This window comes from Silvimonas terrae (genome assembly GCF_014202765.1).
In the GTDB taxonomy this organism is placed as follows: Bacteria; Pseudomonadota; Gammaproteobacteria; order Burkholderiales; family Chitinibacteraceae; genus Silvimonas; species Silvimonas terrae.
The window spans coordinates 113,239-170,110 of record NZ_JACHHN010000004.1; the positions used below are offsets into that span (position 1 = coordinate 113,239).

54 protein-coding genes and 5 tRNA genes (2 of these 59 running past the window's edge) are annotated in these 56,872 nt (G+C 57.2%); 21 read left to right on the forward strand and 38 right to left on the reverse strand.

The genetic code is table 11. From position 1 onward, the window contains the following. The 26 genes from rplP to HNQ50_RS10685 all read right to left on the reverse strand — a co-directional run. Window positions 1-56 carry the 5' portion of a 50S ribosomal protein L16 gene (rplP, locus tag HNQ50_RS10560; protein WP_184100438.1) on the reverse strand. Its footprint begins 361 nt before the window's first position, so only the first 56 of its 417 coding nucleotides appear in the window; its start codon is at window positions 54-56; its stop codon lies off the left edge, out of view. Then, complete coding sequence (gene rpsC / locus HNQ50_RS10565) at window positions 40-744, reverse strand: 30S ribosomal protein S3 (protein WP_184100440.1); 705 nt, start codon at window positions 742-744, stop codon at window positions 40-42. The genes rplP and rpsC overlap by 17 nt, the downstream gene beginning before the upstream one ends. 9 nt (window positions 745-753) lie before the next feature. Further along, window positions 754-1,083 (reverse strand): 50S ribosomal protein L22, encoded by a 330-nt coding sequence (gene rplV / locus HNQ50_RS10570; protein ID WP_184100442.1) that lies wholly within the window; start codon window positions 1,081-1,083, stop codon window positions 754-756. 9 nt (window positions 1,084-1,092) lie between these two features. Beyond that, entirely contained in the window at window positions 1,093-1,368 is a 276-nt protein-coding gene (gene rpsS, locus HNQ50_RS10575; RefSeq protein ID WP_184100444.1) for a 30S ribosomal protein S19, read from the reverse strand. Window positions 1,369-1,374: 6 nt separating this feature from the next. Continuing rightward, window positions 1,375-2,208 carry a 50S ribosomal protein L2 gene (gene rplB, locus HNQ50_RS10580; protein ID WP_184100446.1) on the reverse strand — a complete coding sequence of 278 codons (834 nt, stop codon included), beginning with the start codon at window positions 2,206-2,208 and terminating at the stop codon, window positions 1,375-1,377. Window positions 2,209-2,220: 12 nt separating this feature from the next. Beyond that, the gene (rplW, locus tag HNQ50_RS10585; RefSeq protein WP_184100448.1) at window positions 2,221-2,526 is read right to left on the reverse strand and encodes a 50S ribosomal protein L23; all 306 of its coding nucleotides are present in this window, start codon (window positions 2,524-2,526) and stop codon (window positions 2,221-2,223) included. Further along, complete coding sequence (gene rplD, locus HNQ50_RS10590) at window positions 2,523-3,143, reverse strand: 50S ribosomal protein L4 (protein WP_184100450.1); 621 nt, start codon at window positions 3,141-3,143, stop codon at window positions 2,523-2,525. The genes rplW and rplD overlap by 4 nt, the downstream gene beginning before the upstream one ends. After that, window positions 3,143-3,787 (reverse strand): 50S ribosomal protein L3, encoded by a 645-nt coding sequence (gene rplC / locus HNQ50_RS10595; RefSeq protein WP_184100452.1) that lies wholly within the window; start codon window positions 3,785-3,787, stop codon window positions 3,143-3,145. The genes rplD and rplC overlap by 1 nt, the downstream gene beginning before the upstream one ends. Window positions 3,788-3,985: 198 nt before the next feature. Continuing rightward, complete coding sequence (gene rpsJ / locus HNQ50_RS10600) at window positions 3,986-4,297, reverse strand: 30S ribosomal protein S10 (RefSeq protein ID WP_184100454.1); 312 nt, start codon at window positions 4,295-4,297, stop codon at window positions 3,986-3,988. 10 nt (window positions 4,298-4,307) lie between these two features. Beyond that, window positions 4,308-5,498 carry an elongation factor Tu gene (tuf, locus tag HNQ50_RS10605; protein ID WP_184100455.1) on the reverse strand — a complete coding sequence of 397 codons (1,191 nt, stop codon included), beginning with the start codon at window positions 5,496-5,498 and terminating at the stop codon, window positions 4,308-4,310. A 67-nt stretch (window positions 5,499-5,565) separates the two neighbouring features. Further along, the gene (gene fusA / locus HNQ50_RS10610) at window positions 5,566-7,665 is read right to left on the reverse strand and encodes an elongation factor G (RefSeq protein WP_184100457.1); all 2,100 of its coding nucleotides are present in this window, start codon (window positions 7,663-7,665) and stop codon (window positions 5,566-5,568) included. Window positions 7,666-7,689: 24 nt separating this feature from the next. Continuing rightward, on the reverse strand, window positions 7,690-8,160 hold the full coding sequence (rpsG, locus tag HNQ50_RS10615; RefSeq protein WP_184100459.1) for a 30S ribosomal protein S7: 471 nt from the start codon (window positions 8,158-8,160) through the stop codon (window positions 7,690-7,692). A 114-nt stretch (window positions 8,161-8,274) separates the two neighbouring features. Further along, window positions 8,275-8,649 carry a 30S ribosomal protein S12 gene (gene rpsL, locus HNQ50_RS10620; protein ID WP_184100461.1) on the reverse strand — a complete coding sequence of 125 codons (375 nt, stop codon included), beginning with the start codon at window positions 8,647-8,649 and terminating at the stop codon, window positions 8,275-8,277. A gap of 179 nt (window positions 8,650-8,828) precedes the next feature. Then, window positions 8,829-13,034 carry a DNA-directed RNA polymerase subunit beta' gene (gene rpoC / locus HNQ50_RS10625; RefSeq protein WP_184100463.1) on the reverse strand — a complete coding sequence of 1,402 codons (4,206 nt, stop codon included), beginning with the start codon at window positions 13,032-13,034 and terminating at the stop codon, window positions 8,829-8,831. Window positions 13,035-13,122: 88 nt separating this feature from the next. Beyond that, window positions 13,123-17,295: a DNA-directed RNA polymerase subunit beta gene (rpoB, locus tag HNQ50_RS10630; protein WP_184100465.1), complete on the reverse strand. Its 4,173-nt coding sequence runs from the start codon at window positions 17,293-17,295 to the stop codon at window positions 13,123-13,125. A 199-nt stretch (window positions 17,296-17,494) separates the two neighbouring features. Continuing rightward, entirely contained in the window at window positions 17,495-17,869 is a 375-nt protein-coding gene (gene rplL, locus HNQ50_RS10635) for a 50S ribosomal protein L7/L12 (protein ID WP_221303131.1), read from the reverse strand. Window positions 17,870-17,911: 42 nt separating this feature from the next. Beyond that, window positions 17,912-18,445 carry a 50S ribosomal protein L10 gene (rplJ, locus tag HNQ50_RS10640; RefSeq protein WP_184100467.1) on the reverse strand — a complete coding sequence of 178 codons (534 nt, stop codon included), beginning with the start codon at window positions 18,443-18,445 and terminating at the stop codon, window positions 17,912-17,914. 229 nt (window positions 18,446-18,674) lie between these two features. Further along, on the reverse strand, window positions 18,675-19,370 hold the full coding sequence (rplA, locus tag HNQ50_RS10645; protein WP_184100469.1) for a 50S ribosomal protein L1: 696 nt from the start codon (window positions 19,368-19,370) through the stop codon (window positions 18,675-18,677). Between the two features lies 1 nt (window position 19,371). Then, a complete protein-coding gene (gene rplK, locus HNQ50_RS10650) occupies window positions 19,372-19,803 on the reverse strand; it encodes a 50S ribosomal protein L11 (RefSeq protein WP_184100471.1) in 432 nt (143 codons plus the stop codon). Window positions 19,804-19,888: 85 nt separating this feature from the next. Beyond that, entirely contained in the window at window positions 19,889-20,422 is a 534-nt protein-coding gene (nusG, locus tag HNQ50_RS10655) for a transcription termination/antitermination protein NusG (protein ID WP_184100473.1), read from the reverse strand. 18 nt (window positions 20,423-20,440) lie between these two features. Continuing rightward, a complete protein-coding gene (gene secE / locus HNQ50_RS10660; RefSeq protein WP_184100474.1) occupies window positions 20,441-20,794 on the reverse strand; it encodes a preprotein translocase subunit SecE in 354 nt (117 codons plus the stop codon). 72 nt (window positions 20,795-20,866) lie between these two features. Then, window positions 20,867-20,942 (reverse strand) — tRNA-Trp (locus HNQ50_RS10665). A 51-nt stretch (window positions 20,943-20,993) separates the two neighbouring features. Next, window positions 20,994-22,184, reverse strand: coding sequence for an elongation factor Tu (gene tuf, locus HNQ50_RS10670; RefSeq protein ID WP_184100476.1), 1,191 nt, complete (start codon window positions 22,182-22,184; stop codon window positions 20,994-20,996). Between the two features lie 44 nt (window positions 22,185-22,228). Continuing rightward, window positions 22,229-22,303: transfer RNA gene (locus HNQ50_RS10675), tRNA-Thr, on the reverse strand. A gap of 8 nt (window positions 22,304-22,311) precedes the next feature. Further along, window positions 22,312-22,385 (reverse strand) — tRNA-Gly (locus tag HNQ50_RS10680). 90 nt (window positions 22,386-22,475) lie between these two features. Beyond that, window positions 22,476-22,560: transfer RNA gene (locus HNQ50_RS10685), tRNA-Tyr, on the reverse strand. 497 nt (window positions 22,561-23,057) lie between these two features. Between HNQ50_RS10685 and HNQ50_RS10690 the strand changes: the two genes are divergently transcribed. Both HNQ50_RS10690 and HNQ50_RS10695 read left to right on the forward strand, forming a co-directional pair. Next, a tRNA-Phe gene (locus tag HNQ50_RS10690) sits at window positions 23,058-23,133 on the forward strand. Window positions 23,134-23,503: 370 nt separating this feature from the next. Next, a complete protein-coding gene (locus HNQ50_RS10695) occupies window positions 23,504-24,550 on the forward strand; it encodes an Ig-like domain-containing protein (RefSeq protein ID WP_184100478.1) in 1,047 nt (348 codons plus the stop codon). Between the two features lie 76 nt (window positions 24,551-24,626). On the opposite strand, the gene HNQ50_RS10700 is transcribed toward HNQ50_RS10695, so the two are convergent. Together HNQ50_RS10700 and ilvD are read right to left on the reverse strand one after the other, a co-directional pair. Then, on the reverse strand, window positions 24,627-24,944 hold the full coding sequence (locus HNQ50_RS10700; RefSeq protein WP_184100480.1) for an MGMT family protein: 318 nt from the start codon (window positions 24,942-24,944) through the stop codon (window positions 24,627-24,629). A gap of 60 nt (window positions 24,945-25,004) precedes the next feature. Continuing rightward, window positions 25,005-26,861 (reverse strand): dihydroxy-acid dehydratase, encoded by a 1,857-nt coding sequence (gene ilvD / locus HNQ50_RS10705; RefSeq protein ID WP_184100482.1) that lies wholly within the window; start codon window positions 26,859-26,861, stop codon window positions 25,005-25,007. A 204-nt stretch (window positions 26,862-27,065) separates the two neighbouring features. On the opposite strand from ilvD, the gene lgt reads away from it, so the two are divergent. The 6 genes from lgt (at window position 27,066) to HNQ50_RS10735 (ending at window position 30,991) form a co-directional block, all read left to right on the forward strand. Then, window positions 27,066-27,923, forward strand: coding sequence for a prolipoprotein diacylglyceryl transferase (lgt, locus tag HNQ50_RS10710; RefSeq protein ID WP_184100484.1), 858 nt, complete (start codon window positions 27,066-27,068; stop codon window positions 27,921-27,923). Window positions 27,924-28,066: 143 nt separating this feature from the next. Then, window positions 28,067-28,579, forward strand: a complete 513-nt coding sequence (locus HNQ50_RS10715; protein ID WP_184100487.1) for a DUF456 domain-containing protein — start codon at window positions 28,067-28,069, stop codon at window positions 28,577-28,579. A gap of 241 nt (window positions 28,580-28,820) precedes the next feature. Continuing rightward, window positions 28,821-29,525 (forward strand): hypothetical protein, encoded by a 705-nt coding sequence (locus HNQ50_RS10720; protein ID WP_221303132.1) that lies wholly within the window; start codon window positions 28,821-28,823, stop codon window positions 29,523-29,525. Beyond that, window positions 29,522-30,118 (forward strand): PAAR domain-containing protein, encoded by a 597-nt coding sequence (locus tag HNQ50_RS10725; RefSeq protein WP_184100489.1) that lies wholly within the window; start codon window positions 29,522-29,524, stop codon window positions 30,116-30,118. Before HNQ50_RS10720 ends, HNQ50_RS10725 begins: the two co-directional genes overlap by 4 nt. After that, complete coding sequence (locus HNQ50_RS10730) at window positions 30,072-30,680, forward strand: peptidoglycan-binding domain-containing protein (RefSeq protein ID WP_184100491.1); 609 nt, start codon at window positions 30,072-30,074, stop codon at window positions 30,678-30,680. The genes HNQ50_RS10725 and HNQ50_RS10730 overlap by 47 nt, the downstream gene beginning before the upstream one ends. Before the next feature lie 2 nt (window positions 30,681-30,682). Further along, entirely contained in the window at window positions 30,683-30,991 is a 309-nt protein-coding gene (locus HNQ50_RS10735; RefSeq protein WP_184100493.1) for a hypothetical protein, read from the forward strand. Window positions 30,992-31,069: 78 nt separating this feature from the next. Here the strand turns inward: HNQ50_RS10735 and corA are convergent, their stop codons facing one another. From corA to HNQ50_RS10760, 5 genes are all read right to left on the reverse strand, one after another. Then, window positions 31,070-32,047: a magnesium/cobalt transporter CorA gene (gene corA, locus HNQ50_RS10740; protein WP_246428677.1), complete on the reverse strand. Its 978-nt coding sequence runs from the start codon at window positions 32,045-32,047 to the stop codon at window positions 31,070-31,072. Window positions 32,048-32,127: 80 nt separating this feature from the next. Next, window positions 32,128-33,603 carry an exopolyphosphatase gene (ppx, locus tag HNQ50_RS10745; protein ID WP_184100497.1) on the reverse strand — a complete coding sequence of 492 codons (1,476 nt, stop codon included), beginning with the start codon at window positions 33,601-33,603 and terminating at the stop codon, window positions 32,128-32,130. A gap of 208 nt (window positions 33,604-33,811) precedes the next feature. Further along, the gene (phoU, locus tag HNQ50_RS10750) at window positions 33,812-34,528 is read right to left on the reverse strand and encodes a phosphate signaling complex protein PhoU (RefSeq protein ID WP_184100499.1); all 717 of its coding nucleotides are present in this window, start codon (window positions 34,526-34,528) and stop codon (window positions 33,812-33,814) included. A 121-nt stretch (window positions 34,529-34,649) separates the two neighbouring features. Beyond that, on the reverse strand, window positions 34,650-35,306 hold the full coding sequence (rpiA, locus tag HNQ50_RS10755) for a ribose-5-phosphate isomerase RpiA (RefSeq protein ID WP_184100500.1): 657 nt from the start codon (window positions 35,304-35,306) through the stop codon (window positions 34,650-34,652). Between the two features lie 182 nt (window positions 35,307-35,488). After that, complete coding sequence (locus HNQ50_RS10760) at window positions 35,489-36,091, reverse strand: MarC family protein (protein ID WP_184100502.1); 603 nt, start codon at window positions 36,089-36,091, stop codon at window positions 35,489-35,491. 200 nt (window positions 36,092-36,291) lie between these two features. On the opposite strand from HNQ50_RS10760, the gene HNQ50_RS10765 reads away from it, so the two are divergent. The 4 genes from HNQ50_RS10765 to HNQ50_RS10780 all read left to right on the forward strand — a co-directional run bounded on the left by HNQ50_RS10765 (window position 36,292) and on the right by HNQ50_RS10780 (window position 38,871). Further along, window positions 36,292-37,152 (forward strand): FTR1 family iron permease, encoded by an 861-nt coding sequence (locus HNQ50_RS10765; RefSeq protein ID WP_184100504.1) that lies wholly within the window; start codon window positions 36,292-36,294, stop codon window positions 37,150-37,152. Window positions 37,153-37,298: 146 nt separating this feature from the next. Then, a complete protein-coding gene (locus tag HNQ50_RS10770; protein ID WP_184100506.1) occupies window positions 37,299-37,871 on the forward strand; it encodes a chromate transporter in 573 nt (190 codons plus the stop codon). Next, complete coding sequence (locus tag HNQ50_RS10775; protein WP_184100508.1) at window positions 37,868-38,389, forward strand: chromate transporter; 522 nt, start codon at window positions 37,868-37,870, stop codon at window positions 38,387-38,389. The genes HNQ50_RS10770 and HNQ50_RS10775 overlap by 4 nt, the downstream gene beginning before the upstream one ends. A gap of 92 nt (window positions 38,390-38,481) precedes the next feature. Next, window positions 38,482-38,871: a VOC family protein gene (locus HNQ50_RS10780; protein ID WP_184100510.1), complete on the forward strand. Its 390-nt coding sequence runs from the start codon at window positions 38,482-38,484 to the stop codon at window positions 38,869-38,871. A 72-nt stretch (window positions 38,872-38,943) separates the two neighbouring features. Here the strand turns inward: HNQ50_RS10780 and HNQ50_RS10785 are convergent, their stop codons facing one another. Beyond that, window positions 38,944-40,149 carry an NAD(P)/FAD-dependent oxidoreductase gene (locus HNQ50_RS10785; RefSeq protein WP_184100512.1) on the reverse strand — a complete coding sequence of 402 codons (1,206 nt, stop codon included), beginning with the start codon at window positions 40,147-40,149 and terminating at the stop codon, window positions 38,944-38,946. A gap of 214 nt (window positions 40,150-40,363) precedes the next feature. On the opposite strand from HNQ50_RS10785, the gene HNQ50_RS10790 reads away from it, so the two are divergent. Then, complete coding sequence (locus HNQ50_RS10790; protein ID WP_184100514.1) at window positions 40,364-40,921, forward strand: RrF2 family transcriptional regulator; 558 nt, start codon at window positions 40,364-40,366, stop codon at window positions 40,919-40,921. 92 nt (window positions 40,922-41,013) lie between these two features. Here HNQ50_RS10790 and HNQ50_RS10795 read toward each other — a convergent pair whose 3' ends face one another. Both HNQ50_RS10795 and gltB read right to left on the reverse strand, forming a co-directional pair. Continuing rightward, on the reverse strand, window positions 41,014-42,426 hold the full coding sequence (locus tag HNQ50_RS10795) for a glutamate synthase small subunit GltD family protein (RefSeq protein ID WP_184100516.1): 1,413 nt from the start codon (window positions 42,424-42,426) through the stop codon (window positions 41,014-41,016). Window positions 42,427-42,572: 146 nt separating this feature from the next. Further along, window positions 42,573-47,024 (reverse strand): glutamate synthase large subunit, encoded by a 4,452-nt coding sequence (gltB, locus tag HNQ50_RS10800; RefSeq protein ID WP_184100518.1) that lies wholly within the window; start codon window positions 47,022-47,024, stop codon window positions 42,573-42,575. Window positions 47,025-47,180: 156 nt separating this feature from the next. Between gltB and HNQ50_RS10805 the strand changes: the two genes are divergently transcribed. The 3 genes from HNQ50_RS10805 (at window position 47,181) to nth (ending at window position 48,884) form a co-directional block, all read left to right on the forward strand. Further along, the gene (locus tag HNQ50_RS10805; protein ID WP_184100520.1) at window positions 47,181-47,378 is read left to right on the forward strand and encodes a hypothetical protein; all 198 of its coding nucleotides are present in this window, start codon (window positions 47,181-47,183) and stop codon (window positions 47,376-47,378) included. Continuing rightward, window positions 47,338-48,156 (forward strand): glutamate racemase, encoded by an 819-nt coding sequence (gene murI / locus HNQ50_RS10810; RefSeq protein ID WP_184100522.1) that lies wholly within the window; start codon window positions 47,338-47,340, stop codon window positions 48,154-48,156. The genes HNQ50_RS10805 and murI overlap by 41 nt, the downstream gene beginning before the upstream one ends. Before the next feature lie 77 nt (window positions 48,157-48,233). Next, a complete protein-coding gene (gene nth / locus HNQ50_RS10815; protein WP_184100524.1) occupies window positions 48,234-48,884 on the forward strand; it encodes an endonuclease III in 651 nt (216 codons plus the stop codon). Window positions 48,885-49,220: 336 nt separating this feature from the next. Here the strand turns inward: nth and HNQ50_RS10820 are convergent, their stop codons facing one another. Further along, the gene (locus tag HNQ50_RS10820; protein WP_184100526.1) at window positions 49,221-51,140 is read right to left on the reverse strand and encodes a carbohydrate-binding module family 20 domain-containing protein; all 1,920 of its coding nucleotides are present in this window, start codon (window positions 51,138-51,140) and stop codon (window positions 49,221-49,223) included. Between the two features lie 558 nt (window positions 51,141-51,698). Between HNQ50_RS10820 and HNQ50_RS10825 the strand changes: the two genes are divergently transcribed. The 4 genes from HNQ50_RS10825 to HNQ50_RS10840 all read left to right on the forward strand — a co-directional run bounded on the left by HNQ50_RS10825 (window position 51,699) and on the right by HNQ50_RS10840 (window position 55,151). Further along, the gene (locus HNQ50_RS10825) at window positions 51,699-52,613 is read left to right on the forward strand and encodes an aspartyl/asparaginyl beta-hydroxylase domain-containing protein (RefSeq protein ID WP_221303133.1); all 915 of its coding nucleotides are present in this window, start codon (window positions 51,699-51,701) and stop codon (window positions 52,611-52,613) included. 130 nt (window positions 52,614-52,743) lie between these two features. Further along, window positions 52,744-53,625, forward strand: a complete 882-nt coding sequence (locus HNQ50_RS10830; RefSeq protein ID WP_184100528.1) for a DNA/RNA non-specific endonuclease — start codon at window positions 52,744-52,746, stop codon at window positions 53,623-53,625. 17 nt (window positions 53,626-53,642) lie between these two features. After that, the gene (locus HNQ50_RS10835) at window positions 53,643-53,891 is read left to right on the forward strand and encodes a hypothetical protein (protein WP_184100530.1); all 249 of its coding nucleotides are present in this window, start codon (window positions 53,643-53,645) and stop codon (window positions 53,889-53,891) included. Between the two features lie 69 nt (window positions 53,892-53,960). Next, a complete protein-coding gene (locus tag HNQ50_RS10840; protein ID WP_184100532.1) occupies window positions 53,961-55,151 on the forward strand; it encodes a DUF2252 family protein in 1,191 nt (396 codons plus the stop codon). A 116-nt stretch (window positions 55,152-55,267) separates the two neighbouring features. Here the strand turns inward: HNQ50_RS10840 and HNQ50_RS10845 are convergent, their stop codons facing one another. Then, window positions 55,268-56,080, reverse strand: a complete 813-nt coding sequence (locus tag HNQ50_RS10845) for a DUF4397 domain-containing protein (RefSeq protein ID WP_221303134.1) — start codon at window positions 56,078-56,080, stop codon at window positions 55,268-55,270. A gap of 552 nt (window positions 56,081-56,632) precedes the next feature. Here HNQ50_RS10845 and HNQ50_RS10850 point away from each other — a divergent pair. Beyond that, on the forward strand, window positions 56,633-56,872 hold the 5' end (the start) of the coding sequence (locus tag HNQ50_RS10850) for a methionine ABC transporter ATP-binding protein (RefSeq protein WP_184100534.1). Its footprint extends 771 nt past the window's final position; the window shows 240 of its 1,011 coding nt (coding positions 1-240); it begins with the start codon at window positions 56,633-56,635; the stop codon falls past the right edge of the window.

Below are 56,872 nucleotides of genomic sequence, written 5' to 3' on the forward strand. Positions count from 1 at the left end.
CCAGTATTGCGGCCCTTTTGAACCTTGCGGTATTTAAGTCTAGTTGGCTGCAGCATTGCGAGGCCCCTTACGTTCACGCTTGCGGGTTTCTACCGGTTCTTGTGCTGCCTTTTCGCCAGGCTTCACTTCACCCTTGTAGACCCAAACCTTGATACCGATGATGCCGTAAGTGGTCTGCGCTTCCGAAGTCGCGTAGTCAATGTCGGCACGCAGGGTATGCAAAGGCACGCGGCCTTCGCGATACCACTCGGTACGCGCAATTTCGATACCGTTCAGACGGCCGGACGACATGATCTTGATGCCTTGAGCACCCAGACGCATGGCGTTTTGCATCGCGCGCTTCATGGCACGACGGAACATCACACGCTTTTCGAGTTGCGAAGCGATGCTGTCGGCGATGATTTGTGCGTCGATTTCCGGCTTGCGGACTTCTTCGATGTTCACGTGAACCGGCACTTTCAGGATGCCCTGAAGCTGGCTCTTCAAAACTTCGATGTCCTCGCCTTTCTTGCCGATCACCACACCCGGACGAGCGGTATGGATAGTGATCTTGGCATTCTTGGCCGGGCGTTCGATAACCACGCGGCTAACGGAAGCGTTTGCCAGCTTCTTCTTCAGGAATGCGCGGACTTCAACATCTTCCGTCAGCATCTTGCTGAAGTTGCGGCTGTTGGCGTACCAACGCGAAGCCCAGTTTTTGGTTACAGCCAGACGGAAACCCGTCGGATGGATTTTCTGACCCATTTTCGCTCCTTAGTCGCCAACAGTCAGCGTGATGTGGCAGGTTTGCTTCTCGATGCGGTTGCCGCGGCCTTTGGCACGAGCAGCGAAACGCTTCAGAGACGGACCCTTGTCCACATAGATCGTGGCGACCTTGAGAGAGTCGATATCGGCGCCTTCGTTGTGCTCGGCGTTAGCGATAGCGGACTCGAGTACCTTCTTGATCAGCACGGCACCCTTTTTCGGGCTGAAAGCCAGGATGTTCAGTGCTTGCTCAACCGGCTTGCCACGCACGAGGTCAGCGACAAGACGAGCCTTCTGGGCGGAGAGACGAGCATTGCTCAGTACAGCGGATACTTGCATGTCATCACCTTAGCGCTTGGCTTTTTTGTCGGCGGCATGACCTTTGAAAGTCCGGGTGAGTGCAAACTCGCCCAGCTTGTGGCCAACCATGTTTTCGTTCACGTATACCGGAACGTGCTGCTTGCCGTTATGCACGGCGATCGTCAGACCGACGAAATCAGGCAGCACGGTCGAGCGACGCGACCAGGTCTTGATCGGGCGCTTGTCGTTCGAGTTGCGCGCAGCCTCAACCTTTTTGATGAGGTGCAGGTCAACGAACGGGCCCTTCTTGATAGAACGTGCCATGTTCAATTACCCCTTATTCGCAGGACGGCGACGTACGCGCATGTTGTCCGTACGCTTGTTGTTACGGGTACGGTAGCCCTTGGTCGGCTGGCCCCATGGGCTAACCGGCACACGACCTTCACCAGTACGACCTTCACCACCACCGTGCGGGTGATCGATCGGGTTCATGGCAGTACCGCGAACGGTCGGGCGAATACCCAACCAGCGCTTGGCACCAGCCTTACCGTAAGAACGCAGGCTATGCTCTTCGTTACCGACTTCACCCAGGGTAGCGCGGCAGTCAACGTGGACCTTGCGAATTTCACCCGAGCGCAGACGCAGCTGAGCATAGATGCCTTCGCGAGCCAGCAGTTGCACGCCAGCACCAGCCGAACGCGCCAATTGGGCGCCCTTGCCAGGCTGCAGTTCAACGCAGTGAATCGTCGAACCCACCGGAATGTTGCGGATCGGCAGCGCGTTACCGGCCTTGATCGGGGCTTCTGCGCCCGACACCAGCACGGCACCCGCCTTCACGCCCTTGGGGGCAATGATGTAACGGCGTTCGCCGTCGGCGTAGCACAGCAGCGCGATGTTCGCGGTACGGTTCGGATCGTATTCCAGACGTTCAACAGTCGCCGGCACGCCGTCTTTGTTGCGCTTGAAATCGATAATACGATAGTGCTGCTTGTGGCCACCACCCTTATGACGGGTCGTGATCACACCGCGGTTGTTACGACCGGCGGTCTTGGATTGCGATTCCAGCAGCGGTGCGTACGGGGCACCTTTATGCAGGTCAGGATTAACAACCTTGACTACTGCGCGGCGACCGGCGGACGTCGGTTTTACTTTTACCAATGCCATTTCTCAGTCTCCTTATTGCGCAGCCGCGAGGTCAATTTCCTGGCCCGGAGCAAGGCTGATGTACGCCTTTTTCCAGCTAGCGCGACGGCCGGTAAAACGACCATGGCGCTTGACCTTGCCGTGCACGTTCAGAACTTGAACGCTCTCAACCTTGACCTTGAACAGCAGCTCAACGGCAGCCTTGATCTCAGCCTTGGTCGCATCCGTGGAAACACGGAACACGATCTGCTCAGCCTTTTCTGCCACGAAGGTCGACTTTTCAGACACGACCGGCGCACGCAGAACCTGCAGCAAACGATTTTCAGTAAATTGCGTCATGCGAACATCTCCTCGAAGGCGGCCAGCGCATCGCGGGTCAGCACAACCTTCTTGAAACGCACGAGGCTGACCGGATCGGCCTGCGACGGTTCCAGAACCAGCACGTTCGGCAGGTTACGGGAAGCGAGGTACAGGTTTTCGTCCAGTTCCTTCGTGATGATCAGCGCGGAATCCAGCTTCAGAGCATCCAGCTTTTGCACGAAAGACTTGGTCTTCGGTGCGTCCAGCTTGATGTCGTCAACGATAACCAGACGATCTTCGCGAACCAGTTGCGACAGAATGGTCGCGATACCGGCGCGGTACATCTTGCGGTTAACTTTGTGGCTGAAGTTTTCGTCCGGGCTGTTCGGGAAAATACGACCACCACCACGCCACAGCGGCGAGGAAGTCATACCAGCACGAGCACGACCGGTGCCCTTTTGCTTGAACGGCTTCTTGGTGGAGTGATTTACCTGTTCGCGGTCTTTCTGCGCGCGATTGCCGCTACGGGCATTCGCGAAATACGCGGTCACAACCTGGTGAACCAGCGCTTCATTGAATTCACGACCAAACAGGGCATCGGAGCCGGCGACGGCGACTTGCGCCTCACCACTTGCATTAATGACTTTGAGTTCCATTACGCACCTGCCTTCACACTCGGGCGAACGACAACGTCATTACCCTTGGAGCCAGGGACAGCGCCCTTTACCAACAGCAGTTGACGTTCAACGTCGATACGGACGACTTCCAGGTTCTGCACAGTACGCTTGACGTTACCCAGTTGACCGGCCATACGCTTACCCGGGAAAACACGACCCGGATCTTGCGCCATACCGATAGAACCCGGCGAATTGTGCGAACGAGAGTTACCATGCGAAGCACGGTTCGAGGAGAAGTTGTGACGCTTGATGGCACCGGCAAAGCCTTTACCCTGGCTGGTGCCAGAGATATCCACCAACTGACCAACTGCGAACACTTCGACCGACAGCGCGTCGCCAGCCTTCAGCTCGGACAATTTGGCAGCATCGATACGGAACTCAACGAGATCCAGACCTGCTTCCACGCCGGCTTTGGCAAAGTGACCGGCTTCCGCCTTGTTCACACGATTGGCCTTCTTTGCACCGAAAGTAACCTGGACAGCTGCATAGCCATCAGTTTCCGGCGTCTTGACTTGCGTGACGCGATTGGCCGACATATCCAGCACAGTTACCGGGATGGACACGCCATCATCAGCAAAAATGCGGGTCATGCCGACTTTACGTCCGACGAGACCTAAGCTCATAGTTATTTCCTTTTCAGGGCCGATTTCGATTGACCGGCAAATAACCGTTGATTAAAAAAAACGAGCTTACCGTCACAAAAACGGTAAGCCCGAGATATTAGCACTAAATTTCCTGCCGTTGCAAGCACTTAGCTCGCCCCGACCTTCAATTCATGCTCTGGCAGATCAGCGGCGAGACCCAGGGCCCCGCCAGCCGAATCACTGCAGTTTGATTTCGACGTCCACGCCAGCCGGCAGATCCAGCTTCATCAGCGCATCAACGGTCTTGTCGGTAGGATCGACAATGTCCATCAGACGCAGATGAGTACGGATTTCGAACTGGTCGCGGGAAGTCTTGTTCACGTGCGGCGAACGCAGAACGTCGAAACGCTCAATCTTCGTCGGCAGCGGAACCGGACCCTTCACAACAGCACCGGTACGCTTGGCAGTTTCGACGATTTCCTGTGCGGAACGGTCGATCAGCGCGTAGTCGAATGCCTTCAGGCGGATACGAATTTTCTGGTTTTGCATGATTTATGCCTTACTCAACGATCTTGGCAACAACGCCAGCGCCAACGGTACGGCCACCTTCGCGGATCGCGAAGCGCAGACCTTGTTCCATGGCGATCGGGGCGATCAGGGCAACAGTGATAGTCACGTTGTCACCTGGCATCACCATTTCAGTACCTTCCGGCAGGCTGATCGCGCCAGTCACGTCGGTAGTACGGAAGTAGAACTGCGGACGGTAGTTGCTGAAGAACGGGGTGTGACGACCACCTTCATCCTTGGACAGCACGTAGATCTCGGCAGTGAACTTGGTATGCGGGGTGATGGAGCCCGGCTTGGCCAGAACCTGACCACGCTGGACGTCTTCACGCTTGGTACCACGCAGCAGCGCGCCGATGTTGTCGCCAGCCTGACCTTGATCCAGCAGCTTGCGGAACATTTCCACGCCGGTGCAAGTGGTCTTGACGGTCGGAACGATACCCACGATTTCCAGTTCTTCGCCAACCTTGATGATGCCGCGCTCAACACGACCGGTCACAACAGTACCGCGACCAGAGATCGAGAACACATCTTCAACCGGCATCAGGAAGGTACCGTCGATGGCACGCTCCGGTTCCGGAATGTAGCTGTCCAGTGCGTCGGCCAGACGGAAGATGGCGGGTTCGCCGATTTCCGATTGGTCGCCGTTCAGGGCCAGCATGGCGGAGCCGTGGATGATCGGGGTGTCATCACCCGGGAAGTCGTACTTGGACAGCAGGTCACGCACTTCCATTTCAACCAGTTCCAGCAGCTCGGCGTCATCCACCATGTCGCACTTGTTCAGGAACACGAGGATGTACGGAACGCCAACCTGGCGGGCCAGCAGGATGTGCTCGCGGGTTTGCGGCATGGGGCCGTCAGCAGCCGAACACACCAGGATCGCGCCGTCCATCTGCGCAGCACCGGTAATCATGTTCTTCACATAGTCAGCGTGACCCGGGCAGTCGACGTGCGCGTAGTGGCGGGTTGCGGTTTCGTATTCAACGTGTGCGGTGTTGATCGTGATACCGCGAGCCTTTTCTTCCGGCGCGCTGTCAATCTGGGAGTAGTCTTTGGCTTCGCCACCGAACTTCTTGGACAGAATGGTGGTGATCGCTGCGGTCAGCGTGGTCTTGCCGTGGTCAACGTGACCGATGGTACCAACGTTGACGTGCGGCTTCGTACGCGCAAACTTTTCCTTTGCCATTTCTTTGCTTCCTTAAATTCTGGATTCTTCAGTAACAGCCCGGCGCCAGGCACCAGGCCATCATCAATTACTTCTTGTTCGCCATGATGGCGTCGGCCACGTGCTTCGGCGCTTGCGAGTAGTGCTTGAACTCCATGGAGTACGTTGCACGACCTTGCGACATCGAACGCAGTGTAGTCGAGTAGCCAAACATTTCGGACAGCGGGACTTCAACCTTCACCATCTTGCCGCCGGCAGGATTGTCATCCATACCCTGGATGATGCCGCGACGGGAAGACAGATCGCCCATGATGTCGCCCATGTATTCTTCCGGCGTCTCGATTTCCACGGCCATCATCGGCTCGAGGATAACCGGGTTGGCACGGCGCATGGCTTCCTTGAACGCAATCGAACCAGCCAGTTCGAACGCGATCTGCGAGGAGTCAACATCGTGGTACGAACCGAACGTCAGGCGCACAGTCACGTCAACCACCGGGAAGCCTGCCAGAATGCCGGACTTCAGCGTGTTCTGGATACCCTTGTCCACCGACGGGATGAATTCGCGGGGGATCACACCACCCTTGATTTCGTCGAAGAACTGGTAGCCCTGGCCTTCGCCGGACGGCTCCAGCGTGATCGTACAATCACCAAACTGGCCCTTACCACCGGATTGCTTGGCATGCTTACCTTGAACGTCCTTGACGGTTTGCGTCACGGTTTCACGGTAGGCAACCTGCGGCGCACCCACGTTGGCTTCCACGCCGAATTCGCGCTTCATACGGTCAACCAGAATTTCCAGGTGCAGTTCACCCATACCGGAAATAATGGTCTGGCCCGATTCTTCATCGGTACGAACGCGGAACGACGGATCTTCCTTGGCCAGGCGGTTCAGGGCTACACCCATCTTTTCCTGGTCAGCCTTGGTTTTCGGTTCGACGGCAACGTGAATCACCGGCTCCGGGAAAACCATACGCTCAAGAATGATCGGGGCATCGATAGCACACAGGGTTTCACCTGTGGTCACGTCCTTCAGGCCAATCGCAGCTGCGATATCGCCGGCGTGAACTTCTTCGATTTCCTTACGGTCGTTGGCGTGCATCTGCACGATACGACCGATACGCTCTTTACGGTCTTTCACCGAGTTCAGAACGGAATCACCTTGTTTAACCACGCCGGAGTAGACACGGAAGAAGGTCAATTGACCAACGTACGGGTCATTCATCAGCTTGAAGGCCAGCGCCGAGAACGGTGCTGTATCCGACGGCTCGCGCGAAGTCGGCTGTTCACGGTCATCAGTACCCGCAACCGCCGGAATATCAACCGGGGACGGCAGGAATTCGATCACGGCGTCCAGCATGCGTTGCACGCCCTTGTTCTTGAACGCGGTACCGCAAAGCATCGGCTGGATTTCACAAGCCAGAGTACGAGCACGAATGGCTTGAACGATTTCTTCTTCGCTCAAAGTCCCTTCTTCCAGGTACTTGTTCATCAGATCTTCGTTCGCTTCAGCAGCGGACTCAACCAGCTTTTCGCGCCATTCTTCAGCAACGGCTTGCAAGTCTGCCGGGATATCGCGGTATTCAAACTTCATACCTTGCGAAGCTTCATCCCAGTAAATGGCTTGCATCTTGACCAGATCTACCACGCCTTCAAACTTGTCTTCTGCGCCGATAGGAATAACAACCGGAACAGGACTTGCCTTCAGACGGGTCTTCATCTGCTCAACAACGCGGAAGAAGTTGGCACCTTGACGGTCCATCTTGTTCACGAACGCCAGACGCGGAACCTTGTACTTGTTAGCTTGACGCCAAACGGTCTCGGACTGCGGCTGAACGCCACCGACCGCGCAGTACACCATGCAAGCACCATCCAGCACGCGCATGGAACGTTCAACTTCAATCGTGAAGTCAACGTGCCCCGGGGTGTCGATGATGTTGAAGCGGTGTTCCTGGAACTGCATACCCATACCTTTCCAGAAGGTGGTGGTAGCAGCCGAGGTAATGGTAATACCGCGTTCTTGCTCTTGTTCCATCCAGTCCATGGTGGCTGCGCCATCATGCACTTCACCGATCTTGTGGTTAACACCGGTGTAGAACAGGATACGTTCGGTCGTGGTGGTCTTGCCTGCATCGATGTGAGCGGAAATACCGATGTTACGGTAGCGCTCAATGGGGGTATTACGAGCCACGATGTTTTCCTTAAGCTTTTTGCATTAGAAGCGGTAGTGGGCGAAGGCCTTGTTGGCTTCAGCCATGCGGTGCACTTCGTCACGCTTCTTCATCGCGCCGCCACGGCCTTCGGCAGCATCGAGCAATTCGCCTGCCAAACGCAGATCCATGGACTTCTCACCACGCTTGCGTGCCGCGTCACGGACCCAACGCATCGCCAATGCCAAACGACGGCTGGGGCGGACTTCGACAGGCACCTGGTAGTTAGCGCCACCGACGCGACGGCTCTTCACCTCAACGATCGGTTTTGCATTGTTGATGGCGGTAGTGAACACCTCAATGGCGTTCTTGCCGGTCTTTTTCTCGATTTGTTCGAGCGCACCGTAGATGATGCCTTCGGCAACCGACTTCTTACCGTCGATCATGACAACGTTCATGAACTTGGTCAGTTCCTGCGAACCGAACTTGGGATCCGGCAACACTTCGCGTTTCGGAACTTCTCTACGTCTAGGCATAATATTACTTCCTTAATGTGACATTCAGTCGGGGAACCCAATCCCCACAGCCGCCCAACGGAGCGGCCACTTACTCGACGGCTTTTGTACTGTGTGCCGCCGACCACAGAGACCTTACGCCTTCGGGCGCTTGGCACCGTACTTGGAGCGCGACTGCTTACGATCTTTCACGCCAGCAGTATCCAGGGAACCGCGCACGGTGTGGTAACGCACACCCGGCAAATCCTTGACACGACCGCCACGGATCAGAACAACACTGTGCTCTTGCAGGTTGTGGCCTTCACCGCCGATGTACGAAATGACTTCGAAACCGTTGGTGAGACGAACCTTGCATACTTTACGCAGCGCGGAGTTCGGCTTTTTCGGGGTAGTGGTATACACACGAGTGCACACACCACGCTTTTGAGGGCAGGATTCAAGAGCGGGAACCTTGCTCTTGATCACTTCCTTCTCGCGGCCCTTGCGGACCAGCTGATTGATTGTTGGCATTGTTTAAAACGTCCTCGAGTTTACATCCCCTTGCGGGGCCTTTTTCTGGCTGCCCGACCCAAAATCGGACCACCAAATGAAGCTAGCGACGCTCCAGATAGCTAGAGCGTCGCCAGGAAAGACCAAGATTTTAAGAAAATCAAGTCTTTGTCGTCAAGTGTTTACTTGACGATGAACGGTTACAGCGTTTCGTTCGACCCCGCGGTAGCAAATGCGGCTTCCGCTGCGGCCAGTTCTGCCGAGGGTTCCGAGGAAGCCTGGGCAGCAGTCGGACGCTTGCGTGAACGGTGGTAAGCCAGACCCGTACCTGCCGGAATCAGACGACCCACGATCACGTTTTCCTTCAGACCGCGCAGATCATCGATCTTGCCCATGATGGCGGCTTCGGTCAGGACACGCGTGGTTTCCTGGAACGATGCGGCCGAGATGAACGAGTCAGTCGACAGCGAAGCCTTGGTAATACCCAGCAGGATATTGTCGTAGCTTGCCGGCTGCTTGCCGTCTTTGACCATCTGGTCGTTGATCGTCAGCACTTCGGCGCGTTCGATCTGTTCGCCCAGGATCAGGCCGGTATCGCCTGCGGCCGAAACCACCACGCGACGCAGCATCTGACGCACGATCACTTCGATGTGCTTGTCGTTAATCTTCACACCTTGCAGTCGGTAAACTTCCTGCACTTCCTGCACGATGTAACGAGCCAGCGCTTCGATACCTTGCAGACGCAGGATATCGTGCGGATCGATCGAGCCGTCAACGATGGTTTCGCCGCGGTTCACCACCTGACCGTCGTGGACCATCACATGCTTGTCCTTCGGGATCAGGTACTCGTGTGCCAGACCTTCCAGATCGGTGATGATCAGACGCTGCTTGCCCTTGGTGTCCTTACCGAACGAGACGGTACCGGTCACTTCGGCCAGCATACCGGCATCCTTCGGCGAACGGGCTTCGAACAATTCGGCCACGCGTGGCAGACCACCGGTAATGTCGCGGGTCTTCACGGTTTCTTGCGGAATACGCGCAATCACCTCACCCACGCCCACAACCTGGCCGTCCTTCACGGTAATGATCGAGCCGACCTGGAAGGTGATGGTCACCGGTGTATCGGTGCCCGCCAGCTTCACATCGTGGCCTTGCTCATCCATCAGGCGAACCATCGGGCGCACGCCCTTGGTGGAACCAGCCTTGCGCTTCGGATCGATCACAACCAGCGTCGACAGGCCGGTCACATCGTCCACTTGCTTGACGACGGTGGTGCCTTCTTCGACGTTGTCGAAACGAACCTGACCTGCGTACTCGGTAATGACCGGACGAGTGTGCGGATCCCACGTACCCAGCACGGTACCGGCCTTGACGGCTTCGCCATCTTTAACCAGCAGCGTCGCGCCGTACGGCACCTTGTGACGTTCGCGCTCGCGACCGGAGTCATCCAGCACCAGCACTTCGGCGGAACGGGCCATGACCAGTTGCTCGCCCTTGGTGTTGGTCACGTAACGCATATTTGCGCTGTACGCGATCTTGCCGTTGGACTTGGTTTCAACCTGGCTAGCTGCTGCAGCACGCGAAGCCGCACCACCGATGTGGAACGTACGCATGGTCAGCTGGGTACCCGGCTCACCGATCGACTGTGCGGCAATAACGCCAACAGCTTCACCGGTGTTCACACGGTAACCACGACCCAGATCGCGGCCGTAACATGCAGCGCACAGACCGTAACGGGTTTCGCAGGTCAGCGGGGTGCGGACTTTCACTTCATCCACGCCCAGGCTGTCGATCAGGTCAACCTGGTCTTCGCCCAGCAATGCGCCGGCTTCGATCGCGGTTTCCTGAGTCGCCGGATCAACCACGTCCATGGCTGCAACACGGCCCAGAATACGATCGCGCAAGGCTTCGATCACGTCACCGCCCTGCACCACCGCCTTCATGGTCACGCCGTTCTTGGTGCCGCAATCATCTTCGGTCACCACCAGATCTTGCGTCACGTCAACCAGACGACGCGTCAGGTAACCGGAGTTAGCGGTCTTCAACGCGGTATCGGCCAGACCCTTACGGGCACCGTGTGTCGAGTTGAAGTACTGCAGAACGGTCAGACCTTCGCGGAAGTTGGTGGTAATCGGCGTCTCGATAATCGAGCCATCCGGCTTGGCCATCAGGCCCCGCATACCCGCCAGCTGGCGAATCTGTGCCGCAGAACCCCGGGCGCCGGAGTCAGCCATCATGTACAGGGAGTTGAACGATTCCTGATCAACTTCCTTGCCTTCGGCGTTAACGACCTTTTCCTTGCCCAGTTGGTCCATCATCGCCTTGGCGATCTGGTCACCAGCACGACCCCAGATATCCACAACCTTGTTGTAGCGCTCGCCTTGCGTCACGAGACCGGAGCTGTATTGCTGCTCGATTTCCTTGACTTCGGCGTTGGCGGAGGCCAGCAGCTCAATCTTCTTGGCCGGGATCAGCATGTCATCCACGCAGATCGATACGCCACCGCGGGTGGAGTAAGCGAAACCGGTGTACATCAGTTGGTCAGCAAACACCACCGTGTCTTTCAGACCACAACGACGGAACGATGCATTGATCAAACGACCAATTTCTTTCTTCTTCAGCGACTTGTTGATGTAGCTGAAGTCCAGACCCTTAGGCAGGATTTCCGACAGGATGGCACGGCCGACGGTGGTATCACGACGCACCATCTTGTGTTGCCATTCGCCGCTTTCGTCCTTGAACCATTCTTTCAGGCGCACGGAAACGCGCGTCTGCAGGGTCACGAATTTGTTTTCATATGCGCGCTGGGCTTCTTTCACGTCGATGAACGACATGCCTTCGCCCTTGCCGTTAATGGCTTCGCGCGTCATGTAGTACAGACCCAGCACGATATCCTGGGACGGCACGATGATCGGCTCGCCGTTGGCAGGCGACAGCACGTTGTTGGAGGCCAGCATCAGCGTGCGGGCTTCCATCTGCGCTTCCAGCGACAGCGGGACGTGAACAGCCATCTGGTCACCGTCGAAGTCGGCGTTGAACGCCGCGCAAACCAGCGGGTGCAGCTGGATCGCCTTGCCTTCGATCAGCACCGGCTCAAACGCCTGAATACCCAGACGGTGCAGCGTCGGCGCACGGTTCAGCAGAATCGGATGCTCGCGGATGACGTCTTCCAGAATGTCCCACACCACCGCTTCTTGCGATTCAACCATCTTCTTGGCGGCCTTGATGGTGGTCGCCAGACCCATCACTTCAAGGCGATGGAAGATGAAAGGCTTGAACAGTTCCAGTGCCATCAGTTTCGGCAAGCCGCACTGATGCAGACGCAGGTATGGGCCCACGGTAATGACGGAACGACCCGAGTAGTCAACGCGCTTGCCCAGCAAGTTCTGACGGAAACGACCGCCCTTACCCTTGATCATGTCAGCCAGCGACTTGAGCGGACGCTTGTTGGCGCCAGTCATGGCCTTGCCACGACGACCGTTATCCAGCAGCGAATCAACGGACTCTTGCAGCATGCGCTTTTCGTTACGCACGATGATGTCCGGCGCGCGCAGTTCCAGCAGACGCTTCAGACGGTTGTTCCGATTGATCACGCGACGATACAGATCGTTCAGGTCAGACGTCGCGAAGCGACCGCCATCCAGCGGCACCAGCGGACGCAGTTCCGGCGGCAGCACCGGCAGCACTTCCAGCACCATCCAGTCTGGCTTGATACCGGACTTGTGGAAGGCTTCCAGCACCTTCAGGCGCTTGGCAATCTTCTTGATCTTGGTTTCGGAAGAGGTCGAATCGAGTTCCGCACGCAGCGAAGCGATTTCGTTCTCGGCATCCAAGTTACGCAGCAGTTCACGGATACCTTCGGCACCCATCAACGCGACGAACTCGTCACCGTACTCTTCAACCTTGTCGAAGTAGTCTTCTTCGGTCAGCAGTTGACCGCTCTGCAGCGGGGTCATACCCGGCTCAGTCACGATGAATGCTTCGAAGTACAGCACGCGCTCGATATCACGCAGGGCGATATCCAGCACCATACCCAGACGCGACGGCAGGCTCTTCAGGAACCAGATGTGCGCAACCGGGCTAGCCAGTTCAATGTGGCCCATGCGTTCGCGGCGAACCTTGGACAGCGTGACTTCAACGCCGCACTTTTCGCAGATCACACCACGATGCTTCAGACGCTTGTACTTGCCGCACAAGCATTCGTAATCCTTGATCGGCCCGAAAATACGGGCGCAGAACAAACCATCGCGTTCCGGCTTGAACGTACGGTAGTTGATGGTTTCCGGCTTCTTCACTTCGCCATACGACCAGGACCGGATTTTCTCCGGCGACGCCAGACCAATCTTGATCGCGTCAAATTCTTCGTCCTGGGTGACTTGCTTGAAGAGTTCGAGTAAGCCTTTCATCTCTGTCTTTCTCCTGTGAGGGTGAGGAAGTCAGGTGTGAGGTACCTGCTCGCATCAAGCGGCGGGCACCCCTCACACCTCACATGGTTCAGTTCGTTTCCAGATCGATATCGATACCGAGCGAGCGGATTTCCTTCACCAACACGTTGAAGGATTCCGGCATGCCGGCGTCGATGCGATGGTCGCCCTTGACGATGTTTTCATAGACCTTGGTACGGCCATTCACATCATCGGACTTCACGGTCAGCATTTCCTGCAAGGTGTATGCCGCACCGTAGGCTTCCAGCGCCCACACTTCCATTTCACCGAAGCGCTGACCACCGAACTGGGCCTTACCACCCAACGGCTGTTGCGTCACCAGCGAGTACGGACCGGTCGAACGAGCGTGCATCTTGTCGTCAACCAGGTGATGCAGTTTCAGATAGTGCATCACACCGACCGACACCTTGCGCTCGAACGGCTCGCCAGTACGGCCATCAAACAGCTGCATTTGCGTCTTGGTGGCGTTGAAATTCAACAGACCCGTACGCGCATCGGCGTCCGGATAAGCCAGATCCAGCATGGTATGAATTTCAGCTTCCTTGGCGCCATCAAACACCGGGCTGGCAAACACCATACCCTTGCGCAGACCGCCCGCCAGGCGCAGTACTTCGTTATCAGACAGGTTGGCGATGTCTTCTTGCTTGCCCGTCGAGTTATAGATCTGGTCGATGTATTCGCGCACTTCTGCCACCTGGCGCTGTTCACGCAGCATGGCATCAATACGTTGACCGATACCCTTGGCAGCCCAGCCCAAGTGAACTTCCAGAATCTGACCGATGTTCATCCGCGACGGCACGCCCAACGGGTTCAGCACGATGTCGACGGTAGTACCATCCGCCATATACGGCAGATCTTCCACTGGCAGAATCTTGGAAACCACACCCTTGTTACCTTGACGACCGGCCATCTTGTCGCCTGGTTGCAGGCGACGCTTCACCGCAACGTACACCTTGACCATCTTGATCACGCCCGGCGGCAGTTCATCGCCCTGGGTGAGCTTGCGCTTCTTGTCTTCAAAACGCAGGTCAAAGTCGGCCTTCATCTGGGCCACGAGATCCTTCATGGATTCAAGTTGGCGCGCAGCTTCTTCATCAGCCAGACGGATGTCGAACCAGTCTTGGCGCGGAGTCAGATCGGCCAGGTATTCCTTGGTGATCTCGGCGCCCTTGGCCAGCTTTTTCGGACCGCCATTGACGACCTTACCGACAATCATGCGCTCGATACGTTCGAACAAGTCGTTCTCAACGATACGCAGTTGGTCGTTCAAGTCGGTGCGATAACGACGCAGTTGTTCATCAATGATGGCCTGGGCGCGCTTGTCACGCTCTACGCCTTCACGAGTAAACACTTGAACGTCGATCACGGTACCGGTCATGCCAGACGGCACGCGCAGCGAGGTGTCCTTCACATCGGAGGCTTTCTCACCGAAGATCGCACGCAGCAGCTTCTCTTCCGGCGTCAGCTGGGTTTCACCCTTAGGCGTCACCTTACCGACCAGCACGTCACCAGCCTCAACTTCAGCACCGATGTACACCACACCGGACTCATCCAGACGGCCCAGCATGCGCTCGGACAGGTTGGAGATATCGCGGGTGATTTCTTCCGGGCCCAGCTTGGTATCACGCGCCATCACCGACAGTTCTTCGATGTGGATCGACGTGTAGCGGTCATCTGCCACGACGTTTTCGGAGATCAAGATCGAATCTTCGAAGTTGTAACCGTTCCACGGCATGAACGCGATGGTCATGTTCTGACCCAGCGCCATTTCACCCAGGTCAGTAGACGCACCGTCAGCAATCACGTCGCCCTTGGCGATGCGATCACCGCGCTCGACCACCGGACGCTGGTTGATGTTGGTGTTCTGGTTGGAACGGGTGAACTTGGTCAGGTTGTAGATATCCACACCGGTTTCGCCGGCTGGCGTTTCGTCGTCGTTCACACGAATAACGATACGGTTGGCATCCACGTAATCAACCACACCACCGCGCAGCGCGGCCACAGCCGTACCCGAGTCGACCGCACAAGTGCGTTCGATACCGGTACCGACCATCGGCTTTTCAGCGCGCAGGCAAGGCACAGCCTGACGTTGCATGTTCGAACCCATCAACGCACGGTTCGCATCATCGTGTTCCAGGAACGGAATCAGCGAAGCAGCAACGGACACGATCTGGCTCGGGGCCACGTCCATGTACTGCACGCGATCCGGCGTGACGATGATGGTTTCACCGTGTTCACGGCAGGTCACCATGTCGTCGATCAGCGTGCCGGCAGCGTCCAGCTCGGCGTTAGCCTGAGCGATGACGTACTTGCCTTCTTCAATGGCCGACAGGTATTCGATCTGGTCGGTGACCTTGCTGTCGATCACTTTGCGATACGGGGTTTCGAGGAAGCCGTATTCGTTGGTGCGCGCATAGCAAGACAGCGAGTTGATCAGACCAATGTTTGGACCTTCCGGCGTTTCAATCGGGCACACACGACCATAGTGAGTCGGATGCACGTCACGCACTTCAAAGCCGGCGCGTTCACGCGTCAAACCACCCGGGCCAAGGGCCGAAACACGGCGCTTGTGGGTAATTTCAGACAGCGGGTTGGTCTGGTCCATAAACTGCGACAGCTGTGACGAACCGAAGAATTCCTTGATCGCGGCCGAAACAGGCTTGGCGTTGATCAGGTCATGCGGCATCAGGTTGTCGGATTCAGCTTGCGACAGACGTTCCTTCACCGCGCGCTCAACGCGAACGAGACCGGCGCGGAACTGGTTTTCGGCCAGTTCGCCCACGGAACGTACGCGACGATTGCCCAAGTGATCGATGTCATCGACTTCGCCACGGCCATTGCGCAGTTCGATCAGGATTCCGATCACAGCAATGATGTCGTCAACGGACAGCGTGCCGGTGCCTTCCAGACCCTGCGGACCCACGCGCTCGTAGAAACGACGCTGCCAGCCCGGTGCCTTCTCTTCCAGACGATCCGGATAGGCGCGACGGTTGAACTTCATGCGACCCACGGCCGACAGATCGTAACGATCTTCAGTGAAGAACAGACCCTTGAACAACGCTTCTACTGCGTCTTCAGTCGGCGGTTCGCCTGGGCGCATCATGCGATAGATGGCAACCTTGGCGGCGTACTGGTCAGCCACGTCGTCATTGCGCAGGCTGGCGGAAATGTACGCACCTTGATCCAGGTCGTTGATGTACAGCACGCGCACTTCTGCCACGCCAGCCTGGTCGAACTTGATCACGGTTTCTTCGGTGATCTCTTCGTTACCACGCAGGATGATTTCACCGGTTTCCGGGTGAACCACGTTGTGAGCAGCCACACGGCCAATCAGGAAATCGACCGGCACAGCCAGACGCTTCAGACCAGCAGTCTGAATGTCGCGAATGCTCTTGGCGGTAATGCGCTTGTCTTTCTGGACCAGCACCTTGCCATCTTCAGCCACGATGTCGAACTTGGCGACTTCGCCCTTCAGGCGTTCCGGCACCAGCTCCATGAACAGACCATCCTTGCCCATCTGGAAGGTGTCGGTGTCATAGAACTCTTCCAGCATGCGTTCCGGGCTGTAACCCAGCGCCTTGAGCAGGATGGAAACCGGCATCTTGCGACGACGGTCGATCCGGAAGAACAGCAAGTCCTTCGGGTCGAACTCGAAGTCCAGCCAGGAGCCGCGGTACGGAATAATCCGTGCCGAGAACAGCAGTTTGCCCGAGCTGTGGGTCTTGCCCTTGTCATGCTCGAAGAACACACCAGGAGAGCGATGCAGCTGAGACACAATCACGCGCTCAGTGCCGTTGATGACGAATGAACCGTTACGGGTCATCAGCGGGATTTCACCGAAGTAAACATCCTGCTCTTTGACTTCCTTCACGGTGGGCTTGGCTGCTTCGCGATCCATGATCACGAGGCGTACACGCGCACGCAAAGGCGCAGCAAACGTGATGCCACGCTGCTGACATTCAATCACATCAAACGGCGGCTCGCCCAGCACATAGTGGACGAACTCAAGGCGCGCATTCTCGTTGTGAGACACAATCGGGAAGATGGAGGTAAACGCAGCCTGAAGGCCGACAACGGTACGGTCGGCAATCGCAGAACCCAACTGCAAAAACTCGTTATACGAGTTGATCTGGGTGGCCAGCAAAAACGGAACATCAAGAACGTTCGCGCGCTTTGCAAAGCTCTTACGAATGCGTTTCTTCTCAGTGAACGAGTAATTCATACTCACAAGCTCTCCATGGAGTAAGGCGCAGAAGACAAACCGCAAATCGCAGCCCTGGACTGCGGGAAAACGGTCTGTGGTTTATCCACTGCGTCACACTACCTTCTCAGGTAGTTATCAACAGCCAACAGCGTCATTGCAACAAGCGCAAAAGGGCAGACGGATTACTCCGTCTGCCTTTCTAACGTCACAAGGACGATTACTTCACTTCGGCAGTTGCGCCAGCCTCAACCAGTTTCTTCTGGATGGCTTCAGCGTCAGCCTTGGCAACAGCTTCCTTAACAGCCTTCGGAGCGCCGTCAACCAGGTCTTTAGCTTCCTTCAGACCCAGGCCGGTCACTTCACGAACAACCTTAATCACCGAAACCTTGTTGGCGCCAGCGCCGGTCAGGATAACGTCGAATTCGGTCTTTTCTTCAGCAGCAGCAGCGCCAGCGCCAGCAGCAGGGCCAGCAACAGCAACAGCAGCAGCGGAAACGCCAAACTTCTCTTCGAACGCCTTAACCAGGTCGTTCAGTTCCATCACGGTCAAGCCAGCAACGGCTTCGAGGATATCTTCTTTGGACAATGCCATTTGGTAATACTCCTGAAATTCTTTGTATGAATCGAAATCGGGTTAAACAGCTTCGGCCGGAGCTTCTTCTGCAGCAGGGGCGGCTTCGCCACCACCTTGCTTCTCTGCCAGGGCGGCAAGGGCGCGGGCAAAGCCAGCAACCGGTGCTTTCATGACATACAGCAGCTTCGACAGCAGTTCTTCACGGCTCGGGATCGATGCGAGGGCGGCAACGCCAGCAGCATCCAGAACCTTGCCATCATAAGAACCAGCCTTGATGACGATCTTGTCGTCTTTCTTGGCAAAAGCGTTCAACACCTTGGCTGCAGCAACAGGGTCTTCGGAAATACCGTAAACCAGCGGGCCGACCATATGGTCAGCCAGACCGGCAAACGGTGTACCTTCAACCGCGCGGCGTGCCAGCGTGTTCTTCAGAACGCGCAGGAAAACGCCGGACTCACGAGCCTGCTTGCGCAGGAGAGTCATGCTGGCAACCTCGATCCCGCGATACTCGGCGACGACGAGTGTCTGAGCCTTGGCAACTTCTGCCGAGATCTCAGCAACGACGGCCTTCTTGTCTTCGAGATTGAGACTCAAGGTCTACCTCCATTTGCTATGAACAGGTGCGCTTTGGGCACACCTCCAATCAAACGGCGACCAGTCCATCAGGAGCCCACCCCAAGGGGCGGAAAAACCATGACTTATTGGGACCACCGTCTGCGCAGGATAAAGACCTGTTACAGCCAGCCTTTCATTAAGCAACTTGCGTCGCACCTGCGGTCTTTGACATTCCCGGCCGGAACAAACCAGCCGGGCCCAAAGTTAATTACGCAACCAGCGAAGCGGTATCAACGCGAACGCCGACGCCCATCGTGCTGGATACGGCCAGCTTCTTCAGGTAAACACCCTTGGCAGCAGCCGGTTTTGCTTTTTGCAGTGCATCGACCAGCGCATCCAGGTTGGCGCGCAGATCAGCAGCTTCAAACGAAGCACGACCGATGGTAGCGTGAACGATACCAGCCTTGTCGGTACGGTATTGAACCTGACCGGCCTTGGCGTTCTTCACAGCCTCGGCAACGTTCGGAGTCACAGTACCAACCTTCGGGTTCGGCATCAGGCCACGCGGACCAAGGATCTGACCCAGTTGACCCACGATACGCATCGCGTCCGGGGAAGCGATCACCACGTCGAAGTCCATATTGCCAGCCTTGATGGACTCAGCCAGGTCTTCGAAACCTACGATCTCTGCACCAGCAGCCTTGGCCGCTTCAGCGTTGGCACCTTGCGTAAACACAGCAACGCGCACGTGCTTGCCAGTACCCTTCGGCAGCACAACGGAACCACGAACAACCTGATCCGATTTACGTGCATCAATACCCAGGTTCACGGCGATATCGATCGATTCGTTGAACTTGGCGGTAGCAGCACCCTTGACCAGCGCAATGGCTTCATCAACGGCGTAGAACTTGTTGCGATCAACACTAGCCTTCAGGGCGGCGAGGCGCTTGGAAATCTTTGCCATGTTACACACCCTCCACTTCAAGACCCATGGAACGGGCGGAACCAGCCAGAATGCGCACAGCAGCATCCATATTGGCAGCAGTCAGGTCAGCCTGCTTGGTCTTCACGATTTCTTCGAGCTGAGCGCGGGTTACCTTGCCAACCTTGTCGGTATGCGGCTTCGGCGAACCCTTGGTGATACCAGCAGCCTTCTTCAGCAGAATGGTTGCGGGCGGGCTCTTCATCACGAAAGTGAAGGACTTGTCTGCAAACGCAGTAATCACCACCGGAATCGGCAGACCCGGCTCAATGCCTTGGGTCTGGGCGTTGAACGCCTTGCAGAATTCCATAATATTCAGACCGCGCTGACCAAGAGCCGGGCCGATAGGAGGCGACGGATTGGCTTTACCAGCGGGCACTTGCAGCTTGATATAGCCGACAATTTTCTTTGCCACAGTATTTCTCCAAAATGGGTATAGCGCGGATTACTCCGCTCCCCGAAAGCACCTTGCGGTGCACCTACTGCAGATTGATCCGGCCCTAGACCTTTTCAACCTGCCCAAAATCGACATCAACCGGCGTTGCGCGACCAAAAATCAACACGGAGACCTTGAGACGACTCTTGTCGTAGTCAATATCTTCAACGGTTGCATTGAAGTCCGCGAACGGACCATCGGTCACGCGCAACACTTCGCCCACTTCAAACAGAATTTTGGGCTTGGGCTTCTCAACACCCTCCTGCATCTGATGCAGGATAGCCTCAACTTCGCGCTGCGAAATCGGAGCCGGGCGATTACCGGAACCACCCACAAAACCAGTCACCTTTGGGGTGGACTTCACCAAGTGCCAGGTTTCGTCAGTCATATCCATTTCCACGAGCACGTAACCCGGGAAAAACTTGCGTTCGGTCAAGGCTTTACGACCATCCTTGATTTCCATGACTTCTTCGACCGGCACCAGAATCTGACCGAACATGTGCTGCACACCAGCACGTTCAATGCGCTCTTTCAGCGCCTTCTGGACACTCTTCTCAAAGCCGGAATAGGCGTGAACCACATACCAACGCATTGCCATACAAATACCTCGCGGTTGTTATTTACGCCCAAGGATCACGTCGTAGAACACCCACGCCAGACCTGAATCCACAGCCCACATGAACAGCGCGAGCACACCAACGAACGCAAACACAATACCAGTGACCTGCCAGGTCTCTTTACGAGATGGCCAGACCACTTTCTGCGCTTCTTTGACAGAATCGCGCGCGTAATCAACGAAATCGCGACCGGGCTGCGAAAACCAGACCGTGGCAGCGGCCAGCAGCAAGCCGGCAATCACTGCAAGAACACGCAATGCACCCTGATTGGCAGGCACGATGTAAAAACCAGCCACACCGATAGCCACCAATGCGACAGCAGCCGTTACTTTTAGTTTGTCGACGCTTTCCATGAGCCTGCTTAATCTGGATCACAAAATAAAATAGAGCCGTTCCCCACTGGAAACGGCCCCAAAACTAAACCGTGGCAGGCGAGGAGGGTTTCGAACCCCCAACCCCCGGTTTTGGAGACCGGTGCTCTACCAATTGAGCTACTCGCCTACGGGGAAAGGGCGGAATTATATACCACCCTCACCTTTATTGTGAAGCTCTTTACTCAACGATCTTGGCAACAACGCCAGCGCCAACGGTACGGCCACCTTCGCGGATCGCGAAGCGCAGACCTTGTTCCATGGCGATCGGGGCGATCAGGGCAACAGTGATAGTCACGTTGTCACCTGGCATCACCATTTCAGTACCTTCCGGCAGGCTGATCGCGCCAGTCACGTCGGTAGTACGGAAGTAGAACTGCGGACGGTAGTTGCTGAAGAACGGGGTGTGACGACCACCTTCATCCTTGGACAGCACGTAGATCTCGGCAGTGAACTTGGTATGCGGGGTGATGGAGCCCGGCTTGGCCAGAACCTGACCACGCTGGACGTCTTCACGCTTGGTACCACGCAGCAGCGCGCCGATGTTGTCGCCAGCCTGACCTTGATCCAGCAGCTTGCGGAACATTTCCACGCCGGTGCAAGTGGTCTTGACGGTCGGAACGATACCCACGACTTCCAGTTCTTCGCCAACCTTGATGATGCCGCGCTCAACACGACCGGTCACAACAGTACCGCGACCAGAGATCGAGAACACATCTTCAACCGGCATCAGGAAGGTACCGTCGATGGCACGCTCCGGTTCCGGAATGTAGCTGTCCAGTGCGTCGGCCAGACGGAAGATGGCGGGTTCGCCGATTTCCGATTGGTCGCCGTTCAGGGCCAGCATGGCGGAGCCGTGGATGATCGGGGTGTCATCACCCGGGAAGTCGTACTTGGACAGCAGGTCACGCACTTCCATTTCAACCAGTTCCAGCAGCTCGGCGTCATCCACCATGTCGCACTTGTTCAGGAACACGAGGATGTACGGAACGCCAACCTGGCGGGCCAGCAGGATGTGCTCGCGGGTTTGCGGCATGGGGCCGTCAGCAGCCGAACACACCAGGATCGCGCCGTCCATCTGCGCAGCACCGGTAATCATGTTCTTCACATAGTCAGCGTGACCCGGGCAGTCGACGTGCGCGTAGTGGCGGGTTGCGGTTTCGTATTCAACGTGTGCGGTGTTGATCGTGATACCGCGAGCCTTTTCTTCCGGCGCGCTGTCAATCTGGGAGTAGTCTTTGGCTTCGCCACCGAACTTCTTGGACAGAATGGTGGTGATCGCTGCGGTCAGCGTGGTCTTGCCGTGGTCAACGTGACCGATGGTACCAACGTTGACGTGCGGCTTCGTACGCGCAAACTTTTCCTTAGCCATGATATTTCCTTCTCGAGAACCTGAAATATACCAGCGAATAATGGTGGAGCTGATGGTGGGAATTGAACCCACGACCTCTCCCTTACCAAGGGAGTGCTCTACCCCTGAGCTACATCAGCGCATTCTTTGGAGCGGGTGAAGGGAATCGAACCCTCGTCATAAGCTTGGAAGGCTTCTGCTCTACCATTGAGCTACACCCGCTTTATCCGGAACAAAAACTATCTAAATACGAACAACATATATTTAATTAGTCTCATCACGGGGAGCGGATATACTTCACGCCGCGTAATCTGGTGGAGGGAGAAGGATTCGAACCTTCGAAGGCAGAGCCGTCAGATTTACAGTCTGATCCCTTTGACCGCTCGGGAATCCCTCCTGAATGAGGAGCGCATTATGGCTAGAGCCCCCGCCCCTGTCAAACACTTTCGCCCACAAGATCACAACAAAAGCGTCATGTCTTTGAAAAAAGGCGAAATTTTTTACGCTCTTCCACCTACAGAAGGCCGTCCTCGCCCTCTCAGACCGCCCTTGGCGCCCAGGCCCAACTTGCCAAAATAGTGCAAATAAACCTGCCTACTGCTCATTTTTCTACCTTCTCCGAACCAATCCTGCCCTCTGTGCAGTTCGTTTTAGCGGAACACCACCAGGACTTGCCCTTTCACCACAAGTATGGTGCGTATGTATCTCGTGCGCGCGTGCGCGCGGTGACCTGCCCCGACACCCCCCCCACCTCGGGACAAACCGACAAGCACCCACGCCGCTGCCATGAGAGTGCATCAGTCAAATTCCTTTACCTTTTGCGGACTTATGAATATTTTCTTGCAGAAGTGTTGACACCAAAATGCCCATAGTGTTTAATTCGGTCCTCTCGAAGGCCAGTTAGCTCAGTTGGTAGAGCAGCGGATTGAAAATCCGCGTGTCCGTGGTTCGATTCCGCGACTGGCCACCAGATTATGGAAAAGCCGACTCTTTGAGTCGGCTTTTTTGCATTTCGCTTTATGCAAATCGCATTCGATGCCCAATTGCCAATCTGCAATGGATTTGCGCAATGCATTTGTAATATCTATCTGCCGGGCAAAACAAATCGCGAAACCTGGTGGTGCGCCCATCACCGTTCATCTGGCGACCCTCACCGCTCTTCCTGTCGCGCTTACCCAGCCTTTTCACAGGCGATTATGGTTCTGTCCCGAGCGTGTACATGACGCCACACTTGGCGCTTTAGTAATTGCCAACGTGATTATCAGTATCGTCTAATCCCTTACCAGTAACGCCAGCAAACAATTCGCCAATTGCCGAATTCCGCTGACCAGCAAAATCTGTTGAACATTCAATTGAAATACCCCGAGGAAGCGAAAATGAAAGTATTCAAGCGGCCGGTGAGCAATTTCTTTCCGGTACTGAAATTCCTGGCGCTGCCGGCTGTTGCTGCCGCTATTGCCCTGTCGGGTTGTAATGGCGCAGCAAATGGCAACTCGCTCCTTAATGGTTCGAGCACATCCAGCACCTCTACTACCGGCTCTACGACAACAACGCCAGCGGCCAAGCTGACTTTGCTGCTGAGTAGCACCAATGTCTCTGCGACTAGCGCCGTGAATGTGACTGCTCGTGTTCTGGATGCCAACAATATCTTGCTGGCCAACAAGGCAATCACCGTGGCAACGTCCAGCGGCGCCATTGCAAACATCTCCAATGGCGGTGTTACGGATGCTAGCGGCCTTGTCACCTTCAGCGTCACAGCCCCCGCAGGTGCGACATCTGGCTCGATCACTGTTACTGTTACTGCCGATTCGATCCAGCAAACAGCCACGCTGAACATCATGGGTAATACCGCAGCGTCCATCAAGCTGGGCGCTGGCAATGGCGTAGCCGAACTGGACACCACCCGCTGGGAAGTGCCGTACAACGCACTGGTAACCGACGCCAGCGGCAACCCGATGCCCAACGCAACCGTTCAACTTACCATTACACCGTTGAACTGGTATCAGGGCTACTTTTACGTCCCCACCGGTGCAACAACCTGGGCACAGCACGTTTCCAGCAGAATTGATTGTACTTCTGGGGGCAATTGCAATCCCGCGACGATTTCTCCGTCCACCACTCTCGTTACGGATTCCACCGGTTTTGTCACTTTTAACGTGATCTATGCGAAGAGCTTTGCCTATTGGGCAGATGTCAGCGTGACGGCGACGACTAGCCTGATCGGTGGCGCAACGACAGACACGATGCAATTCACCTTAACCGGGCAAGCTGCTGTTTATAAAGATGTAACCGTCGCCCCGCCGGGACAATGCAGCCCGTTCAACTCAACTCCGAACCAGTTTGGCACCCAGACTATTGGCAGCACGACCATTTCAACTGGTTGTTAATCAAGAAAAGCTAGCTTAAAAACAAGCCCCCTTGGCAGTGACTGCCAAGGGGGCTTGTTTATTTAGACAGGCAGGTTCAATCGCCTGCTTCACCGAACCAACCATATTGCTCCAGATCGATCCTCCCTCCACTCCCAAACTCCACCCCTTCCGCCTCCAGCAAAAACCGCTGCAAGTCATCATTCCCATCCAGTCCGCGCGGACTGATGCGGCCCTGGCTGTTCACTACCCGATACCACGGAATGCCATCGTCCATACAGCGCCCCACCATGCGTGCATTGCGTGGAAAGCCGGCAAGGCGGGCTACCGCACCATAGGTACATACCTTCCCTTTCGGGATTTGCAGCACCACCGTCTGCACGGCAAGGCGGATGGCATGGCTTTTTGCGGTCATGCGTTGCTCCAAATAAAAACGGGACGGCAGAACCGTCCCGTTGCATGGTGTTGTTTATGCTTACTTGCGTTCCACTTGCGACACATCACGCACCGCGCCGGTATCGGCACTGGTGGTCATGGCCGCATAAGCGCGCAGCGCGGCGCTGACAAAGCGTTCACGATCCACCGGTTTCCAGGCGTCTTTGCCTTTCGCTTCCATCTTTGCACGGCGGTGGGCGAGTTCTTCGTCGGTTACCCGCAAGTTGATAGTGCGATTGGGGATATCGATATCGATGGCATCGCCCTCTTGCACAAGGCCAATCGCGCCACCTTCGGCGGCTTCCGGCGATGCATGACCAATCGAGAGGCCCGATGTCCCGCCAGAGAAACGGCCATCTGTCAGCAGGGCGCAGGCTTTGCCCAAGCCCTTGGACTTAAGGTATGAGGTCGGGTACAGCATTTCTTGCATACCTGGGCCACCCTTGGGGCCTTCGTACACGATCACGACCACGTCACCCGCAACCACCTGGTCTGCAAGAATAGCTTCAACTGCATCATCCTGGCTCTGGAACACGCGCGCCCGGCCAGAGAACTTCAGGATGGAATCATCCACGCCCGCTGTTTTTACAATACAACCCCGCTCGGCAATATTGCCGTAGAGCACGGCCAGACCGCCGTCCTGACTGTAGGCGTGTTCTTTGCTGCGGATACAACCCTCGGCACGATCGTTATCCAGTGTGGGGTAACGCATGGATTGCGAGAAAGCGATGGTCGTCGGGATGCCCCCCGGCGCAGCGCGGTAGAAGTGATGGGCGACGCTGTCGTTTTCGGCCTGCATGATGTCCCACTTGGCCAGTGCGTCGGCCATGGTCGGGGCATGTACAGTACTGACATCACGCTTGATCAGGCCCGCGCGATCCAGTTCGGCCAGAATGGCCATCACACCACCGGCACGGTGCACGTCTTCCATATGGTATTTCTGTGTGGCCGGGGCCACCTTGGCCAGGCACGGTACTTTGCGGCTGATCGCGTCGATCTGCGCCATCTTGAAGTCCACACCGGCTTCAGAAGCAGCCGCCAGCAAGTGCAGCACGGTGTTGGTGGAGCCGCCCATCGCCACATCGAGACTCATGGCGTTTTCAAAGGCTTCCACCGTAGCGATATTGCGTGGCAGGACAGACTGGTCTTCCTGCTCATAATAGCGACGTGCCAGCTCGACAATGGTGCGGCCAGCCTGCAAGAACAACTGTTTGCGGTCTGCGTGGGTCGCCAGCAGCGAGCCATTGCCTGGCAATGACAGCCCCAGTGCCTCGGTCAGGCAGTTCATGGAGTTGGCGGTGAACATCCCGGAGCAAGAGCCACAGGTTGGGCAGGCAGAACGCTCCATGGAGGCCACTTCAGCATCCGACACATTCGGGTTTGCGGCTTCAATCATGGCGTCGATCAAGTCAACGTGACGCTCTTCACCGCGCCAGTTCACCTTGCCGGCCTCCATTGGCCCGCCGGAAACAAAGATCACCGGAATATTGAGGCGCATGGCGGCCATCAACATCCCCGGGGTGATCTTGTCGCAATTGGAAATACACACCAGTGCATCGGCACAGTGGGCGTTCACCATGTACTCCACCGAATCTGCGATCAGATCGCGGCTGGGCAGGCTGTACAGCATGCCGCCGTGGCCCATGGCGATACCGTCATCGACGGCAATGGTGTTGAATTCTTTGGCAATGCCGCCGGCTTTTTCAATTTCGCGCGCCACCAGCTGGCCCAGGTTATGCAGATGCACGTGGCCGGGCACGAACTGGGTGAAGGAGTTGGCAATGGCGATGATCGGCTTGCCGAAATCGTCATCTTTCATGCCGGTAGCACGCCACAAGGCGCGGGCACCGGCCATATTGCGGCCGTGGGTAGAAGTGCGGGAACGATAGGCTGGCATATTACGTGTCCTGAAAAACCGGAAAGGCCCTGCTGTCACATGCAGCAGAAACCACCGTTTGATGAATGACTCAAGCATACCGCGAACCGCGTCCGTACCCGGGGTGTGGGTGGCGCAATCCGTTGAGTGAAACAGGCTTTTGGCGCGTTTGGGTTAAAAGGCGTTGCTGTATAATGCCCGATTTTATCCAAAAGCCCGCCTCACATGCTAATTCACCCGCATTTCAACCCGGTCGCCGTGAAAATCGGTCCGATCGCGATCCACTGGTACGGGCTGATGTACCTGGTCGGCTTCCTGCTGTTTTTGGTGCTGGGCCGCCGTCGCATCAAGCTTGGCCGCCCCGCGGGCTGGCAATTGAACGAACTGGATGACCTGTTGTTCTATGGCGTGCTTGGGGTGATTCTGGGCGGGCGTCTTGGTTATGTATTGTTCTATAAGCCGGATTTTTATTTCAGCCATCCGTTCGATATTTTCAAAGTGTGGGAAGGCGGTATGTCTTTCCATGGTGGCTTTATCGGCGTGCTGGTTGCCATGTGGGTATTTGCCTACAGAACCCGGCGCCGCTTTTTTGCCGTAACCGACTTTATCGCCCCACTGGTGCCGTTGGGGCTGTTGTTTGGCCGGCTGGGCAATTTCATCAATGGCGAGCTATGGGGCCGCGTCACCAGCCCTACCCTGCCGTGGTCCATGGGTTTTCCGTCTGCCGCCAACGCCGATGCAGCTGCCGCGCTGCGCAGCCCGCAATGGCAACAATGGTTGGTGGAATACGGCATGTTGCCGCGTCACCCGTCCCAACTGTACGAGATGTTGACCGAAGGCTTGTTGTTGTTTGTGGTGCTGTACGGCTACTCCACCCAACCACGAAAAACCGGCCAGATCTCCGGCTTGTTCATGTTCGGCTACGGCCTGTGCCGCTTCTGTGTGGAATTCACCCGCGAGCCGGATGATTTCCTCGGACTGCTGCAATTTGGCCTTTCCATGGGCCAGTGGTTGTCGCTGCCGATGATTCTGCTGGGGCTGCATTTGTTCTGGTGGTCGTCCCGCGGGCGCGACCGCGTCTGAGTCTGGGCCTGAGCCAAAGAAAAAGCACCGTCACCGCGGTGTTTTTTTTTATTGCCGATCCGCAGCACATATTGCGTGGCCCACATCGCGAAACTGGCGCCTGTGCTAGTGTCCAGTGGATTGTCTTTCACAGGTATCTTCACATGTCCGAAACCCTGCTGGCCGATGGCAATATCTGGTGGTGGCTGGTCGCCATCGGGCTGATGCTGACGGGCCTTGTCGGCACCGTTCTGCCCATGTTGCCCGGCACACCATTTCTGTTCTTCGGCATGCTGGTGGCAGCCTGGATCGACGGTTTTACCCGCGTGGGCTATATCACCCTGGGTATCTTGCTGGTCCTGATGCTGTTTTCTGCCGTGCTGGACTGGATGGCCAGTGCACTCGGGGCCAAACATGCCGGTGCCAGCAAACAGGCGGTCAGCGGCGCCGTGCTGGGCTCTTTTGTCGGCATGTTCTTCGGCATTCCGGGGCTGATCCTCGGACCGTTCATTGGCGCAGTGCTGGGCGAGCTTTATGCCCGCCGCAGCGTGGTACAAGCCGGCAAAGCCGGCGTAGCCACCTGGCTTGGCCTGGTGCTCGGGGCGATCGCCAAAGTCGCCATCGCCCTCATGATGCTGGGCATCTTCCTGTCGGTGTGGTTATTCAACCACCCGTAACGCAATACAGCATTTATTTCAGGCATTCCCTAAAACCAACCTCAAGCCTACGCCACGACTAGACCAGCGTTGGATTGCTTACCCGATAGAATCTACGCACCGTTTTTTGTTTGACACGCGTCAAGCGGCTCATAGCCTCCCACGTAGCATCCTGCTGAAATATTTCTGAGCCCAATGTTCGTAACTGGTTCGACCAGGTTTGCGTATGTTCCGTGTTCAGTTCTGATCTGGATGAGGGAGAGTGAACCAAGTGAGCGCGGACTACATACAGCCACATCCTTGCGGCCACTTCATACATAGCGCGCCGAATCTTTATATTCTTGTCCGCTATCAATCGACAAAAGTAGCGCCTGACTATTGCCTCGCAAGCTGTGAATTTCTTGATGATACCGACCCCACAAAAGGCAAAGGTCTGGCCACATACCTTTCTCTTTTCGACGCATATCTTGCAGCAGCATTTTCATGCAAACCCGGAGAACAATGGCGCGTCCTCCCTGCCTCATCTTTTGATCCACGTGATCTGATTGATGCAAATTATGGCCAGCTTCATTACTTTGTTCATTTTGGCTGGGCTGCAGCCGATCGTAAGATCTTTCGGCGCACTCAAGGGGGCCTTGCTAGTGTCTACGCCCTGGACACGATTCAATCGGATCAATCGATCCCCCTTTATATTGAAATACACATTCCTGATGAAGATCTCGCGCATTACGTTTTCCTGCGCGAGCAGGCAGGCTTGTTTGCTCACAAAGAGCATGATCTGTCATTTGCACTGATGGATGAGCAGCAGCGTCTACAGCAGGTTTCGTTAGCCATCGCAGCTCTGCCCGCCCAACACGCAGTCGGTACCGTCAGCCAGCTCGCGTTCTATGACTTCAATTTCGCTCAATGGCTTTTCGTTCCAATTGAAAAATTTAATGATTTTTACAAAGAAGGGGGTATTTCATGACCGAAATTCGCTACGCCCTACGATATGGAGATAAAACCACTCGGGGAGGAATGCTTATCGCCTCGGGCAACGGTGTCATTCATCACAACGCGCCTGTGGGCATTGAAGGGGACATTGCAACCTGCCCACAATGCCATTCAACTGGGGCTGTTTACAATGATTGCCAACCAGATTTCAATATTGAAGGCAAGCAGGTCCTGGTCAGCGGGGCCAAAGTTTATTGCAAATGCCCAAACCATCCGATTATGCTACCTTCAAGGCATGACTTTATAATTCATGTCAATCGCGAGAAGGCCAGAATTACTCCAGCCAAAATGGCTCGTCAAAACTCTGCGGGCGACCTTCCGTTTAATCTACAATTTCTGATAAAAAGCAAAAAAACACAATTACCACAGATAAATACTTCATACAAAATAACACTTGAAAGTGGCGAAGAATTTATCGGAACAACAGACTTGAACGGTTTAACCCAGATCGTCTCGGCATCCTATGCAGCAAACGCAAAAATTGAGGTCCCCTACCATGACAACAATACAACAGCACCGCATGACACCGACCACGGAACCGACCCCTGTTGTTGTGACCATAGCTGAAAAAGAATTGAGTGGTGCCCAATGGGTCACCAAGTATCCCGGCAGTAGCGATACAGCCGACCTTGAAGAGGATTTCAAAATTGCTACAGAGAGTTTTCTTGCTGCGCTGAGACTTGCAAAAGCGACAGTTTACATCGCCGCCACTTTCAGGCCTCCCGAAAGAGCATATCTCATGCATTGGTCCTGGAAGATTGCCCACAAGAAAGTGAAGCCAGAAAAAGTCCCCGCCAGAAGTGGCATTTTAATTGAGTGGGATCATGGCGATGAAGAAAAATCCATTCAGGCAGCCAAGTCCATGGTAAGCAGTTATGGGATGGACGGATTAAAGGTCGCGCCTGCATTGAGTAGCAGGCACACAGAAGGAAAAGCAATTGACATGTCCATTGCTTGGTCATCCAAAGTTCTCACTATATCCGACGCCTCCGGCAAAGAGATCGAAATAAAGGAAGGGGTAAAAAATGGAATGAATAGCGAATTACACAAAATTGGAGAAAGCTATGGAGTAATAAAATTCAAATTGGGGGCAAAAGACAAACCACACTGGTCATCGGACGGAAAATAATCGTGAAAAAGTCAATCATGTTTCTAACATTATGTGTGCCAGTGATTGTTTTAGGGCAGACAAACAAAATCCCGCCAGATATCAAATCTTTTATTTCAAACTCAGAGAATTGCCAACATTTTGCAGGTGAGTGGGATGTGAGTCTATCCTCTCAGCAGAAATCTGACATCAACAGCAACATTGATAAATATTGTTCAAAAGCGCATAGCCAGCATGCAAATCTGAATAAAAAATATAAGAAAAACAAGGAAATGATGGCGATCATCAAAAAAACCATCAAGGAGAATGATGCAGTGTCTAGTTATGAGTAACAGGAAGGCGGCGGATCTTTGCTTGTCATTGATATAAAGCATACACCGCCTCATCCTGCTAACTTGTACTCAATCCACTCAAAACCAGCGCTTGTACTTGAAATAACCGGCCAGGCTAACTGCAATGGCCACCATCACGCCCAGCAACACGTAATAGCCATTGTGCGTATGCAACTCCGGAATATTCTCAAAGTTCATGCCATAAATACCCGCCAACAGGCTCAGCGGCAGAAAGATGGTGGTAATCACGGTCAGCACGCGCATTTGCAGGTTCATGCGGTGAGATTGCAAAGACAGGTAGGTATCCTGCAGGCTGCCCACCAGATCTCGCAGCGCCTCCACGCTTTCGATCAGCTGCACGGTATGGTCATACACGTCCCGCAGATAAAGCTGGGTTTCCGTGCGAAAGAAATCAGGCTCATCGCGCTGCAAGGTGTTGATCATTTCGCGCAGCGGCCATAGCCCGCGTTTGACCGCCAGCAAAGAGCGCCGCAGATTCTGGATTTCTCCCAGATGATCAGGGCCGATGCCCGCCTCAAAACTGTCTTCCACGGCTTCAATACGCTCACCAATGGCTTCCAGCACGGTGAAGTAGCGGTCCACCAGTTTGTCGAGCATGGAGTACACCAGGTAATCCGCCCCCCAGCGGCGTAGCTGCGATTGTTCGTTTTGCAGCGCCTCGCGTATCCCCTTGAACGAGCCTGTCGGGCGCTCCTGAAAGGTCAGCACCCAGTTCTGGCCCAGCACGATGGCGATCTGTTCGCTTTCGATATCCGCGTTGTCATCCGCATGCACAAGGCGCGCGGTAATGAACAGATAACCCTGGTAGACCTCCACCTTGGCGCGCTGGCCGGTATTGAGGATGTCCTCCATCACCAGCGGATGCAGGCCAAAGTGCCGACCGATGGTCTTGATGAAGTCCGTGTTGGACAAACCGTGCACGTTCACCCAGACGGTGTGATCGGGGCGGGGCGCGGGTAGATTGCAATCGGTCGGGCTCAGCGGATGCGACGACAGATCATCCGTCTGCGGCCCGAATTCAATCAGGGTTGCCAATGACTCCTGCGTGGGCGCATCTCCCACATAAACCAGGGTTCCGGGTTGCAAACCGGCTTTGTCTGCGCGCGGGTGGTGCCTTACGCGTTGTGTTCTGTGATTGCCAGTTCGTGACCGACGGTTTGCCATGCGTGGGTTTCCTCCATCAATGCATGCCGGGTAAGTGGGCGGGCATCCAGCCAGCCCTTGGGCAGTTTGAGCGTATAACGCTTGCCGGTGGCATTGAGCGTACAGTCAGGATCAGGATCGTCGTGCCGGGCACGGTGAATAATGCACGCCAGCCGCAGCGCCAGCACCGCTTGCCACAGTGCTTCGCCGGAAGGTTTGCCGGCTTTTTCCAGCTTGCCGCGTTGAGCCAGGACCAAAGAGGCCAGTTGCGCTTGCTCGCGCCGGGAAAATCCTGGCATATCGGCGTGTTGCAGAATGTAGGCGGAATGCTTGTGATAGCTGGTGTGCGAGATCGACCGCCCCACCTCATGAAGCATGCCGGCGTAGTACACATCCAGCGCCAGTGCCGCATTCACCTGCGGCATGGTTTGTGCCAGATGCAGCGCCAGCGCGCCGACCCGCTGCGCCTGCGCGGCATCGGCGTGATAGCGGCGCAAAAAGCCGTTGACGGTCTGGGTACGAATATCGTGTTGGCCGTGGCGACCAAGCAGGTCATACAGCACACCATCCCGCAGCGCGCCCTGGGTGATCTGCATGCGCTCGATCCCCAACAGGTCAAACACTGCGGCCATGATGGCAAAGCCGCCGGCCAGCACCGGGCGACGGTCATCCCGCAGTCCGTTGAGCTTGACCTTGTCCACATGGCCGGCCTCCAGCAGGATCTGCCGGATACGCGTCAGGCCGGCGCGGGTGATGCCACCACTGGCGATATCATTCAGTTCCATTACGTCGGCCAATGAACGCGCCGTGCCAGACGTGCCGATGGCCATTTGCCAGTGACGCGCGTGGAACTCTTGTTCCAGTGGCTGGATGACTTCCCCAGCCGCAATTTCCGCCGCCGCCATCCGGTCAGGCGTGATAATGCCATTGGGAAAAAAGCGCAGGCTCCAGGACACGCAACCCATCAAGGTACTTTCAGTAACCAGGGGAGTGTGCTGGCGGCCGACGATGAATTCGGTGGAGCCACCACCGATGTCCACGACCAGACGCTTCTCCCGCGAGGATGGCAGGCTGTGCGAGGCGCCCAGGTAAATCAGCCGTGCTTCTTCCCGACCCCCGATGATTTCAATGGGAAACCCCAGCGCGGCTTCGGCCTGGGGTAAAAAGGTCTGCCCGTTTTTGGCGACCCGGAAGGTATTGGTGGCCACAGCGCGGACCTGATCGGCGCGCAAGCCACGCAGACGCTCACCAAAGCGAGCCAGTGCCTCCAGCGCTTGCTGTTGGGCGTCTGCTGTCAGGTAATTGCGTTCATCAAGACCGGCACCGAGGCGCACGGTTTCTTTAAAGGTATCCAGCGGCACCACCGTGCTTTCCAGCACGCGCGCCACTTGCAGTCGAAAGCTGTTGGAGCCGAGGTCAACGGCGGCGATCAAATGGTCGTCGGCCATGCGCATTCCAGGTAGGTTGAACAAGGTGAAAGGCGGCAGATGACGGCCGCAGTCAGCCCAACATAGCGAACGATGGCGTGGCTGGCAATTGGCGACATGACCTGGTCAACCCAATTGGCATGAAGCAGACAAGAAAAAAGCGGCTCAAGGCCGCTTTTTTCGTTCATCCACATCCACCCACCACGGTGCACTGTTGGCACCACGCAGCTCATTCGCCTTCGCGCGGGGTCAGGATCAGGCGCTCAACTTCTTCCTGGCTCTTGTGGCGGATATCCAGACCCTTGACCAGGAACACCACTTGCTCGGCCACGTTCACGGCCAGATCACCAATGCGTTCGATCGCCTTGGCGATCCACAGAATATCCAGCGTCAGCGAAATGGTGCGTGGATCTTCCATCATCAAGGTGATCAACTGGCGTTGCAGGCTGCGGTATTCATCATCCAGACGGCTATCGTCACGGATCACCTGGGTAGCTTGCAGCACATCCAGGCGCGCAAATGCGTCCAGCGCCTTGGAGAGCATATCCAGCGCGTCTTCAGCGATGTGATTGAGCTCGTTAAAGCGCGGTACTTGCAGACGGCCGCTGTCATAAATGTTCTTGGCACGGCGGCAGATACGGGCAGCCTTGTCGCCAATGCGCTCCAGGTCTTCCACCGATTTGATCACGGTCATGACCATACGCAGATCACCGGCGGCCGGTTGGCGGCGGGCAATCATGTGAATGCACATGTCATCCAGTTGCACGTGCATCTGGTTCACACGTTCTTCCTGTTCCAGCACCTTGTTCACAATGACAAGGTCACCGGACGCCAGGGCTTCCATGGCCAGACGAACCTGTTCTTCGACCAGCCCCGCCATACCCAGCACGTTGGAACGAATTGCCTCAAGTTCTGTATCGAATTGCTTGGAAATGTGTTCGGCCATTGAGGCAGTCTCCGACTGAGTGCGGTTTGTTATCTAAGCGCGGTAACATAACACGGGTTTGTTACCAATATGTTGCAAGTCCATGGCAGGCCAGCCTGACCCGCCATGCACCCCGCCATTTTTACTTATAGGTCTTGACGCCTTCTGCCGTGCCCAGCAACAAGACATCGGCACGACGACACGCAAACAAACCGTTGGTGACCACACCGACGATCTGGTTCAACTGGGTTTCCAGCTTGGTGGCCTCAGAAACCTGCCAGCCATGGACATCCAGAATCACATTGCCGTTATCTGTAATCACGCCTTCACGATAGGCCGGGTGGCCACCCAGTTTGACGATCTCGCGGGCGACGTAAGAACGCGCCATCGGGATCACTTCTACCGGGACGGGAAATTTGCCCAGCACGCTGACGTATTTGCTTTCGTCCGCGATACAGATGAATTTCTCGGCCACGGCGGAGACAATTTTCTCGCGCGTCAGCGCCGCGCCGCCGCCCTTGATCATTTGTAACTGGTGATTGATTTCATCCGCGCCATCCACGTACACCGGCAGTTTGTCGATGGTGTTGAGATCAAATACTTCAATCCCAAGGCCCATCAGGCGCTTGACGCTGGCTTCGGACGAGGACACGGCACCCTTGATCCGGCCCTTGATGGTGCCCAGCGCATCAATAAAGTAATTGGCCGTCGAGCCTGTGCCCACGCCAACAATGCAGTCATCCGGCACGTATTGCAGGGCCGCGCGGCCTACAGCTTCTTTCAGTTCGTTTTGCGTCATCGGGTCAAGCTCCGTTAGTGGAAAACAGCGTGCCGGCCGGTGCCGGTGAATGGTCGCAATTGTAGCAGGCGCACGCTAGCCTGGAGCCGCTAACACGACCCAGTGCTGGTGAGGCACGCCAAACGAAGACAGTACGTGTGGTACGGAACGTAACGACGCCAGCAGGGTTGTGTTCGCGGCGCTCAATGCAGAGTGGAAAGCCAGGTGCGAATACCGGCCAGCAACATTTCCACGGCAATAGCCGTCAAGATCAGGCCCATCAGGCGTTCAAAGGCCTGGGTCAGGCGCTCGCCCAGCCAGTAGCTGATCCGTTCGGAAAACAACAGGGTCAGGCCACAGATCAGCATGGTGATCGCCAATGCACCCACCCATTCCCACAGTCGGTCCGGATCGTGCGAGACCAGCAACAGCACGGTGGCAAGGGCCGAAGGGCCCGCCAACAGCGGCACCGCCAGCGGCACAATGAAGGGTTCGCCAGACGGCGCGCCATCCCCAAATACGCCATCGGCCTTGGGGAAGATCATTCTGAGGGCGATCAAAAACAGGATGATGCCACCGGCAATGCCCAGCGAAGTCTCGGACAAATGCATGACCTGCAAAAAGCCCTGACCAAACACCATAAACGCCAGCAAGATGCAAAACGCCACCAGCGTTTCCCGCAAGATGACCTTGACCCGGCGCGCTCGCGGCACTTTCTTTAGCAGGGAAACAAACAGCGGCAAACCGCCCAGCGGATCGGTCACCAACAGTAGCAAGACCAGTGCGGAGAAGAATGTATGTGTCATATGCGCCATTCTCGCATATCGGTCTGGTAATAATTTGACCTGCCTTTAATTTCCCAGGCTTGATCTAAGTTTGGCAATCCAGAATAATAAATGAGAATAGATCGCATTTAATGTATCAAGTCATGCCCGGCCCCGCTCAGGCGGTTGCGCGATTGACCGACTCGGCATGACACGCGCCCGCCTGGCGCCATAAGGAACTCATGGCCAATATCCTGTTTGTTGTCTGGCGCGAGAGCGTGGAAGCGCTGCTTGTGATCGGTATCCTGTTTGCCTGGCTGCGCAACGCCGGGCTGAACCAGGGGATGAAGTATCTGTGGGGCGGTGTGGTGGCCGGCCTTGCCCTGGCAGGTGCCCTGGCTGGCGCCATGATGGCGCTGGAAAGCGTATTGCCGGATGGCTCAATCGAATATTTCCAGCTGGCCATGGTGCTGATCGCCAGTGGCTTGATCGTGCAGATGGTGTTCTGGATGCGCATTCACGGCCGCACGCTCAAGAAAGAACTGGAAGGCGAGATGTCGCAAGCTGCGGCCAAAGCCAACTGGTGGGGGCTGATGGTGGTGGTCATGCTGGCGGTCGCGCGCGAAGGCTCGGAAGCCGTGGTATTCCTCTACGGCCTCGGGCTGGGTTCAGGTAGCGTGGGCCAAACCATTCTGGCGATTGTGCTGGGCCTGGCGCTGGCATTCCTGACCTTCTGGTTGCTGCAACAAGGCGGCAAGATTTTCTCCTGGCGGCTGTTTTTCAAGATCACCGAAATCATGTTGCTGTTCCTGGCGGCATCCATGCTGATCAACGGCGTGGAACGTATGATCGGGCTGGACTGGATTCCAGGCCTGGTTGATCCGCTGTGGAATACCTCGATGGTACTGGATGACACCAGCCGCTTTGGTGGTGTGGTCGGCGCGTTGACCGGTTACCGGGCACAGCCGGCACTGACCATGGTGCTGGTGTACGCGGCGTACTGGATTGCCGTCGTGGTGGCACTCAAGCGTGTGAGCGCAAAGCAGAACAAGCCCAAGCCGGCCCCGGTGGCAGCGCAAGCCGCCAGTCAGTCCGGTCGCTAAGCCTGACGTGGTAGACCCAACAAAGCCGCCCTGACCGGGCGGTTTTGTTTTGTGCCGCTGTTACGCAGGCAAATGTGCAGGGCTGTGTCCTCCAGCGGCGGGCGGGATCGTTACAATAAGCTAACCCACCTTCGATCCGGCCAATCATGAGCGATATCGCAGCCCCCACCGCCCCCATGGCGATTACCCCCTGGACGCTCTTTTACACTTTCGCCAGCATGGGCCTGCAGGGCTTTGGCGGCGTCATGGCCTGGGCCAGGCGCATTCTGGTCGAAGACCGTGGCTGGGTGGATAACCGCGAGTTCACAGAGTTACTGGCGCTCTCGCAAATTCTGCCCGGCCCCAACATCTGCAATCTGGCCAGCATTCTGGGTTATCGCTGGTGTGGTGTCCGTGGCGCGGTGGCCGCCGTGGTGGGTCTGTTAGGGCCATCCGGACTGATCGTGCTGGGGATTGGCGCCCTCTATGAGCATTACCAGAACGCGCCAGGGGTTGAGGGCGCAGTCCATGGCATGACGGCCGTGGCGGTGGGGCTGGTGTTTGCGGCAGGCGTGAAGCTGGCACAAAGCCAGCCGCGCAACCTGCGTGGCCCGGTGCTGGGCATCGCCGCGCTGATTGCCGTTGCCGCCTTGCACTGGCCGCTGGTGTGGGTGTTGGGCGTATTGATCCCGCTGGCTCTGGTCCTGGAATGGCGCAGCAGCCGGAGTACCAACCCATGAGCATCCTGATCCAGCTCTTTCTGCAGTTTGTATTGATCAGCCTGCTGGCCTTTGGCGGGGCCAGCGCCACCCTGCCAGAAATGCACCGCTTTCTGGTGGTGCAGCATCATTGGGTGGATGACCACACTTTCAGTTCGCTCTACGCCATCTCTCAGGCTGCTCCCGGCCCCAATGTGTTGTTCGTCGCCCTGTTTGGCTGGCATGTGGCGGGGCTGGCCGGCGCGGCGGTCACCCTGTTTGCCATGTGTATCCCTGCTGCGCTGCTGGCTTTGCTGGTGGAGCATTATATGAGTCGCTACCCGCACCACACCTGGCACCTGGTGCTGCGCCGGGCGCTGGCGCCGATCACCATCGGGCTGGTTTTTGCTACGGCCCTGATTGTGTTTCAAGGCGCGCCGGTGCACATCGGCGCAATTTTGCTGGTGATTGCCACCACCTGGATCACCCTGCGGACCCGTTTCAACGCCTTGTGGCTGATTGCCCTTGGCGCCTTGCTGGGCGTGCTGGGCTGGGTCTGACAACCTGTCAAACCCGACCTTGCGGCCCGCAGCAGGGCCATCCATGCTAAAGCGCTTACCCAAACCCGTTCTTTATCAGTGGATAACCCCCAATGTCTTTGATGAATCATGTCTCGGTCGGCACCAACCAGTTTGATACTGCCACCCGGTTTTACGATGCCGTCATGGCCGCGCTCGGCGCCAAACGGGTGATGGAATTTCCGGGTGCGGTTGCTTATGGCCACCAGGTACCGGAATTCTGGGTGCAACGCCCGTATGACGGCAAAGATGCCGGCTCGGCCAATGGCGTTCACTTTGGTTTTAACGCCGCCAGCAAAGCGCAAGTGGACGCATTTCATGCCGCCGCACTCGCTGCCGGTGGCACGGATGATGGCAAGCCTGGTCCGCGCGTGGATTACGGCGCGCAATATTACGGTGCGTTTGTACGTGATCCGGATGGCAACAAGATCGAAGCCATGTTCTGGGATGAAAGCGCCGCGTGAATACGCCTGCGCCATTAAACAAAAAAAGGGCCTCACTGAGGCCCTTTTTGCTGGTTCGCTTCTGCCGCCGTATCAAGCCACCACCGGGATCAGCGGATCAGCCGCGGCAAATGCCTCAGCGCGGTCGGCTGCGGGCGGGTAAATCCATACGGTGCAGATTTGTGTCTTGAGGGATTTGGCCTCTTCCCTCACCAGCTTGACCTGGCGATCCCACCCTTCGGTGTACACCGCACCCCACGCGCCCAGATCCAGGCAGGTCACATATTTGGGCTGGCTATACGGGATTGGCGTGACGCCCAGCAAATCAGCGGCGACGTTGTTGCCCGCCGAGCGCCCCAAAGCAATCGCGTGCTGGCAGGTCATCAGGGCGTAGTTACCCAGATCATCGGTTGCGGCATAAGCCGTGTCACCAGTGGCGAAAATATCGTTCTGACCGATCACCTTCAGATGTTCATCGACATGCAGGCGGCCGTGGGCATCGCGTTCACCCGGCACCTGTTCGGTGAGTGCATTGGCGCGCACACCGACAGTCCAGACTACGGTTTTGGCCTCGATACGCCGGCCGTCTGTCAACGTCACACCATCGGCATCCACTGCGGCGACGCCCGCGTTCAGGCACCATTCCACACCCAGCTCCGCGCAAGCCTCGGCAATCACCGGGCGGATTTCCTCGCCCAGGCTGCCACCTGCTTGTTCGCCCCGATCCACGACAATCACCTTCACCCTGGCGTCGTTCCCCAGCGCGGCGCGCAAGCGTGCCGGCATTTCGGTCGCGGTTTCGATCCCGGTAAAACCACCCCCGGCCACCACCACGGTATTGCGGGCGGCAGATTCAGGCAGCGTATTCAAGGCCTTGATGTGCGCCTCCAGCCGCATGGCGTGCTCAATCTGGTCCACATCGAATGCAAACTCGCTCACGCCAGCCAAGGTGGGCCGGACCACCCGGCTACCTGTCGCCAACACCAGTTTGTCGTAACTGAAACTGACTTCCTCGCCGTGCTCGTCGGTGTACTGCACGCGCTTGCCGGCGACATCAATGGTTTTGGCCATCCCCTTGATGAACTTCACCCCAACAGCGGCAAACAGTTCGGCCAGCGGGGCTTTCATCTGGTGCACTTCTGATTCGTAAAAACGCGGGCGCACACGCAGTTCTGCGGCGGGAGCCAGCACGGTCACTTCGACATCGACGCGGCCTTCTTGATCCAGCAAACGGGCCGCGCTCAGCGCGCTCCACATGCCACCAAAACCAGAACCGAGCACCAGAATGTGTTGTTTCATTTTTCAATATCCGACAAGTAAAAAGGCTGTTACTGATCGCCGTCTGTTGACCCCACGTCGACGACCCATAACTACGACTATAATGATCGTAGTTATGCTTTGCAACTGCCTGGCGCACCAACAAATCACACAACAGGCCGCGCCAAAACGCACAACCTTGTGATTGCAAAGACAAAAATGCTAATATGTACGACAAATTCGGTCGGAGATTAAAATGGCGCTCTACAGTGCCGGTGTGGAATACGGCATTCACTGCCTGTTGTTTCTGGTGGATGAGCATGGCCAGAGTCGGGAAGCCAGCGTGCGAGATCTGGCAGAACTACAAGGCGTGCCGCTGGAATACCTGGCCAAGGTGTTTACCAAACTGGCCCGGGCCGGCCTTGTGGCCGCCACCGAGGGCGTGCGGGGCGGGTTCCGGCTGGCCAGAGCGCCGGAACAGATCAGTGTGCTGGATATCGTGGCGGCCATTGATGGCCCCAAAGCCATTTTTGACTGCCGGGAAGTGCGCGAGCGCTGCGCCATCTTTGACGAGACCGCGCCGGCCTGGGCGGTAAAGGGGCCGTGTGCCATTCACAAGGTCATGCTGGATGCGCAGCAACACATGGAAGCTGCGCTGGCCCGGCAGAACATCCTTGATCTGGCCCGCCAGGTAGGGCAAAAAGCGCCGGCACAATTTGCGACGCAAGTGAATCGCTGGCTGGGTGAACGCCGGGATAACAAAGGGGCCGGTAACCCGCCTGAGGTCATCCCGCTGGTGAAAGTGCCAGACTGAACTACGCGCGCCAATGACCGCCAATAAAAAACGGGACGCCAGGTCCCGTTTTTTTATGTTCTCTTGATTGATTGGCGCTTCACATCAGCAACTCACCACACGCCGACAAACTCCAGAATCCCTTCTGCAGCCTGGCGACCTTCATACACCGCACGCACCACCAGGTCCGCCCCCCGCACTTGATCGCCGCCCGCAAAAATCTTCGGGTTGGCCGTCTGATACTTGAGGGCCTGGGTAGCCGGTGCAATCGTGCGGCCCCAGTCATCGGTCTTGATGCCCTGAGCGTCAAACCAGCTAGCCGCTTCGGCCTGGAAACCAAAGGCGATGATGACGTGATCACAGTCGATCACCTCTTCCGAACCGGCGACGTTCTCGGCGCGGCGACGGCCTTTTTCATCCGGCTCACCCAGACGCGTGGTAACCAGCGTCAACGCCAGCGTACCGTCGGCTTTTTGCGTAATGGCCACCGGCTGGCGATTCCACAAGAACTGCACGCCCTCTTCCTTGGCATTGGCTACTTCGCGCTTGGAGCCTGGCATATTGGCTTCGTCACGCCGATACGCGCAAATCACGCTCTTGGCGCCCTGGCGGATAGAGGTGCGGTTGCAGTCCATGGCCGTATCGCCACCGCCCAGCACCACCACGCGCTTGCCCTTCATCGATTGGGGCGCTTCGCCCGCCGGCAGCGTGTTCAGCTTCTGGCGAATGTTGTTGATCAGGAACGGCAACGCTTCCAGTACGCCCGGCAGTTCCTCGCCCTCAAACCCGCCCTTCATATACTTGTACGCGCCCATGCCCATGAACACGGCATCGTAGTCACGCAGCAGGTCTTCAATGCTGATGTCCTTGCCAATCTCGGTGTTCAGGCGGAATTCGACCCCCATGCCTTCCATGATTTCACGGCGCCGGGCGACGATGTCTTTTTCCAGCTTGAACTCGGGGATGCCAAAGGTCAGCAAGCCGCCGATCTCTTCATAGCGGTCAAACACCACCGGTTTGACGCCATTGCGCACCAGAATGTCCGCGCAACCCAGACCCGCCGGGCCCGCGCCGATGATGGCGACTTTCTTGTCGCTCCACACCACTTTGGACATATCCGGCCGCCAGCCTTGCTCATACGCTGTGTCGGTAATGTATTTTTCCACCGAGCCAATCGAGACCGCGCCAAAGCCGCCCTGATTGAGCGTACAGGCGCCTTCGCACAAACGGTCTTGCGGGCACACGCGGCCGCAGATTTCCGGCAGGCTGTTGGTCTTGTGGGAGAGTTCGGCGGCTTCAAACAGCTTGCCTTCCTGCACCAGTTGCAACCAGTTGGGAATGTAGTTGTGAACCGGGCATTCCCATTCGCAGTACGGATTGCCACAAGACAGGCAACGTCCGGCCTGATCTGCCGCCTCGCCTGAGCCCAGCGGCTGGTAGATTTCCTTGAAAACGTAGATGCGCTCGTTCGCCGGGGTTTTCTCACCCGGGTTGCGCGCGACATTCATGAACTGAAATACATCCATTGGGTTATCCCCTGTGAGGTGCGGGCGGCGGGCATCCGCCCAGCCCCCACCGAAATCATTTGCGTTACGCGTAGGGTGGATTCGCGAAGCAATCCACCACTGCAACGGTGGATTGTCGCTATCGCTCCGAATCCACCCTACCGTCATCAGTCTTTCAAAAGGTCGTCCAGCTTGGCGGCTTTGGGTTTGACCAGCCAGAAGTAATCCACGGCTTCGTCAAAGTCTTGCAGGATTTCCTCGGCGCGCTGCGAGCCGGTTTCCTTCAGGTAATCGCGCAGCTTTTCCTTCAGGAAAGCGCGCACGGCACCGTAAGACTCGCTGTTGATCAGGTTGATATCGACGAGTTCGTTGTTGTAGCGGTAGGCAAATTTTTCGCGCTTGTCATAGATCAGCGCAAAGCCGCCAGTCATACCCGCGCCAAAGTTATAACCGGTTTCGCCCAGTACAATCACCGTGCCGCCCGTCATGTATTCGCAGCCGTGATCGCCCACGCCTTCCACGATCGCCAGCGCGCCGGAATTACGTACCGCAAAGCGCTCGCCCGCGCGGCCCGCGGCGAACAGTTCGCCACCGGTTGCGCCGTATAAACACGTGTTACCCACGATCACCGCTTCATCGGCACGGAACTCGCTGGTTTTGGGCGGATAGATCACCACGCGACCACCGGCCATGCCCTTGCCAACGTAATCGTTGGCGTCGCCTTCCAGTTCCAGCGTCAGGCCAGGCGCATTCCATACCCCAAAAGATTGACCCGCCGAACCGGTCAGCTTCACGTGCAGACAATCTTTCGGCAGCCCTTCTGCGCCGTGCGCCATGGCAATTTCGCCCGACAGGCGCGCGCCAATGGAACGGTTCACGTTGCGCACCTTGTATTCATGGCGCTGCGGCGTTTTGGCCTTGATGCCCGCCAGTGCGTCTTTCACCATTTGCTCGGCCAGTTCGCCCTTGTCAAAAGACGGATTGCTGTCTTCGATACAAAAGCGCGGTTCGCTGTCCGGAATCTGGCCCTGACTGAGCAATACATCCAGCCGCAGTTGCTTCTGGCGTTCGGTCGCCCCTTCACTCAAGCCCAGCAGTTCGGTGCGGCCAATCAGTTCGGCCATGCTGCGCACGCCCAGCTTCGCCATCCATTCGCGGGTTTCTTTGGCGATGAAGGTGAAGTAATTGACCACCATCTCCGGCAGGCCGGTGAAGTACTTACTGCGTAGCTTGATTTCTTGCGTCGCCACGCCGGTCGCGCAGTTGTTCAGGTGACAGATACGCAGGTATTTGCAACCCAGCGCCACCATCGGGCCGGTGCCAAAACCAAAGCTTTCCGCGCCCATGATGGCGGCTTTGACCACATCCAGACCCGTTTTCAGGCCGCCATCGGTTTGCACGCGCACGCGGCCGCGCAGGCCGTTGGCGCGCAAGACTTGTTGCGCTTCGGTCAGGCCGAGCTCAAACGGCGTACCGGCGTACTTCACGCTGGTCAGTGGCGAGGCACCGGTGCCACCGTCGTAACCGGAGATGGTAATCAGGTCGGCGTAGGCCTTGGCCACACCGGCGGCAATGGTGCCGACGCCAGGTTCCGCCACCAGTTTGACCGAGACCAGCGCCTTGGGGTTGACCTGTTTCAGATCAAAAATCAGTTGGGCCAGGTCTTCAATCGAGTAGATGTCATGGTGCGGCGGCGGGCTGATCAGGCTGATGCCGGGCTTGGAGCAACGCAGCCGCGCAATCAGCGGGCTGACCTTGTCGCCGGGCAACTGGCCGCCTTCACCCGGCTTGGCGCCCTGTGCCACCTTGATCTGCAAGACTTCGGCATTCACGAGGTAATGCGGCGTCACACCAAAGCGGCCGGAGGCGACCTGCTTGATCTTGGACATCTTCATGGTGCCGTAACGCGCCGGGTCTTCGCCGCCTTCACCGGAGTTGGAACGGCCGCCCAGGCGGTTCATGCCTTCGGCCAGCGCTTCGTGTGCTTCCGGGCTCAGCGCGCCCAGCGACATCCCGGCCGAATCAAAGCGCGCCAGAATGGCTTCAACCGATTCGACTTCTTCCAGCGGGATCGGCGTGCGGCCTTCCAGTTGCAGCGCCATCAAATCGCGCAGCATGGCCACCGGGCGGTGGTTTACCAGATCGGCGTACTTGAGGTACTCCTTGTACTCGCCGCCCTGCACCGCCTTTTGCAGTTGCATGACCACGTCCGGATTGTAGGCGTGGTATTCCTCGCCAAACACGTACTTCAACAGGCCCCCTTGCTGGATCGGGCGCATGCTGTTGAAGGCCAGTTTGTTCAGGCGCTGCATGTCGGCGTCAAAGTCGGCAAAGCTGGCGCCACCAATGCGTGACACCGTGCCTTCCATGGCCAGCTCGATGATCTCTTCACCCACGCCCACAGCTTCAAACAGTTGTGAACCACGGTAAGAGGCCACGGTCGAGATGCCCATCTTGGACATGATCTTCAGCAAGCCCTTGTTGATGGCCTTGCGGAAGTTATTGGCGGCTTTTTCCAGCGGCAGGCTGATCTGGCCGTTGTCCACCAGTTCCTTGATGGTCTGGTAGGCCAGATACGGGAACACGGCCGTCGCGCCGTAGCCAATCAGGCAGGCAAAGTGATGCGGGTCGCGCGCGGTGGCGGTCTCCACCACCAGGTTGATCCGGCAGCGCAGGCCGGCATCCACCAGCGCGTGATGCACGGCGCCCGTAGCGAACAAGGCGTGGATGGGCAGGCGCCCTTGGGCAATCTTCTTGTCCGACAGCACGATGATGACAGACTTGTCATTACGCACGCTGGTCAGCACGGTCTGCTGCAGTTGCTCCAGCGCCTCTTTCAGCGTGGCTTTGGCCGGATCGTAGGTGATATCAAAAATGGCGGATTTGTAGTCCTCGCCCGGCAGCGAGATCAACGCGTCAAACTTGTCGCTGGACAACACCGGCGAGCGCACTTCCAGGCGGCGGGCGTTGTCTTCCGTCACCGAAAACACATTGCGTTCAGGGCCGAAACACGTGTTCAGCGACATCACAATCGCTTCACGGATCGGGTCGATTGGCGGGTTGGTCACCTGGGCAAATTGCTGGCGCAGGTAATCCAACGGCGAACGCACCTTCTCGGACAACACCGCCATCGGCGTGTCGTCACCCATCGAACCCACGGCTTCCTGACCGTCGCTGGCCAGCACGCGCAGAATCTGGTCGCGCTCTTCAAAGGTAAGCTGGAACTGCTTCTGGAAGATCAACAGTTCGGTACGCGACATTTCCGGCAAGGGGCTGTTGTCTTCGGCGATTTCCAGCTGGATGGCGTTGCTCTTGATCCACTTGCGGTACGGGTGCGTGGATTTGAGCCGGTTGTCGATGGTCTCCGTATCCAGGAACTCACCGGTTTCCAGATCCACCGCCACAATCTGCCCCGGCTTGACGCGGCCCTTTTTCACCACGTCTTCGGGCTTGTAGTTCCACACGCCAATCTCGGACGCAATGGTCAGATGGCGGTCTTTGGTGACCACATAACGCGCCGGGCGCAGGCCGTTGCGGTCCAGCGCGCAGCCGGCGTAGCGGCCGTCGGTCCAGACGATACCGGCCGGGCCATCCCAGGCCTCCATATGCATGGAGTTGTATTCATAGAAGGCACGCAGATCGCGGTCATTGTTATCCACGTTCTGCCAGGCCGGCGGCACCAGCATACGGAACGCGCGGAACACGTCCATGCCGCCCAGCATCAGGCCTTCGAGCATATTATCCAGGCTCATGGAGTCCGAACCATCGGTCTGCACGATGGGGCGCACGGTATCCATATCCAGCACATCGGAATCCATGATCGCTTCACGCGCCTTGGCCCACAGCCGGTTGCCGGACAGTGTGTTGATTTCGCCGTTATGCGCCAGATAGCGGAACGGCTGCGCCAGTTTCCACTGCGGCCAGGTGTTGGTGGAGAAGCGCTGGTGATACACGGCCAGCGACGAGGCAAAGCGCTCGTCTTTCAAGTCCAGATAGAACACCGGCAAGTTAGCCGGCGTCACCAGCCCCTTGTAGGCCAGCGTTTGCGAGTTGAGTGTCGGGATATAAAACGACGGGTCCGTGGCCTTGTTGGCTTTTTCGGCCACGCGCCGCGCCTGGTACAACTTGCGCTCGAACACCAGCCGTTCCATGCCGGCTGGTGCGTTGACGAACACCTGCTTGATCACGGGCAGCGTACGCATGGCGTATTCGCCGCAAGCATCGGTGTTGACTGGCACGGTACGGAAACCGGCCAGCGTCAGACCTTCCGCCTCCACCGCTTTTTGCAGATTGTCGCGCGACGTGGCGCCCAGGGTATCGTCCGTGGCATGGAACACCAGGCCTGCGGCGTACAACTCGCTCAGCGCCAAACCTTCTTCTGCGGCCACGGCACGCAAGAACGCATCCGGCTTGCGGAACAACAGGCCGCAACCATCACCCGATTTACCGTCGGCCGCCACCGCGCCACGGTGCGTCAGACAGGCCAGCGAAGAAATCGCTGTGCTCACCAGCCAGTGACTGGGGTTGTCGTCCATCTGGGCGATCAGACCAAAACCGCAACTGTCCTGCTCAAACTGAGGATGGTAGAGGGTGTTCCCCAACCAGCTTTGTCTATCCATGGCACGTCCCTTTGAAAGCGGCCCGCAAAACCCGGTCGGCCGCGTGGTGCTGGCTATCCCGGCCCTTGTGGGGCGAGGCTTGGTCAGCAGCGCAAATACGTTGGCAAGCGCAAGCGAAAAGGCGTTAATTTTACCAATGCATCAGGGTTTTCCACAATGCTGTTCACCCTGAGTGTAGGCAAAGCCGCCAGCGACTTGCCATGCCTGTTTTATATGGGCGCCGGACTGCCAGAAAAAAGCGCGGCAAAAGCGACGCCAATCAGTTCAGATTTATCCGGCGTACAGCTAGAATTGCGGCTTTTGGGGAGCCGCCATGTCACAACCGCAAGCATCCTGCCCGATTGGGGTTTTTGACTCCGGCGTCGGCGGTCTGACCGTCGTGCGTGCGCTGATGGACCGTCTCCCCTTTGAGAACATTGTCTACTTTGGCGATACCGCCCGCGTGCCCTACGGCGTGAAGTCGGTCTCCACCATTGAGCACTTCACCCTGCAGATTGTGGATTTCCTGCAAAAGCAGCAGGTGAAGATGCTGATCATTGCCTGTAACACCATGGCCGCTGTCGCCGCCGAAAAAGTGCGGGAAGTCTCGCCGCTGCCGGTGCTGGATGTCATTGAAGCCGGCGCGCGCTGCGCGGTGCAAAGCACCCAAAGCGGCGGGATTGGCGTAATTGGCACGCCCACCACCATCAACTCCAACGCCTACGCCCGCGCCATTCACAGTCTGGGTCAGCAGTACCACGTGTATTCGCAAGCCTGCCCGCTGTTTGTGCCGCTGGTAGAAGAAGGCTGGCTGGAGCACCCGGTCACCCGCCTGACCGCCGAGGAATACCTCAAGCCGGTATTTGTCGAACAGATCGACACGCTGGTGCTGGGCTGTACACACTACCCGCTGCTCAAACCCCTGTTGTCTGATGTGGCCGGCCCGCGCCTGAAACTGGTGGATTCCGCCATTGCCATTGCCGACGAAACCGCACAGTTGCTGCAAGAACAAGGCCTTGCCAACCCACAGCGCACCATGCCGGACTACCGTTATTTCGTCACCGACGTGCCGTTGAAGTTCCGCAGCGTGGGCGAGCGTTTCCTTGGACGTAACCTGGGCGCAATCGAGCAAGTGAGTATTGATAGACTGTGAGGCGTGAGGGGTGAAGCGAAAAAGCCGGCCCCCAGCGTTTTTCACCTCACTCTTCCCACCTCACACCTCACGCCAATATGAACAAAGAAAAACGCCACCAGTTCTACCAGCGCCTGCAAGAGCTGGACCCCCACCCCACTACCGAGCTGGAATACACCACGCCGTTTGAATTGCTGGCGGCGGTATTGCTATCGGCCCAGGCCACGGACGTGGGGGTCAACAAAGCCACGCGCAAATTGTTCCCCGTTGCCAATACTCCGGCCACCATTCTGGCGCTGGGGCAGGAAGGGCTGGAGGCTTATATCGCCACCATCGGCCTGTATCGCAGCAAGGCCAAACACTTGCTGGAGACCTGTCGTATCTTGCTGGAAAAACACGACGGCGCAGTCCCGCAGGATAGAGAAGCGCTGGAAGCGTTGCCCGGTGTGGGCCGCAAGACGGCCAACGTGGTGATGAATACGGCCTTTGGCCACGCGACCATCGCGGTCGATACCCATATCTTTCGCGTCGCTAACCGTACCGGTCTGGCGCCAGGTAAAGACGTGCGCGTGGTAGAAGACAAGCTGATGAAGGTGACGCCGCTGGAATTTCGCCAGGATGCGCACCACTGGCTGATTTTGCATGGCCGCTATGTTTGCAAGGCCCGGCGGCCGGAGTGCTGGCGTTGTGTGGTCAATGACCTGTGTGATTTCAAGCCCAAAGAGCTGACGCCCCCGAAGGGGCGCTGAGAGGTGTGCGGTGTGAGGTGTGAGGTGTGAGGTGTGAGGTGTGAGGTGTGAGGTGTGAGGTGTGAGGTGTGAGGTGTGCCAGATTGTGTGTCCACTTCATCATGCCTCGCAAACCAATACTTCGTCATTCCGGCCTTGAGCCGGAATCCAGGTGTAAACAGGTGTGCCACAGGCACTGACAATGGTTTATCAAATGGTTTGCCAGTGTCTGCCCACCTTTGGTGGGCGGACTGGATTCCGGCTCAAGGCCGGAATGACGAGTCTGGGGTATGCATCCTTCCCCTTCCTCACTCCTCACTCCTCACTCCTCACTCCTCACTCCTCACTCCTCACTCCTCACGACTTGAAACTGCCGTCATTCAGCGACTGGCTGCCCGAGGTGCATGTGGTCACTTCACGGTTGCCGCTGCTCGTGGACTGGTTGCTCTCCCACGTTGCCGTGCTGCCGTTCCATTTCACATACTTGTACTGGATGGCTGTGCCTGCCGGCAGGGAGACCGTACCGGTCCACGGCACATTGGCGCCGCTGCCCTGAATGGTCAGGGCAACGCCACTGGCTGGCGTCCAGTTACCCAGCGCAGACTGGTTGCCCACCACATACAGGTTCTGGCCAAAAACAGTGTTGGCATTGGCAATGGTAAAGGTCACCGCGCAAGTACCGGAGCCCGTGCCGCCGCCCGATGAGCCCGCGCCAGACTTCTGGCCGGTGTAGATTGCCACCGCAGGTACCGTCGCCCCACCGTTGGCCGGCAGCGTGATGGTGGCGTAACCGTTGCCATCCACCGTCACACTATCGCTGGCGCAACCCGTGCTGGTCGCCAGGCCATGTGCCACGTTGCAGTAAGTCCCTGCGGCGAGGCCGGTCTGGAAACTTTGGGTCCAGGCACTGGTGTCGTTATTGAGCGCCACAAAACCCACTGCACCACGGCTGAACGCAATCTGGTTGCCATTACCGGTCACCCAGTTGCTGACGCCCTGCCCATTGGTGGCAGTGCGGAACTTCACCATATTGGCAATATCACCCCAGCGGTGGACAAAGTCCCAGTTCACATTGATCTGTGCGTTGCCACTGGCGTCATACGGGCTGGCCGTTGGCGCATCCTGGTCAATGGTGCTGAAGCGGTAGCCCGACATCACCTGCACCTGGCTGGCATAGGGCCAGGCCAGCATGAAGATATTGGCCAGATCAAAGCGCTTGGTGCCAGAAGCATCGTTGGTGGCACCGGTGTAGTTACTGGCGTTGAGCGAATCCGTACCGCTGCGTTCGGTATCCCAATTATCCACAAACACCACGGCGTTGGCCGGTTGCACAAAGCCCCACGTGCCGCCCCAATTACCCGGTGTGCCCATCACGGTCGGGATGGAAGCCAGATTCAGCCCGTTGTTGTTGCGGAAGGTGTCACGGATGGCGTAGGTAAACTGGAATTCGTTGAGCGTGCCGTTCTGGAAATAATCCGAGCGCACCACATTGCCATCCGGAATCACCTCTTGCGTCACCCACAGGTTTTCACCGGCCAGCGTGGTCGGGTAACTGGATTTCACGTTGTTCAGGATGGTATTGAGGGCATCCGGCTGCTGATGCTTGGCGGCGTCGATACGGAACCCGTCCACGCCCAGCGACAGCAGTTTCTTCATGTAGGTTTCGATGACGCTTTGCACGTAGGTGCTTTCGGTCGCCAGGTCGGGCAGGTTGTTCAGGCGGCAAAACATCACGTTATTGCGATTGCCCGGTGTGCCGTAGTCACTGGACTGGATCTGGCACAGGCTGTGGAAATCGTTGGCGGAAAACTGCGGGTAAGTCAGCGTGCTGGCATTCCAGCTAGAGCCATCGGTGGCGCTGTAGCCGCTGCTGGAGTCCTGCGACAACTGGTTGACCACGATGTCGGCATAGACGCGCACACCGGCGGCGTGACACGTGCTGACCATGTTTTGCAGACCACTCTCCGTCCCCATGCGGCTGGTGAGCGAGCCATAGTTCACTGGCTGGAACATATCCCACCAGGCGCCGGCAATCTTGGAGGCCTGCGGCGGCGAGATCTGCACCGCGCCGTAACCATTCGGCCCCAGGAAGGCGGTACATTCCTGGGCGATATCGGTCCATTTCCAGTGGAACATCTGGACCGAGGTATACGCCGGATTAAAACTGCTGGGTGTTGTACTACTGCTGGTGGTGGCTGCAACGGCGGCACTACCGCCGCCGCACGCGGCCAGTACCGCGCACAGCAGACTGCTTGTGACTGTGAATGCAACTTTCATTTTGCTCGGCCTTATCTTGGTTGTATGACCTTGAGTTGTGGCAAACGCTCCTCCATCTGCCGCCCGAAATCGACCGTATCAAACCGGTTTGGATTTCGTTGGTCAGCCTAATCAGCGGCGTTGGTGTACTCAACTACAAAACCGGAATGAAACCCGCTACAGCGCCAGTGCACCTGTTGCGCCCAATCCAGTATCCACGCCGTTTTCATGACGCTTAACACGTGTGAAAGCTGTTTTTTGCGCATCGCAGCATGACCGCATACATCCGATAAACGGCAGCAAAAACCCGGAAAACACCAGCAAATTACACATTAAAACCGGTGTGGATCAAAAACAGCGTATGTTCCGTCCTCCTGCACGGTTTCAGATAACGCTGGCACAACAATGGCGTTCAGGACTACAAAGAAGTCAGAACAGGCGTTCTGCGAAAAGCAGAAAACGCCGACCGGCCGGGCAACCACGCCGTGTCATGCTGCCTGCGTCAGCCTGGCCGGGTTGTCATGGCACAACCGCACCAGACCATGTCGCGCTCAGGCCAGCTACGTGGGGGAGATCACCATGGAAAGCCTGATTATCAAGATTGTGCTGGTTCTGTTGCTGGCCACGGCGATTTTGCGTGTGCATTTTCGCGGCCGGGTACGCCACTCCTTGCGTCACCAGGTGTTCGATCATTCCACGCTCACCGCGCCGGTGAACTTGCTGATGTATGCCTGCTCCAGCGTGCCGCAAACGCCCTTTCTGCCCGCGGATTCCTTTGCCGATCTCAAGGTGCTGCAAACCCACTGGCAAACGATTCGTGATGAAGGTGCCCGTCTGTTGCAGGCGCAGGAAATCCGCGCCGCGCAACATAACGACGACGCGGGTTTCAACTCTTTCTTCAAATACGGCTGGAAGCGCTTTTATCTGAAGTGGTACGGCGACAGTCACCCTTCTGCCGAAGAACTCTGCCCGCAAACCACGGCCCTGCTGCGTACCCTGCCCAGCGTCAAGGCGGCCATGTTTGCGTGGCTGCCGGATGGCGGCAAACTCAACCCGCACCGTGATCCGTACGCAGGCTCCTTGCGTTATCACCTGGGGCTGATTACGCCCAACGATGACCGCTGTTATATCGAGGTTGATGGTGCGCGTTACAGTTGGCGGGATGGTGAGGGCGTGGTGTTTGACGAGACCTATATCCACCGTGCGGAAAACCACAGCGGCCAGGGCCGTTTGATCCTGTTTTGCGACATTGAGCGTCCCATGCGTTACCAGTGGGCGGGCGCGTTCAATCGCTGGTTTGGACAATATATTGTTGCCGCCGCCGCATCGCCCAACCGGGATGGCGACCGGCTGGGGTTGATCAGTCGCTTGTTCCGTTATGCCGACTGGGTGGGGGTGCAGCGCAAGCGTTTCAAACGCTGGAACCCGGTGGTGTACCGGACCACCCGCGTGGCGTTGATCCTTGCGGTGGCGGGCGCGTTTTTCCTGCTTTAACCGGGTCGGCGGCTGTCAAACCCGTTGTGACAGCAACCACCCGGCTGCCCGGCTGACACAATCGGTCCTCGACATTGGGCGGCGGTGTTTGTAGTCTGGCGTCCGTTTGTCCGTCCAGATCACCACAATAATGCTCCGTTTCCCGCTCGCGGCTGTTTTGCTGGCCGCAACCACGCTGGCGCACGCAGCCAGTAGCCAGTGCCCTGCCCGTTTCTTTGGCGGCCATGCGCCTGACCTCTATAACGCCAGACTGGAGCACAACACCAAAGCGCTGTGCTTTGATGCCTATGCCGTGTTGTACTCCGGCGTCTCTCTCACGCCACTATGGTCGGCGGAACACATCACCCGCCAGAGCGTGGAAGCCGCGCGCGATCTGGTGCGCACTGATACCTTTCATGAAGAAACCGCGTTAAGCGGCATGCCGCACCCGACGCTGGAAGACTATGTTCATAGCGGCTTTGATCGCGGCCACATGAGCCCCAACGGCGATATGCCCGATAGAACCGCGCAATTCCAGAGCTTTAGCCTCGCCAACATGATCCCGCAATCGCCCGAGAACAACCGTGGCTTGTGGGCCGGGCTGGAGTCCTCCGTGCGGGATATGGCGGTGCGGGATGGCGAAGTCTACGTGGTCACCGGCCCGATCTTTGAGGGCGCCAGCATCAAGCGTCTGAACGGGCGCGTACTGGTCCCCACGCACTTGTACAAAGCGGTCTACAACCCGCGTAAACAGCAGGCCGCAGCGTATATCACGGCCAATGCGCCGGGCGAGGATTATCAGGTGGTGTCGATTGCCCAATTGCAACAACGCATCGGCATTAACCCCTTCCCTGCACTGCCAGAAGCCGCCCGCAACCGCGCCATGAGTTTGCCGCCTCCCAAACCCGCCAGCAGCAACGGACATAGTAAAAGCCGTGGCGGGAATATGCTGGATGGCTTGTCCGATGAACTGATCCGCTGGATGGAGCGCGAATTCATGCGCATGGTCAGACACCTTATCCACACGCTTTAACTACCCGGGAGCTTTGCATGGCCACATCTTTTACCCCCTATGCCAATGAAGCGGATGTACTGGAAATTGGCGGACTGACCCTGGAAAACCGGCTGGATCACGTCAGCGTGTACGGCAGCCTGGACCTGACGCGCGATCAGGCCGGCCTGAATGCCGCGCTGACCTTGCAAGCGGCGCTCAACCAGATCGTCACCACATTGCAAAGTGCGACGCTCCCGCAGCACATTGCGCCGCCCCGCATCAGCGAAACCGACAACCCGTTTTAGCCAGCCGCTGACAGCATGGTCTGACAGCGGCAGCTAGCATGAAACATTGTCGCTACCCGCTGGAGCACCATGAAAAAACTCCCCCGCCCTGACGAGCGCCGCCCGCTGCTGCTGGCGCGGCGCAACCTGAAAATGGCGCGCTCGCCGCACGCCTATGTGCGTGGCAATACCGTCCAGTTTTATCAATGGCTGCACAGCCAGCGCGGCCATGCCCTGCCCCACGGCCCGGCCGTCTGGATTTGCGGGGATTGCCATATCGGCAACCTCGGTCCCCTGGCCGGCGCCGATGGGGAGGTCACCATCCAGATTCGCGATCTGGATCAAACTGTGATTGGCAACCCGGCCCATGATCTGGTGCGGCTGGGTTTGTCGCTGGCCACCGCCGGGCGCGGCAGTCGCCTGTCTGGCGTGGTTATCGCCCGCATGCTGGAAGAAATGGTGCGCGGCTACGAACAGTCTTTCAGCGGCAAACTGCACGATCCGCACCACAAACCCGACGCAGTGCGATTGGTGATGCGCGAAGCCACGGCCCGCTCCTGGAAAGAACTGGCCAAAGAGCGCATTGTCGATACCGACCCCATCATTCCGCGCAGCAAGCATTTCTGGCCGTTGTCCAGAGAAGAACGCAAAGCGCTCAGGGATTTGTTTGCCCAACCCGAAGTAAAACAACTGGCAACCCGGCTGAAATCCCGCGAGGATGACGCACCGGTGACCCTGATCGACGCCGCTTACTGGGTAAAGGGATGTAGCTCCCTGGGTCTGCTGCGTTATGCGGTATTGCTTGCAGTGGGTACCGGCAAGCAGCGGGAATTCTGTCTCATGGATGTCAAACAGGCCATCCAGGCCGCTGCCCCCCGCCACGCCCACGCCCGCATGCCGCGCGACAACAGCCAGCGCGTGCGAGAAGGCGCCTTGCAACTTTCCCCTGCGCTGGGTGAACGGCTGGTCGCGGCCCGTTTTATGGATAACGGCGTGTTTGTGCGCGAGCTGTTACCCCAGGATCTCAAGCTGGAAATCGACACCATGGAAACCGCAGAGGCCATGCGGGTGGCCCATTATCTGGCCCGTATCGTCGGCAACGCCCACGCCCGCCAGATGGATGAAGACACGCGCCGCGCCTGGCTGACCGAACTGGGCCAGCGCCACGGCAAAACGCTGGATGCCCCGTCCTGGTTATGGCAAAGCGTGGTAGAACTGGTGGGCAGTCATGAACAAGGTTATCTGGAGCATTGCCGGCGTTATGCGCTGACCACCCGTTAGTTAATTGCAGTCATGGATTCAGCCAATAAAAAGACCGCCAGAATGGCGGTCTTTTTATTGATGGAGCCAATGCTCCTGTAATGAATGACCAATTCAATGATCCATTCAGCAATCCATCAAGATGCTGCGGTCAATTCAAAACCCGGATTATCCGTGTCATTGGTTTTCACCACCAGGACCTTCACGCTATTGGGTGTGACAGCGGAAATACCTTGTTGCGGCACCACTGTAATCAGCCAGTCGGCATTGTCATCCAGTGAGGTCGCGGTCGAGGTAAAGATCGGGGTTTTGGAGCCTGCATTGGTCACCACGACCGTCACCGAGCCCCCGTCCAGATCAATCGAATCATTGCCGGATGCCGGGTAAGCCGTTTTGAACCCGACATTGCCCGCCACCGGTACCGCGCTAGCCAGGTTATCAGTGGCCTTCAGCACATACACATCCACACTACCGGCGTTGAACGCAGCATTCAGAATCCGCACGCGGGCCTGGGTAGACAGCAGACCCTTCTCATACGGATCATCAATCAACACCGCGTCGTTGGTTGCGCTGGTGCCGGCGACAAAGGCATAGGTGTATTTGTGGCCCGTCGCCGCGTTGAATGTGGCCGTAGAAATGGGTGCGGTCGTGCCGGTCAGGCTGGCGGTCACGGTGGTGGAACCGGTACTGACATCGTAATACGCCTTCACGCCCAGATAAGCCAGGCCGCTGGCGGAGTTGGTGCCGTTGGTGGCGACATCAACGGTCGGGCCGTCCGGGAAGGCATTGATCACGCGCAGCGCAGGCTTGCTCAGCCCCAGGCGATCATCCGGGCCATCGTCACCGCCGCAAGCGGTCAGCATCAACAAGGAACCCAGACCGGCAATCAGGGCCACGGCTTTGATCCAGCCAGACAGACCTTTTTTATGACTTGAATATGCACCCGACATGATGAATTCTCCTTCGTTCAATTAGACTTGATCTGCCCATGCAGACCCGGCGGCTGTGAACGAAAGATAAGGCGGCCATTACCCCCTTCATACCGGTATGTATCCTTGTTTAAACCAGGAATAAGCTGACATATTCTGACAATGCAGGTTTTAAATACCCACGCCTTAGTCCACCTTCAGGCAATGAATGGTGAGATAACGCCGACGCTGATTCATTGTATTTATCCGGATAAATCAATCTCTTATCCGGATTGATTGGTAATTCAATCCTGGCTGGCTGACAGCCTCACACCGACACGCCCTGTCATCAGCCACTGAACCGGCTACGGCGGTGTATGTCAGACCGTCGGCACGCGCACGGCCCGGTACGCGCGGTATAATCGCTGCCTTCGCGCTGCGGGCCGCCAGGCCGCGCCGGTCATGCTTCATGCCAAACTGAAATATTCTTAGGTTTACAAAGATTTTGCAGATATAAGCCGACGCATTAACATGGCGCCCTGGGCTAACTCGCCCGATAATTCCCATAATTTCTGTAACCCACAAGGTTGCTACGTGATTGAATTCATTGATGTCCACAAATCGTTTGATGTGGATGGCCGGGCTGTTCCGGCACTCAACGGTATTGATCTGAAGATCGAAGCCGGTGAAATTTTTGGCATCATCGGCCACTCTGGCGCGGGCAAGTCCACGCTGGTGCGGCTCATTAACTTGCTGGAAAAACCCACCTCTGGCCGCGTCCTGGTCGATAACCAGGAAATCAGCGCCAGCAATGCGGACGACTTGCGCGAGCAA

What these genes read in the sequence shown, in the direction of transcription:
- nusG (WP_184100473.1), bottom strand. Translation starts at nt 20,422, where the DNA reads ATGGCAATGCGTTGGTATGTGGTTCACGCCTATTCCGGCTTTGAGAAG.
- rplL (WP_221303131.1), bottom strand. Translation starts at nt 17,869, where the DNA reads ATGGCATTGTCCAAAGAAGATATCCTCGAAGCCGTTGCTGGCTTGACC.
- rpoB (WP_184100465.1), bottom strand. Translation starts at nt 17,295, where the DNA reads ATGAATTACTCGTTCACTGAGAAGAAACGCATTCGTAAGAGCTTTGCA.
- rplW (WP_184100448.1), bottom strand. Translation starts at nt 2,526, where the DNA reads ATGACGCAATTTACTGAAAATCGTTTGCTGCAGGTTCTGCGTGCGCCG.
- rplV (WP_184100442.1), bottom strand. Translation starts at nt 1,083, where the DNA reads ATGCAAGTATCCGCTGTACTGAGCAATGCTCGTCTCTCCGCCCAGAAG.
- nth (WP_184100524.1), top strand. Translation starts at nt 48,234, where the DNA reads ATGAACAAAGAAAAACGCCACCAGTTCTACCAGCGCCTGCAAGAGCTG.
- tuf (WP_184100455.1), bottom strand. Translation starts at nt 5,498, where the DNA reads ATGGCAAAGGAAAAGTTTGCGCGTACGAAGCCGCACGTCAACGTTGGT.
- HNQ50_RS10790 (WP_184100514.1), top strand. Translation starts at nt 40,364, where the DNA reads ATGGCGCTCTACAGTGCCGGTGTGGAATACGGCATTCACTGCCTGTTG.
- HNQ50_RS10730 (WP_184100491.1), top strand. Translation starts at nt 30,072, where the DNA reads ATGACACCGACCACGGAACCGACCCCTGTTGTTGTGACCATAGCTGAA.
- gltB (WP_184100518.1), bottom strand. Translation starts at nt 47,024, where the DNA reads ATGGATAGACAAAGCTGGTTGGGGAACACCCTCTACCATCCTCAGTTT.
- phoU (WP_184100499.1), bottom strand. Translation starts at nt 34,528, where the DNA reads ATGGCCGAACACATTTCCAAGCAATTCGATACAGAACTTGAGGCAATT.
- HNQ50_RS10780 (WP_184100510.1), top strand. Translation starts at nt 38,482, where the DNA reads ATGTCTTTGATGAATCATGTCTCGGTCGGCACCAACCAGTTTGATACT.
- HNQ50_RS10830 (WP_184100528.1), top strand. Translation starts at nt 52,744, where the DNA reads ATGCTCCGTTTCCCGCTCGCGGCTGTTTTGCTGGCCGCAACCACGCTG.
- HNQ50_RS10835 (WP_184100530.1), top strand. Translation starts at nt 53,643, where the DNA reads ATGGCCACATCTTTTACCCCCTATGCCAATGAAGCGGATGTACTGGAA.
- ilvD (WP_184100482.1), bottom strand. Translation starts at nt 26,861, where the DNA reads ATGCCAGCCTATCGTTCCCGCACTTCTACCCACGGCCGCAATATGGCC.
- HNQ50_RS10820 (WP_184100526.1), bottom strand. Translation starts at nt 51,140, where the DNA reads ATGAAAGTTGCATTCACAGTCACAAGCAGTCTGCTGTGCGCGGTACTG.
- rplB (WP_184100446.1), bottom strand. Translation starts at nt 2,208, where the DNA reads ATGGCATTGGTAAAAGTAAAACCGACGTCCGCCGGTCGCCGCGCAGTA.
- HNQ50_RS10845 (WP_221303134.1), bottom strand. Translation starts at nt 56,080, where the DNA reads ATGTCGGGTGCATATTCAAGTCATAAAAAAGGTCTGTCTGGCTGGATC.
- HNQ50_RS10785 (WP_184100512.1), bottom strand. Translation starts at nt 40,149, where the DNA reads ATGAAACAACACATTCTGGTGCTCGGTTCTGGTTTTGGTGGCATGTGG.
- ppx (WP_184100497.1), bottom strand. Translation starts at nt 33,603, where the DNA reads ATGGCCGACGACCATTTGATCGCCGCCGTTGACCTCGGCTCCAACAGC.
- HNQ50_RS10700 (WP_184100480.1), bottom strand. Translation starts at nt 24,944, where the DNA reads ATGACCGCAAAAAGCCATGCCATCCGCCTTGCCGTGCAGACGGTGGTG.
- rpsC (WP_184100440.1), bottom strand. Translation starts at nt 744, where the DNA reads ATGGGTCAGAAAATCCATCCGACGGGTTTCCGTCTGGCTGTAACCAAA.
- murI (WP_184100522.1), top strand. Translation starts at nt 47,338, where the DNA reads ATGTCACAACCGCAAGCATCCTGCCCGATTGGGGTTTTTGACTCCGGC.
- HNQ50_RS10795 (WP_184100516.1), bottom strand. Translation starts at nt 42,426, where the DNA reads ATGGATGTATTTCAGTTCATGAATGTCGCGCGCAACCCGGGTGAGAAA.
- rpsJ (WP_184100454.1), bottom strand. Translation starts at nt 4,297, where the DNA reads ATGCAAAACCAGAAAATTCGTATCCGCCTGAAGGCATTCGACTACGCG.
- rpsG (WP_184100459.1), bottom strand. Translation starts at nt 8,160, where the DNA reads ATGCCTAGACGTAGAGAAGTTCCGAAACGCGAAGTGTTGCCGGATCCC.
- rpsL (WP_184100461.1), bottom strand. Translation starts at nt 8,649, where the DNA reads ATGCCAACAATCAATCAGCTGGTCCGCAAGGGCCGCGAGAAGGAAGTG.
- HNQ50_RS10840 (WP_184100532.1), top strand. Translation starts at nt 53,961, where the DNA reads ATGAAAAAACTCCCCCGCCCTGACGAGCGCCGCCCGCTGCTGCTGGCG.
- HNQ50_RS10805 (WP_184100520.1), top strand. Translation starts at nt 47,181, where the DNA reads ATGCTGTTCACCCTGAGTGTAGGCAAAGCCGCCAGCGACTTGCCATGC.
- rplA (WP_184100469.1), bottom strand. Translation starts at nt 19,370, where the DNA reads ATGGCAAAGATTTCCAAGCGCCTCGCCGCCCTGAAGGCTAGTGTTGAT.
- HNQ50_RS10725 (WP_184100489.1), top strand. Translation starts at nt 29,522, where the DNA reads ATGACCGAAATTCGCTACGCCCTACGATATGGAGATAAAACCACTCGG.
- HNQ50_RS10715 (WP_184100487.1), top strand. Translation starts at nt 28,067, where the DNA reads ATGTCCGAAACCCTGCTGGCCGATGGCAATATCTGGTGGTGGCTGGTC.
- HNQ50_RS10760 (WP_184100502.1), bottom strand. Translation starts at nt 36,091, where the DNA reads ATGACACATACATTCTTCTCCGCACTGGTCTTGCTACTGTTGGTGACC.
- rplD (WP_184100450.1), bottom strand. Translation starts at nt 3,143, where the DNA reads ATGGAACTCAAAGTCATTAATGCAAGTGGTGAGGCGCAAGTCGCCGTC.
- tuf (WP_184100476.1), bottom strand. Translation starts at nt 22,184, where the DNA reads ATGGCTAAGGAAAAGTTTGCGCGTACGAAGCCGCACGTCAACGTTGGT.
- rpiA (WP_184100500.1), bottom strand. Translation starts at nt 35,306, where the DNA reads ATGACGCAAAACGAACTGAAAGAAGCTGTAGGCCGCGCGGCCCTGCAA.
- HNQ50_RS10825 (WP_221303133.1), top strand. Translation starts at nt 51,699, where the DNA reads ATGGAAAGCCTGATTATCAAGATTGTGCTGGTTCTGTTGCTGGCCACG.
- rplC (WP_184100452.1), bottom strand. Translation starts at nt 3,787, where the DNA reads ATGAGCTTAGGTCTCGTCGGACGTAAAGTCGGCATGACCCGCATTTTT.
- lgt (WP_184100484.1), top strand. Translation starts at nt 27,066, where the DNA reads ATGCTAATTCACCCGCATTTCAACCCGGTCGCCGTGAAAATCGGTCCG.
- HNQ50_RS10775 (WP_184100508.1), top strand. Translation starts at nt 37,868, where the DNA reads ATGAGCATCCTGATCCAGCTCTTTCTGCAGTTTGTATTGATCAGCCTG.
- secE (WP_184100474.1), bottom strand. Translation starts at nt 20,794, where the DNA reads ATGGAAAGCGTCGACAAACTAAAAGTAACGGCTGCTGTCGCATTGGTG.
- rpsS (WP_184100444.1), bottom strand. Translation starts at nt 1,368, where the DNA reads ATGGCACGTTCTATCAAGAAGGGCCCGTTCGTTGACCTGCACCTCATC.
- HNQ50_RS10770 (WP_184100506.1), top strand. Translation starts at nt 37,299, where the DNA reads ATGAGCGATATCGCAGCCCCCACCGCCCCCATGGCGATTACCCCCTGG.
- rpoC (WP_184100463.1), bottom strand. Translation starts at nt 13,034, where the DNA reads ATGAAAGGCTTACTCGAACTCTTCAAGCAAGTCACCCAGGACGAAGAA.
- HNQ50_RS10765 (WP_184100504.1), top strand. Translation starts at nt 36,292, where the DNA reads ATGGCCAATATCCTGTTTGTTGTCTGGCGCGAGAGCGTGGAAGCGCTG.